The following is a 57,671-nucleotide window of genomic DNA, read 5'->3' on the forward strand; positions in this document are numbered from 1 at the left end:
GTTTCCCGTTATCTTTACGAAGCATCGAAGATACCTCCCAAACGATTCTATATTTCTATTATACACTATATATAGATATATATGGACATCTATCGGCGTTTTATCTTGACTTTTTCGGAGGTCTCCAAGGCGGTGTTGCTCTTGTGTTTTGCAAGCGAAAAGTGCATAGTCTGCAAAGAAATTTTGCATAGGGCACTACCAACACAGAATATTAGGACTTCATGCTAGATAGTGCATGTTTCAATCTGTAACTTTCACCTGTGAAGGCTAAGATGTGTGCATGGTGCACCAATCTTTCAACGAGTGCGGCAGTGAGTCGATTGTCCCCAAATATGGTTCCCCATTGACCGAACTCCAGATTAGACGTCACAATAACGCTTCGACTCTCGTAAAAATGTGAGACCACGTGGAATAGCAGTTGTGCACCCGTTTGGTGAAAAGGTGTGAATCCCATTTCATCTAAAATGAGTCATTCGCAGTCTTGTCATTCTTTGTGAAACCGTGCTAAGATCCCATCTTCATTTTTCTTTTGTAGCAAAGCCACTAACTCATGTACCCGAAAGAATCTCACCTCCTTACCACGACGGCATGCCTCTATCCCCAAAGCGGTTGCTAAGTGCGTTTTACCATTATGTTGTTCTCTCTACATAACGGTAAAACGCATGTAGCGACATCTATAGGCATCGCTGCAGCCAAGAAACGTATTAGCACTTACTTTATTACATGTCATGATCTGATTCAAAACTTAAAACGAGCGATGCTAGAAAATCGTTTAGATGCTAGATTAAAGCATGATACTAAGTACAAACTACTCATCATTAATGAGATCGGTTATCTACCGATTGAACGAGAGGATGCAAAGTTATTTTTTCAACTGATTGATATGCGCTATGAAAAACGAAGTACAATGTTGACAACAAATGTGAACTTCAGAGCATGGGATGAAGTATTTTGTGAACCGAAATTGGCCAACGCTATTCTTGATCGTATCCTTCATCATGCGACTGTCGTTACCATTGTAGGCGATTCCTACCGTTTGAAGAATCATCTCGCTAAAGATGATGATTCATTTTGTACATACTTAAACAAGCGAAAGCGTACATGTTTGTGTTGACATTTACACCATTCAAGGGTTGTCCGGTGAGTGGTTCTACCAGCTCGCCTTTATAAACGTCGGACAATCCCATCTTGGAGCCACTTTTCAAAAATTATCCCGACATGAGTCAGTGAGCGGTCTTCTGAAGGAATATATCCCAGTTTTATTGGATACACTTTGAACATCCAAACGTACAATCATTTGTTAATTTATTTGCACAATATAGTGTTATAATGGAGGTGAGAACCTTGGACAGAAAGGAGCCCATTCACATGAGCACGACCTTCACCAAAGAAGAGATGATCCAGGCGAATCAATTCCGGACTCTCTCACAAAAAGCTTTACAACAAGAACTACAGTCTCACGAAAAAATCGGAGTACTGTTCCAAAATACTGGCCTCGATGCCGTCATGATGTCGTACGAACGATATGCAGCAATGGTAGAACGACTAACTGAGTTGGAAGAAATGGTTGAAAATATACAATTGATTCAGGAATTCGGTCGCCGATTCACTGCACCAAAAGAACAGTGGATTGAGCATCCCGAAGGCATGTCTACCTTGGAGATGTACCGGCAACGTCGAAAGGAACAAACCAGCAAATGAATCGAGTTGACCATCAGTATTTTTTCGACGTCGATTTGCCCAGGATCGAAGGGGAATTCGGAGATGACATGGTGTTTGACGAATTCCTAGACTGCCTGGATAAGGCTGTTCATGAAATCATGAAGGACCCAGCCAATGAGGGGGCATCGCTAACTCGGCCACCTCTGGCACCTACATACCGCAAAAAGAAATTTCACTCGATGAGACGTCCACCCCAAGGAAAGAAGGCAGATATGCGCCTTGTGTATCGGTGTGACATCGCCACAAACACACTTTACGTGTTCGGAGTCGGGAAACGACAACCTTATAAGGTTGATGACATCTACGAAATCCTTAACCCACGCACCCCAATTTGAACCTCATACGACGAGTGCTTAAAACGACAGTAGCCACCCCAAAGTTGACGAGGTGGCTACTTCTTTTCTCGAACAATACTCAGTTCATTCAGACTGAGGTTCCATTCAGTTGCACTGTTTCAGATTGGACCTCTGTCAAGTTACTGGACGCTTGTGGAGATCGTGTAAGACCTGCTACAGCAGGCGATGGTCGATGAAGCAAGAAGCTCACGCCTCTAAGCGAAGCGAAGGCGGGAGCAGTTCACTCAAAGTTGAAAGGTTATAACCGAAAGTTCATTGTGTCGGGTACCTATATCGATTGTCGGTCGTTGCGTTTATTTCGTTTGTTCCTTATAATGCGGATAAGTGAAGAGAATACTGAAATGTAAAGTCATTTGAAAGGGGAAAGTCCCATGGCGGATATGTCGGTAAATCTGATTGCACCAGACGATAAGGATTTCGACAGTATCAAGAAAGTCGCTAACAGTTTAGGAACCGCTCCTGAAGAGAACGGTTATGTAATTGTAGATCAGGCGCATGACGTAAGAATTGAACTTCCCCCTTCTTTGTTTCGGGTATTAGTGGACGCGGCACACCAGTTAGCGAAAGGGAACACCGTTGGCGTATTGCACTATGAGCAGGACATCACGACTCAACAATCTGCGGAAATATTGCAGGTTTCACGCCCACATGTGGTCAAAATACTTGAAGCAGGACAAGTTCCTTATCATATGGTCGGGTCTCATCGTCGCATACGATTACGTGACTTGTTGGAGTACAAGAAGAGCCGAGATGCTGTGCGCAAGGAGAAGCTGAGTGACATGATTCGCATATCGGAATCGTCTGGTCTGTACGAATTAGATGATTTCCCGAATGAGGAATAGTCGGTGATGTCAATGGTCGCGTTTTTAGACGCTTGCGTGCTGTACCCATCAAATCTTCGGGATGTTATTTTAACGATGGCAGAGGCTGGTTTATTTCAAATTCGGTGGAGTCCAGATGTGTTGGAGGAAATGGAACGAAACTTGATGAAAGCGGGAAAAGCTGGTTTAAACTTGCGTGATGTTATGGAGTCTGCCTTTCCAGATGCAATGGTATTTCAGAATGAATATCTCCAACTGATAGACGATATGCCGAATCACCGAAAGGATCGTCATGTATTGGCGGCAGCGATTGCAACGAATGCAGACGTACTTGTGACGGCAAACTTAAAGGACTTCAAACCTCTGCCAGGTAACTGTGAAGTCGAGGTACAGCATCCCAGTGACTTTCTGTGTTCAGTGTTGGATGGATTCGCTAGCGAAGTTTTTGATACATTGAGCAATCTCGCGTTGCGTAGACGGGAACCAATGAACTCTGTTCCGGCAATCTTAAATTCTCTACACAAGACGGTTCCGAACTTTGTGATGCAGGCATTCGACGCTCTGCCGACGTTCACGGAACACGATCTATGATGTCTGGTCATGAGAATACAGAGAACAAAGGGCGAAGCTTAGGACTATTTTAGGCACTTTTCTCGTAAGCGAAACGAATCATTTGAAAAGGATTCCTTGGCATTTGAACAGAAGTATTTCCCATCGAATCATGTTGGGAGCTGTCGAAATAATGTCTGTCGTCTTTCCACATAGTTTAATCATAGAGCTGGGAGCCATCCTCGGCCTCGCAATTGTTGTAAAGGTAGTCACTTCAGCGACAAAGCTTGCAAGAAAACGAAAAACATAAAATTAAAAGAATATTCCTAAACAAAAAATCCTGACTTGATTCTCTTTTGCTTATCCATATCCTATTTGACAGTAGGCGAATTCGTCCTCCAGCACATCTCTGGTGTTCTTCGCTGGAAACTTAGTTTTTAGAGATTCATCGGCCTTATAGACCGCTTTTCGCAGCCTTCGGGAGCGATCCTGAAGGATTTCTCTGGGGGACTTCTGGTTGTAGCGTGGCTTTGGTCCAGTGGACTTACGATGCCAGATGGCATATTCGCTAGATGCAAATAGATTGTTGTGGACTGGACATTGGCATGTCCCAGCAATGATTTGATCTGTAATAGTGTGGCGCCGTCTTCCAGTAGGTGAGTTGCAAAGGAGTGTCTCAGCGTGTGGATGGACGCTTGTTTCCTGATGTTCGTTCTTTTGACCGCCTCATTGAATGCATACTCGATTCCTGCAGAGGTTATATGGGATACATTGTATGTGCCAAGAAACAGCAAGCCTTCGGGGTGCGCTGGCCTGTACGCCTTCCAGTACTCCCGCAACACGCTTAGACAATTCCCTGAGAGTAAAGTGTAACGATCCTTGCCACCCTTACCGTTTTGCACAAACAAACGCATGTTTTTCGAATCAATATGCTGGATTTTGAGAGCTGCGGCCTCGCTGACTCGCAGCGCTATAGACGTTGACGGTTCCAGACGACACCTTCTTTTCATGGATTAATTGGAGCAGAAATCGACGGATATCTTCTGTATTCAGTTGGTCTATCGATTGGTGGCCACAAAACTCCAGGAATATCTTCGCATGCGTGGTATAGCTCTCTAACGTATTCGGCGATAACCCCCGGAGCTGAATATCTTCTGCCAACCGTTTTAACACTTGTTGTCTTTGTTCATCCATCTGGCATTCTCCTAAACAGGTTGCGGATTCATTCGTCGATTGGATATAAGATCCCTGTACAATTCCAATCAATGTATTTCAAAAAAGCGAACAAAAAGGCTAGCTAAATCCAAAGTGCAATCCTTCCGACTGTTTTGATATTCTTTGTTCGATGTGTCCACCATATTGACTTAATACCAGAGTGGACCCAGTATAAGATAGTGGACATCAATGGAAGGACTACTATATGGTGATTGCGACTCTACAAAATTCCCCTTTTGAACAAAAGTGATCATACCATTTTTATAGACGAGTCAACTACACCTATACTTTTTGACCTGAGTTTTGGGAAATAGCAGCCGTGCTCGCACAACCCTATGCACTGACATATGGGATTGACATCGTTGCGTACACAGAGTACCTAGATGACCACCGAATGATTACGGATCTGATCGCTAGTGTACACATTCCAGAAAGACCTTATGGTCGAGTAAAATCCATCACATCCGTTATTGTAGGATGTGCAGATCATGCTCACACTCGAAAACTGTTGCATCACGACACCTTTTTTAACGCTCACGAAGGTTTTATACAGTTTGAAGCGGCGGCGATGGATCACGCAGTAGAAATATTGTTATCATCAGTAAAATTTCTCTTTCAGGAACCTTTTGCTGTTCATACCGAAAGAGGGATGACCCCATTGCAAAAAGACATCATGCACAAGATATCCTACTGAAATATCTTACACGCGATCTCCCTCACGATGTGTTATCCGCTTTAGGAATTAAGGGCCGTGCATGTCGTGCAAGCACTCTCCACTGAATGTGCTGAAATTGACATCAACAGAGCTTTGCAGATGTGGTAATTACAATGGACGATGGACGGATCTTGCACCTTGAGTATCAAACGACCAATGAACGGAATGTGCACTTTTTTTACGTTACATGGTTAAACTCACTTTTAATGACACTGTGAAATACATCGATGCAAGAGAGAGTCCCCTGCATCGAATCGTTTCATTGCATATACAAGCGCGAACTTGTTTATCTGGAAATTTCGAGACTAGGGAGCAATCAAAAAAATGGATATTCGAGTACATCGAAGTGTGGTACAACCGTGAACGCATTCACTCAATAACGACTTACATGTCACCGGTTGAGTACGAGAGAAGATATTCACATGGGCTAAGAATTCAAGCAAGTTAAGTCGGACACAAGTACTCATAGTAGAATATGCACACTTATAATTTCTGTTTTGGAGTGTCCACATTATCAACTTATTACCATACAATGGATGTTGTCACTCGAGATACGTTGCATTTTTGGGTATACTTACGTTGACTTAACTCAATCATGGAAGTAGGTGACACATATACTAACCATCCGTAACACACCGAATTTAGCTGGAATCGAAATATCGGGCGATTATCAGGATCTTGACACACTATACTTGGCTTTACTCATGATCATCGGTGATGAAGGAGATTTCCCACCGTATGCAGGCGCTCGGATTCGCATTCTAGGCATGATGTATGATATTAGACATGCATTTCAAGGAGATCGAGAATTTGAGTTCGTCCAAAATGGTATGGACAATCACAGGATGAAACTCTTAGGATTGATTACACCCGATAAAAACCTTTACTACAAAGCAAATGTCTATTATCCCGAAGCCCTATTCGTCACCATGGCAATCAACGACTTTATCCGACTTTACGCAAAGTTACAAGCAAAGTCATCCACCTATCCTCTGATGGACAAGAAAAACCTATGGGACAGAAATATTGCGACCGCACGGTTATTTCAATCGTTGATAGTCAATTGTCTAGAGAAAGCTGTGACGGAAGCATCGTTAAAGAGGATTGTGAACCTTTTGTATAAGGACTATACATGGACAGATAGATACACGACGCAGTATTTGGATATGGTGAACATCCGATACCTGAGCATCGAGGATAAGGAAGAACGGGCGAAAGCGTTGACAAAAACAGTCAAGCGGATGGTGGAGAAGGGGAAGGAGTACCAGGACATCGAACAAAATGTTTTAGAGATGGCGATAGCTAATAACTGCTCGACTGAGGAAATAGGTTTGAGATGGGAATATCCCGAAGAGATCGAATGGTAGCTAGGATCAGGGCAGATACTGGACAAGAACAGTGCATTAGGGCAAAAATTTGATCAAGTCCTCATGTGGTATAAATTCGTCCGAAGTCAGATATGAAGTTATGTCATCTGATTAGTTATTGGCCTTCTGCCAAGATGTTATACACAAAAAGAAGAACTTTTAAGCCAGCGAGTTAAATAATGGATCCTCTATTTACTACGGTGGCTTACACCCAATCGCTGAACGCCCCCAGTATAAGGGAGTGGCCACCAATGGAAGGACTACTATACGGTGATTGCGACTCTATAAATTCCCCTTTTAAACAAAAGTGATCATACCATTTTTATAGACGAGTCAACTACACCTATACTTTTTGACATGGTAATAAGTCAAGATAGTGGACACCGCGAATAAATAATATCAAAATAGCATGACTTATTACGCATTGAATGTAGCTTTCCTTCTTGTTCGCTTGTTTCAAATACATTGATTGGATTTGTAAAGGTATCTTATAACCAATCCACGAATGAATTCGTAGCCGGGTTTACCAAATCTTGATGTACTATCAAATGTCTCTATGCGTTCGTTTGCACGTTTTGAACGCCTCTAAATGGATAAACTCGCTTTTAATGTCCCTGTGGAAAGACTCGATGCAAGAGTGAGTAGCCTTTACATAGAATCGTTTCATAGCGTACTTAAGCGTGAACTTGTTTATCTGGAAAAGTTCACAATGAGGGAGCAAGCAAAGAAGCGAATGTTCGAGTAAATCGAAGTGTGGTACAACCGTGAGCACATTCACTCATCGACGGCTTACATCACCGATGTAGTATAGATGAAAATATTCCCAAGCACTGAGAGTTCAAGCAGGCTAGAAGATAAACATATTTTTATCTGAATATTAAAATCTATAATTTCTCTGTTTTAGTGTGTCCATGATATTGACTTAATACCAGTTCGATCTGTCGCCACCTCGTGTATGATCCCTGCAGACTGCTCATATCATATACGGATCGCTAGTTTACTGGAGGATTCTCGCTTATGCATATGAGTGGTAGCGCGGGCATGAGTAACATTGGGATTCATTCTGGAGGAGGACTTGGCATTGTTTCCTACTTGATTGTTCTCCTGTGTCTTTTGCTTGTGGCACATATGCATGTGCTGCTTCGCAAACACGGCTCCTTGCTGGCGCAACTGCGCAGAGAGCACAGCACACTCGTTCACTCCATTCCCATGACTTTTAGCATGGTGTCCACACTTGCCTTGTTCATGGTTATTGGCTGTGTTTTAAAGGGGAATTTGGGCACAGCCTATGTTCTCGGATGTGCCGGTGGCATCGCACTGAGTGTAGCAATCAGTCTTCCTTTTCAAGACGGAATTGCCGTTATCGATGGCATGGTATCAGGGGCCATGGGAGGGCTGATGGGCGTTATGCTAGGCTCCATGGTTCCTCCTACTGCACTGTATCTGTCCGCTGGCATGATGACCATTTTATATGCTGCAGCTTGGCTTGTGGTGTTGCGTCGCATTCGCCTGCGGCAGTCAAACTGACACCCACATCAGCCTGGCGTGATGACATTCACGCCATCGATCCATGAACACACGCGTGAGATCGGAGATCAGGTGGGGGACACGCGTTCTCACCATATCTATTACGCATATCCGTATGGTCGCAAGCCAGGTAGACCTTCTGGTCTCGCCCGAAGTGGTTCAGCATCCGATCGTCAAGATCCCCACGCTTGGCGCAGCAGGGTTAAGTCGAAACCTTGGGGTACATCGATCGTGACCACGCCAATTGTAAGCGTCAAATCCTTCACGCACTTGACTTCGCTATTTGCAGTGATAATAATCACAATCGATAAAATTACCCGTCTGAATTTCTGACGGGGATCACGTGTTTTATGATTTGTCTTTATGTGCATTATGACGGCACTCAACAGACCAACCGAATTAAACATCTTGGCAGAAATGTCCCATAATGTTTTTCACTATATTGGTTGCCTGTTGGGTGCTACAATGTGTGCAAAGGAGGCTTCCGCATGTTGAAACGACTTGAAGGTACGGACGCTGAGCAATTTCAACGTTTCATTGCTGATGAGAATACCTTTATTTTTGTGGATGGCACGTTTTATCTTGTCGTGCGGTTGCCGTTTATGAACGAGATCGGATTAGAAATTGAATCTGACGCAGCATGGAAAGCGTCAATTGATTGAGCTAAACAAGACATAAACGCAGGACGTGTATATTCTACAGAGGAAGCCATTGAAATGCTGGAGCGTGGTGAATTCGGATTATTATTGAAGGTGTTCAGTGGTCGTTGGAATCCCTTCACTTCTTGCAAAGCATGGAAAGCTTGCGTTTCACTGAAGACGAACCATCGGAATACCGTCGGAAACTTATGCGTCAATCATCCACCACTTAACACCATAGGCGTTTGAAGTGGATGCGCTCTGATTGACTACCCTAAGTTTTTAGAAACTACGTTGGTTAGGTCATGACACCTATCGATGCTCCTCAAGTCGGTAACCTGTCGTGAATGGTTAAAAGCCTTGATGGGTGCAAGATGACTTTATAATTCGAGCCTTGTGGAATTGTAGAACTATAAAATCATTAGTTAGCGAAAGATTTGTAAATGACGAAGAAACTATAGCAGGCTTATTAGCATCCTGTGCCATCAGAATCCTATTGCATCATTCCAACCGTAGAACCAATACGCTTCTCATCACTATCAAGTTCAACTATGAGAAGATGAGGGGACAAGTAGCATGAGTTGCAAGAGAATTTGTTTTGACAACTCCTGTATTGAATCGTTTCATAGCGTATCAAAGCACAAACTTGTCCATCCCGAAAATTCCAGACTAGAGTACCATAAAGAAATGAATGTTCGAGTATACCAAATGTAGTACATCAATGAAAGCATTCATTCATCAACGGTTGAGTACGAAAGATAATATTTATACATGCCAAAAATCCAATCAATTTATTGGGGCAAAAACATACACGTTAGAATTTGATAATTGATAAATTCTCTGATTTAGTTTGTCCATTATATTGACTTAATACCAAGTCGTTGTATGCTACGTTTGATAAAATTTATATATACTATTTAAAATTAATATAATTTATTATATATTAAAAACACAATTGTTAACTGTCAACAATTAACGCGGAAAAGGGTAACCTACCACGAAACTAAAGACTTCTTAGTAGTTTTAACAGGGACTATTGCTTAGAAATCACAAGGAGGTAAATGCATGTACATGGTACATCTAACGCAACATGAATTCAATCGTCAAATAGACAACGGCTGCAGTACAGTACTTTTACCCATTGGCATGTTAGAGGGGCACGGCGATCATATCGCTTTGGGAACAGACATATTGATTCCCCGTGAATTTGTGCGCCGTCTCGAGGCGGAGGTAGGAGAAAAGATCATGATGGCTCCTGAAATAGTATATGGGCATTCGTTTGCACTTGCCCCATTTCGAGTCACTATTGATGTGCCCCAAAATGTCTTTACAGAGTATGTGGTGAATATTGGTGTGCAATTTCTCCAGCAAGGCTTTCGTCACGTGATTCTATTCAATGGGCATGGAGGCAATATACCTTCCTTGGCGGAAGTAGCTGAGCGACTCGCAGCCTTGGGGGCGTATATCTTAATGCTCAATTGGTGGTTAGATTATCGCACAACTATTACCCAATTCGCACCATCTACTGACCATGGGGGAGAAAATGAGACTTCCTGTGTACTGGCGATTGATGAGTCGTTGGTTGAGATGGAGTATGCACACAACCACAAAAATACTCTATCCTCAAAAATCAAGTGTAAAGACATTGGGTTGAAAATATTCCCTAATGCCATCTCGAGAGACACTTTGCAAGCAACGGCAACTAAGGGAGAACAAATTTATGCCGCATTACTCCCAAAAATTAGGAAAGCCATTGAAGAGTTATGGACATTTTCCAGTAATTAATTTCTCGTTTTATTCAAGTATCAAAGACTGGGTGCGTTGTTTACCGAGAGATATATACGCTCGCGATGGATACGGAAGGGCTAGCTTGTTCACTGAATCATATCGCAATCACAAATGAGCTTGCTACGAGAAAAACAATTCGCACAGGGATGCCGTTTCTAGAAAAAAGAGAACGAACTCGTCAATAATAATATTTATACATGAAACCCTGTATCTATTATTCACGAAACAGGACCTGATTTATTGTAAGATAATTAATTGACTCTAGATACGCAACAGAATTCTAATCATCAACGACTCTACTTTAAATATTGTGTTGACAGTAATTTTTACTTTTCTTCTATTTGATTGCCTTTTAACCCTTTTGGGTTAATTACACTTGCTAGATCACAACTAGTAATGAAACAAAGAAAATTTTTAAAATTAAAATGTATTCCCACCAGTCTTGTATCCGGGTCTGATCGCTGATGACGGAGTAAAAGGGAATGGCCGAGTTCATTAGCCCATTGTGTGATGGACGTTTCGCCTACTTATAGGAATACATCACCACATCAAGACGGTTTGCATGACGGACAACACCCTCAAATTATTAAGGTACGAATTCGTGAGAATAAGAGAGCAAATAAACGAAACCATTAATCTTTAGTTGGAGGAATATTGATGATCTCTTTGAAAACTATTCTAATGAATCACCGCTCACAAATTGCTTTGGCTACGATCACTTCAGTGGGTCTACTCATCGGTTTGTCTGGTTGTGGTACTCAAGCAAACAATTCTTCGGCTGTTTCTCATTTGAACCCCGGTCCAGAGACATCGGGTGGAACTCTGACCTATGCCCTCCCACCTCAGACCAATTTAACCTGGTTTTTACCAATGATCAGTGTCTCATCAGATTCAAATTACAATATTGAGGTTACAGAACAAATGTATAAGCCTCTGCTTTGGATCAATAACAAATACCAGATAGACTGGAAATCTTCCTTGGCAAGTAAAATCACATACAATTCGAACGGAACCATTTACCACATATATTTGAATCCAAAGTGGCACTGGTCTAATGGGCAACCGGTGACGAGTCGGGATGTACTCTTTTCTTGGGATGTGATTCAGGCCGCTTCCTCTCCCAACGCGCCTTCCCCATGGCCCTTTGTTGGTGAAGGGACTGGGGATATTCCAACAGGCTTTCAAAGTGTGGTGGCGAATGGTTTGTATGAGGTTACGGTGACACTTAAGCATCCAGCCAATCAGCAATGGTTTATTTATAACGGACTGACACAAATTACACCCCTACCTGCTTCAGTTCTTGACATTCATAAAAATATTGTGAATGAAATTAAGTATCTAGGCGACAATGCCACGAATCCACTTTTCAATCAGGTGGTCGACGGACCATTTCAGATGGTCAGTGCGACACCCAATCAGGAGTGGGTAATGGTGCCAAATGCACATTATGACGGGCACAAGAGTATTGTCAAAAAACTCATCTTCACATACGAAGGTTCATCTGCCTCCGAGTTTGCGGGCCTGAAAACGGGTTCCATAAACTATGGGTATTTGGATCTTGGTCAATATGGATCGCGTCAGGCGTTAACTGAGATAGGCGACACCATTACACCAGAGTATACGCTTGGAGTATACTACACAGATTTAAATATGTTCCCTGGCTCATCCACAAAATCTATTTTTGACAAATTATACGTGCGTCAAGCAATGCAGATGGGAATTGACAATCCGATCATTGATCAAACCATCTACCACGGCTTTGCACCTCCTGAGGATGGGCCAATACCATCCAATCCGTTAACAAAGTTTTATAGCCCTAGTCTGAAGAATAATCCATATCCGTACAACCCATCCAAAGGTAAAAAACTACTCGAAGAGCACGGTTGGCATGAAGTGAACGGTATTATGACGAAAGGCAATCAACAGCTGAAGTTTCAGATGCTGTATGTGAGCGGTACGTTAGCAGCTGAAGACCAAGCTATATTAATGACATATGATTTTGCTCAGGAAGGAATTGACGTCACTTTAAAGCCCGTACCATTCAGTACCTTTATCAGCATCACAAGTAATCCTAAGTCTCCGAATCAGTGGCAGATGGGGACAGGGTTGGAATGGACCTACAATGGACCTGGTTTTTATCCATCCGGAGGAGAATTGTTTGCGACAGGGGCACCATCTGGTTATGGTTACAGTAACCCCATGGAGGATGCATTAATTCGAGCGACCCATTTGCCCTATGCAACAACTTCTGCAACCATGCAACATTTCTATGCCTATGAAAACTTTACTGCAAAGCAAGTACCTTTTTTATGGGGAACCAATGTTGCCACGTTGGCAGTGCATGCGCAAAACCTCCACGACTCCATCAAGTATGCAAATGCTGCCGTTGGATTCCCACAAATACAGTATTGGTGGATTTCACCGTCCGAATAGCACAGAGCAGCTTGGTATTTAGTAGCTATTATTTAGTAAAACTCAGATTATGCGTTTGTGCATTCCAATCCCTGTTGCGGACTAAATAATAAAAACATTCAATTCTAAACAATGTGCATGCTATAATACGTACACATTGTTTAGAATTGATTTTACACCGATCCTCTTGTAATAGCCTCTATGAGGTCCCCTAAAGGACTTGCCTTTTATGCCAAACTTCTTGGCAAAAGACCACCTATGATTTAAATTTTATGGGATATTGTCCTTAAAAATATACGTAATTCGAGTAAGAAAGAAATTCATCGCAAGCAAATCAAACACGTCAATCTTTAACAACAGCACATACGACGACCGATTATTTGTGTAAAAACGAAGCTAAGGAAGAGAAGAACTAATAAAATAGAGGCAACTGGTGCTCTGGATACCACTAAGTACAATATAGCCGAAGGGAATTTGGCGAAGTCAAGTTCATCTAACAGATTGACATTATAAAGACGTAAATCGCGAACATCTAACTTATAGTTATGGTAAATAAAAACTAATATGATATGCTATATTAACCCTTATGTTTAATCAGTCCAGAGGAAGCTGTTTGGCTTCGCGCCGGAGTCCCGAATTATATTGCAAATTTTTGATTTTATATTGCAAATTTTGCCTACTAATTCCAAGGATTTTTGATGCTGATGTAATATTTCCTTTACACTCATGCATGACATGTAGTATAGCCATGTGTTCAATCTCTTTTAATGAAAGACTTTGAGATCTTGTTAAAGCATTTTTTATTAAATGCTCTATATCTTCTGAAATAGGTGCAGGCTCTGTTTCTAACGGAATACTACTTAAGGTGCTTTCATCTTTTTCAATGGAGTGAGATAAATTCATTAATTGTATATGGTAGGTAATATGGTGGATGTCAATGATTTGTTCTTTCTCATCCATTATGCTGAATGCTCCTTCAATTATTGACTCGAGTTCACGTACATTACCTGGCCACTTATACGATAGCATATATTCCAATACTGATGCTGATACTCCTAGTACATTTAAACCTAGTATTAAATTGAATTTTTGTATAAAATGATCGATCAATAATGGAATATCTTCCATCCTTTCTCGTAAAGGTGGAATATAAATAATGACAACCGCTAAACGATAAAATAAGTCAGGACGCAATCTCCCCATTTTCATTGCAATTGCAGGAGGTTCGTTAATAGTTCCGATAAATCGAACATCTACTTGCTTTAAGTGCACATCTCCAATTCTTCGAAATGACTTTTCCTGAATCACCCTTAAAAGTTTAGCTTGTAAGAAAAGAGGTAGAGCATTTAATTCATCAAGCATTAATGTTCCTCGATGAGCCACTTCAAAAAGTCCAGGGCGATCTATGGCACCAGTAAATGCACCCTTGGTAGTACCAAATAATATTCCTTCAATTAAACTTTCCGGAAGTGCTGCGCAGTTCTCAGCAATAAATGCTTCAGAAAAACGTGGGCTTGAGTTATGTATTCCTTGAGAAAATATCTCCTTACCACTCCCAGTTTCGCCTACGATTAGAACAGATGATCTTGTTTGTGCAGCTTTTTTTGCCATATTAATTGCATTCATTAATTCTTTATTTTTACCGACAATATTTTTAAAGGTAACCATTGAATGATGTGGAGATTTGGTTAAATCAGATGAATGTATTTGTACTAGTGATTCTTTTTCTCTTGTGATTTTTATAGCACCAAGCACAAATTCATTCTTTACGATAGGGAAAATACTGCTTATCGTATATAATCTGCGCTGGTTAGAGCGAACGAAAATTTGTTCCATATTCAACATAGGTATGCCAGATTGTAAAGTTTGAAGTAAATGGTTTTTATCTTTAGAAATGAATTGCTTTATATCTTGTATATTAACATTTATCACGTTTTTTTTATCTAAACAGTCAAAGTTAGCCATTTTCACATTATAAAACAATGTTAACCCTTTTTGATCAACTACATGAATCCCTTCTTCTAATTTATCTAACATAGAATCTAAGATAAGATGCAATTCATAATGATCCAACAAGATTTCCTCCTTAAAAATATCCATTATTTTTAAATAGACTGCAAAAAAATAATAAATTTGCGCAAATATCTTTACTTTTATTACACTATTCTAAGTGTACCAAATAATTTTATTTTTAAATACTAAAATATCAGTGTTTTTATCTAGATTTAAAGAGATAAAAAAAATTTAAATTGATTTGCCACTTTGGTATCTAACTTGCTTAATTATTTTTAGTAACGGAGTTTAAAAAATTGTAAAATTAATTTTAAAGGGAGGAAAAACCAGTTGGGAGAAAGCCGCACTAAAATTAACTTGGGTGTTATCTCATTTAGTTCTGAGGACACTAAGGATATGAGTTATGGCCCAGAAAAATTGATTGCTTCTACCAATCTTATCCCTACATTTAGGATCGAGGAGTCTGCTCCTGGTGTCGAAGGATGGATGAATGTATCCCGCTCATTTAGAATCACTCGAAACGTTCACATAGATCGCTCAATGCCCACACTCATGATTGTTGGTGATTGTACAAGTTCTGTTATTGGAATGTCCGCCGTTCAATTTTATCACGGAAAGGAGGCACATCTGATATGGATTGATGCGCATGCAGATTTTAATACCCCCGATTCTTCAAAAAGTGGATTTCTTGGTGGTATGCCCCTAAACGCACTCGTAGGTGGATGTTTTCCTGAAGTACTCTCTTACGCTGAAATTTCGCCAATCCCAGCTTCTTATGTAACTTTATTTGGATGTCGTGATATTGACCCTCTAGAAGAATTGTTATTACAAAAATATGAAGTTGTGCGTACATCAGATGTAAATAGCACACTACAGCGTATTAAGGATGTAAATAGACCAGTATATTTACACTTTGATACGGATGTACTAAGTCTTGATGTGAACCCAGCTGCTTCATATCCAAGTCCTGGTGGTCTTGTTTTAGAGGAAGCATTTGATTTATTGCAACAAATACTAGAAACAAATAGGGTTGTTGTTGTGACTGTATCAGCCTATAGCCCTGCATACGACAAGAATAACATTGGTTTACGCAACATCTCTGCCATCATACAAGAAATTTATGAAAGATTAAGTACTCATCCAATGAACTGAGGTGTAAAATATGCGATTTCAATCAGGTGTTTTTATTGTTACTGGAGGATCTTCAGGTATTGGAAGAGCTATTGTTAATCGATTGCATGAAGAGCAATTGGATGTTATTTCTATTGATATAACTCCAAGCGATCAATCGCTTACCACACCTCATTTCATCGTAGATGTAACAAATGAACAGCATCTAAAAAATTTTTCTGATAAATTAAAAAAACCTATCGCAGGACTTGTTCATGCAGCTGGAATACAATTGACCGGAGATATAGCAACAATGAATATTGAAGATATGCAACGATTACTAGAAATTAATGTGCTGGGTAGTTTCCTGGTTGCAAAACATGTAGGCACAAAAATTCAAGATGGGGGTTCTGCAGTATTTGTGGCATCAGAACTAGCCTTTATTGGCACTTCTGAAAGTCCAGTATATTCAGCTACTAAAGGAGCTATTGTTGCTTTCGTTCGATCTCTTGCTGTTTCTTGGAAAAATCGTAAGATTAGAGTAAATGCTTTATGCCCTGGAGCTACGGATACACCATTATTACAACGCATATGGAATGAGAGTCCTTCTCCAGAAAAAGCACGACGAGCTGATGAAGAATTAATTCTTCTAAACCGTTGCGCACAACCTGACGAAATTGCTTCTACCGCTATTTTTATGTTGTCTGAAGAAGCTAGTTTTGTGAATGGACATTCTCTTATCGCAGACGGTGGTACAGTAATATGGTAGGGGTGAAAACAAATTGAATATTTTAATAACTGGTGGTAGAGGTTTTGTTGGGAAATACATTGTTAGGGATCTCATTGCTAATGGCCATCATGTGATTGATTACAACCGTGACATTTATCCTCCAATTTCTTCAGATTTACATTTTCCTGTTTACGGAGACTTATTTGATATCCCAAGGCTGGAATCATTAATTAGACAGTTTCAAGTTGATAGAGTGATTCATACAGCCGGACTTTCGCATCCCGCTGTATCAGTTGATGTCCCTTTAACTACTATTAAATCTAATGTGTTCGGAACATCTTGTGTGCTTGAAGCATGTCGTTTATGTGGCATCTCTCGAGTCATACTTTTAAGTTCGGAATGTGTTTACGGTGAAACTGAAATTTCAGTTGACACTGAAGAAAATCATGCATTACATCCAACTACACCCTACGGGGTTAGTAAAGCAGCAATTGATATGTTGGGACTTGTTTACAATACCCAATATCAAATGGACACTATTTCTCTTAGGATCAGTCAAATATATGGTCCAGGGCAAGTAATGCAAGAAGATATTAAAGATGCCGTAAAGATGGCCATTTCAGGCCAACAGTATCAGAGATCCTTCGGTAGAGATCAAACTTTTCAATTCATACATGTAGAAGATGTTTCGCGTGCAACGATCGCAGCGTGTACTGTTGGAGACCATCAATCGAATGTATACAACATCACTGGAGGGACTATCACGACTCTAGGCGAGGTCTTAGATCTCATTTTAGAGTTAATTCCAAGTTTTCAATTTGAAGTTGGAGAAGGCAACTTGGGTTATGAAGAACGTGGAATATTTAATATTTCAAAGGCTAAGCAAGAACTCAATTTTTTTCCAAGTATATCTCTAGAGGATGGAATTCGTAGTTATGTGGAGTGGTTAGGGGAAAATCTTAACTAATTATACTATTTGATAAGGGGAGTGTTACTATGTCTTTTCAATGGCCAGAAGGATACCGTGCTGGTGCTTTTATCACATTCGATGTAGATGGGGTAGTAGGTTTTGAAGGTTCAGCCATTGGGTCACTTCAAAATCGTCCGTGTGTACGATCCATGACTGATTATGAGCCACGTGTTGGTGTTCCAAGAATACTGTCAGTTCTCGATGATGCCGCTGTACCAGCTACTTTTTTTATTCCCGGTAAACTAGCTGAATTATACCCTGATATGGTAAAAAATATCCTTCGTGCTGGACATGAGGTAGGACATCATGGACATTTTCACTATAAGCCAGATCGTATTTCATTTGAAGATGAGGTGAAAGAGATTGATCTAGCATTACCAATTTTAGAGGATCTAATAGGGGATAAAGTATTTGGATCTAGAACTCCTGGATGGGCTCCAAGTGCAAATACTTTGAAATTACTTGCAGAGCGTGGGATGTTGTATGATTCAAGTTTAATGGGTCACGATGAACCTTATAGAACAACAGAAGGATTGTTAGAGCTACCTTGTTTATGGTCTCTTGATGATTGGGAGCAATGGGGATACCTTCCGTTTGAAGGATGGGAATATCCTATTGAAGAACCAGACAAGGTGAAACGAATGTGGAATGCTCATTTTCAAGCAATTGTAGAGGCTGGAGGATCCTTTGTTCTAACTTTGCATCCATGGATAAGTGGACGTCCTGTTTATGCAAAGGTTTTAAAAGATCTATTAATGGAATGGAAGAATACCCCTGGAGTATGGTGGACAAACGCTAAAGAGCTTACACTTTATGCTAATAGTTTGGAGTTATAAAGGTAGTTAATTACATGACAAATGAGAGTGGGGATACCCCCACTCTGCATATTGAAATTCGATTAGTCAAAAAGTAATTATTAAACTTAGGGTGGTGGATGAGGTGGCTTTTAAAGGAGAACTTAAGAGAGAAATGAATTTACTTGATTTAACAATGGCGAGTGTAAGTGGAGTGATTGGATCAGGATGGTTATTAGCCGCTATCACAAGTTCTACTTATGCTGGCCCTGCAGCCATCATTTCGTGGATTATTGGCGGAGTATTCATGCTAATTCTTGCCTTGCCATTTATTGAATTAAGTTCAGCAATACCGGAATCCGGATCTCTTGCACGATATCCACACTACTCACATGGATCCTTTACTAGTTTACTAATGGGCTGGGGATTGTTCCTTAGTTATGCTGTTGTACCTGCAACGGAAGCAGAAGCAGCTGTACAATATGCTAATGGGTATCTTCCAGGCCTATATTCCAATAATGGAACATTAACAGGAATAGGTATTTTAATAGCATCCGTACTACTCATTGTATTTTTTGTTATTAATTATTTCGGGGTACGATTATTTGCTAAGGTTAATACCACTGTTACTATTCTAAAAGTGATTATTCCACTGGGAACTGCTTTATTATTTATTTTTTCTGCTTTTCATCCAGGTAATTTTAGTGAAGTTTCAAAGGGCGGATTTATGCCGTATGGATTCCAAGGCGTATTAGCAGCTGTTTCCCTTGGGGGTATAGCCTTTTCTTATGAGGGATTTAGACAGGCAATTGATCTTGCAGGAGAGGGCCGCAACCCACAAAAAAACATTCCTAGAGCTGTTATTATATCATTAGTATTATCAATGGTGATTTATTTATTACTTCAAGTGGCTTTTATTGGTGCATTAACAGCGGGAGATCTAGCACACGGTTGGGCTAAATTGAACTTATCATCACCCTTTGCAGATTTAGCATTATCATTAAATATGGGGTGGTTGGCTATTATACTTTACGCCGACGCATCTTATAGCCCTGCGGGATCTGGGCTAGTCTATACTGCTTCAGCAGCTAGAGTGCTTTGGGCAATACCTAAGAATGGTTATGGGCCTAAATGGTTATCGCACGTTAGCTCAAAATACCTAGTACCTACTTCTGCTTTATGGGTCGGTCTTGTAATATCATTCTTATGTTTACTCCCTTTTCCGGCTTGGAGTGAACTGATTGGTATTAATACATCGTTTGGTGTTATCACATATATGATGGGACCATCATCAGCACTTGTTCTTCGTAAAACGGCACCGAACTTACGTCGTCTCATTAAAATTAAAGGATTAAATTGGATTGGATTGATCGGTTTTATTTTTGGTGGATTGATTATCTATTGGACAAGTTGGCCAAGTGTCGGCTATGTGGGTCTTGCATTATTTGTTGGTTTTTTACTTTTTCTGTATTACTATCGAAAAAATCATTTACCAACTAGAGATATAAAAGCTGGATTGTGGTTTGTTGCCATGATGATTACTATGGTCTTAATTAGCTATCTTGGTAGCTTTGGAGGCATTGGATGGATACAATATCCATGGGATATAGTAGTAGTTGCTGTCGTGTGTGTATTTTTCTATTTCTGGTCTGTTCGCTCAGGCTACGAAACAGAAGCTATTATAAATTTAGTTGCTAGTATGGAGGAACACAACTTAACACTAGACCCTTCTTCCATATCGGACAAACATGATTTTAATCAATCATTTTAAATGAAATAGAACTCTTAGAATAAATACTGTAGATTTAGTTATCTACAGTATTTATTTATTTAATTAATTAATTAAATAAATAGTTTGACATACCTAGATGTAGATTTAAAGAGCTTCACAGTTCATGAGATAACCTTCCCACTCAAAAAGAGGGGGAAGGCACGGTATGACGGTATTAAAACAGATCTCACAATAAGCCGCTTAGGTTCCTGTCGGTATAGAAATGGGCAAGGAGGTCTCGCTATCACTTCGCTCTCTTGAAGTCTCTTCGAGCGCCCGTTGCTTTGTTTCAGGTAAGAGTATCAAAGTAAGGACTGCGGCAATGACGGCTAAGGTGGCTAAAAATCCAATAGCCACTGCTTCTCCCCAGATTCGAAACAGTGCAGGGAAGACAAAGGCAGTCAATGATGCACCAAGGCGCCCAGAAGCGACAGTAATGCCTTGGACAACGCTGCGAATTTTAGTCGGTGCCAACTCAATCCCAAGCATGCCTGAAGCGGACACGGAACCTGGACCGACTTGAGACATCAAATTTTGTCCACCGTATAGTAATAACCCTATTAATGGTACTGTAGTTGCTTCGCCCTTAAACATACTAAACATGCCCAATGCAGCAGCCATGCCTACAAACCCCAAAACTTGAAGCGGCTTACGACCCCAACGGTCAATGAATAAAATTGCAACAATTGCTCCCGGCACGGTAAATGCGAGTTCCATGACCAATTGAAAGCTCCCAGCGGTCAGACCGATTCCCTTTGCAATGAGTGAAGGCCCAAAAAGTATGCCTGAATAAGCGACAATGTCGAACAGGAACCAAAGCACACAAGCCGTAAAAATATTTTTGCGATTTTTAGCCCAGTAGAAACTTGCTTCTTGTCGATCTTCTAATTCGTCTCGATTAACTATCTCACTCGCCGACCCACCAGTAACTTGTGCGATAACATTTTGTAATCCCACAAGATCCCCCTTCATTCTTGCCAAGAACCGTGGAGTCTCAGGCAATTTTCGGCGTAAGTATATGACGGAAGCAGCAGGTACCGCCCCGAAACCTAAAACAATTCTCCAAATGAGTGCATCTGGTACGTGATAAGCTTGCAAAACCATGTACAGAATGGCTGCAAAGGTAGCTCCAATTCCCCATGTTAGTCCGAAACCAATCGCGATACTTTTTCCGCGGTCTTGAGAATTCGCGTTTTCACCCATAATTAAAGGCGAGAGTACGTAATCTGCTCCAATTCCTATTCCTAAAATGAATCTCACAGCGATCAATTCAGGTACGTTTCCGACAAATGACTGCGCTAAGGAAGCCAAAGCAAGGACTAACACGTCAAGACCATAAAACGTTTTACGCCCTTTGTTTGCAAGCAATCCAAAGACAATGGCACCTAAAGCAGCACCGATAAGGGCACTACCTGCCAATAAGGAGCTTTCGAGACCAGTCAGACTTTTGACACCAAAAGAGAGTAGTACCAAGGGTAGAACGATACCAATAGAAGATAAATCGTAGCCGTCCGTGAACACCCCCATACCTGTCGTAAAAATAGACTTGAGGTGAAATTGGTTGAACTTGGCATGATCGAGCCTTTCAAAGAGCTCCTTACCATCCATCTGAATAACCTCCGCCCAATATTTTCTCAACAAAAGCGCTCCATATTCAAGCCTGAGACCATGCTCTTGTTTCACCCAAACAATACAACCTTTTATTTAACTTTTCGTGAAAAAATATGAATACACTACGTAATTTTGATAAAGAATTTGTCAATGTGTAGTAGAGCAAACGGAGGATATACGCTAGCTTCCAATAGAAACAATGGACTACTTTACCTTGGTAGAAAGAAGGCAGCGTAGTCCATTGTTTGATTTTCTCTGGTTGAAGGATTAACTGAAGAGGGTACTGAGAGCCTAAATCAAAACAGACATCGAGAGGATGACGAAAAGTAAAAAAAGAACTTTGTAATAGGTGGAGGCTATTGGGCTTGGCCTATTTCAGACACGCACCCAAAAGACTATGTCGTCGTTCCAACCACGTTAAGCGGGAAGCCGTATCTCGTCTGGTGTCACCTTGCTCTTCAGAAGTTAGGAAAGCCCGAGAACAGAAGCACGGGATACAACTTTAACCCACTTAGCCTTCGTAGATGGGGATGACACCGTAGAGTTTATAAAGGGTGGTTTATTTAATAATCGCGCAACTCTGATTCCTCGTGACAATGAATGTCATAGACTTCACCGAGAACGCCAAACCCAAATGGCTCTTCTGCAAGATGAAGGTTCATTTGGCATGCTTACTATTGAGTATATCAAAGGTTCGCATGAGTATCATAAGCTCACGATCAATCGCTAACTAGATAAAACCCCACCTATTAAGGATCGCTTTCTTGCTTTGACAGTCGGACAAAGAGGCTATAGATGCTAACACATGCGTCTCAAGTTACATTTTGCGAGCTAACCTAGTCACCATTGCTATACAAGGTGTTCCTGCAACTTGACAAACAACTAACTGGTTAGCTGAAGCAGGGGATTGTACAGCATCGTGAATACTCAATATCAAACATACGTTTGCCTTTTTGTGATTTCCGCTTATAATGATAGGAACATACGTTTGTATAAGGTCTCTCAGTAAACGACGTGACCCGTGTTGATGTTGTTACCATGTAGATGATTTTTTAAAGGGTGGAATTTCCATGTTAAACCTAATTGATAATTGCAATATGAACAAACATACGCAAATTGAACTGCAAGAAATGATTGAAGTAGCTTTACAAGATGGATTACCGATCGAATTAACAATTCAACAAAATACGGACAACTATGTGCTTTGCCATGGTGTTCCTTATTACAAAAATAATTGTCTTTTTATAGGAAATCGATTAATTCATTTTTCTGATGTGGTACATGTCCACAGAATCAAATAACTAATTAGATCTATATATAGAATTAGTTCTAGTTCTAATTTCAGAACTAGAACTAATCGAAACCGCATTTTTGAGTAGATGAATGTTTACTCTTTGAAAGGTCATTTTGAACAGGTTCAATGGAGAAACTATCTAAAACTATGTTATCAAATGCTCCGTTGGGAAAACGAAGGATGAGTACAGCCTGATAAGATTACTCAAAGCATTCATCAACCATACGATCTTGTCAAACTGAAACCTAAATTATTCTAGTTCTAGCGGATCAATAGAAACCCGTAGCATATGCAAAAGTATCAAGCCATGATCAACAGGAGGATTAGGAATGGCAATAGCAAGTCCTTGACATGTACTGCACTGCTCAAGGATGGACATACGAGGTCGTTGCTAATCTTGGATTAGACATGTACTACCACAAGAAAGGCTTACAACGGCTATTGAACGTCATTTTTCAGGAGGAAGTAGGAAGTCTGGTTATTATACGCATAATGACCAGACTTCTGATGTTTAGAGCAGAACTTGGTCTTGGTCATTTGAGAGGGGAGAGTAGTGGAAGTCGTCATTCTCAGCCAAGGCGAAGACACGACGTTTGAAGAGGATCTTGCCAAGGATGTACTGGACATCATGACGGTGTTTTCTGCGCGTCTTTATGGTTCGCGTTCACGCAAGAATTAGAAATTGATTGAAGGCATGAAGAAGGTGGTTGACGATGCTGAGAAGCCATAAGATTGCGCTTGATCCGAATCACAAGCAAGCCACCTATTGCAACAAAGCCTGTGGTATGGCTCGGTTTTCGTACAACTGAGGGCTTGCACAGCGGAAGCGCCCATACGATGCGGACAAAAAACATACAAGACTCCCTTCGTCGGCAACTGAATGCCATCAAGCGAGAACAGTTTCCTTGGATGCTAGAAGCCAAGAAAAACGCGCCACAAATCCCCTTTATTCACCTTGGTGATGCGTTCAAACGACTTTTGAGGTCATGCAAAGTACCCAACCTTTAAGAAAAAAGGGATTCATGACCGTTTACGCTCATCAACCATCAGTTGTTGTCAATGGCAAGTACATGCGCGTTCCTTATTAAGAATGGGCACGCATACGAGGCGTTGCAGTTCACTTGTAAGATCATGTCTGCTGCCGTTTCTCGAAAAATAGACAAGAGGTTTGTCAGTATCACGGTAGACACGGTAGATGCTTCTCCCATGTGCGAAAACCAAGCAATGATCGGCGTGGTTTTAGGCGTTAATCGATTGTCCACCTTGTTTGCAACACATTCATGATAGGCGCAAAGCCTCATAGAATACTCTTGCATCGTTTATGTCGATTGTCCCGTTTTCTATCACGTAAGCAAAAAGGCTCAAAAAACAAAGCAAAAGCCAAGCTTAAATTGGCAAAACTCAAACCGAAGATAGCGAATACCACAACGACGAACTACATAAATTCACTACCCGACTAGCCAGTCCATACAGTGTGATCGCCATTGACGATTTGAACGTTAAAGGAATGATGTTAGATCATCGTTTGGCAAGAGCGGTAGGAGAGAGGGGCTTTCACAAGTTTCGGTGGCAGTAGGTGTAAAAGACGTCGATGCGTGGTGGATAACTCATTATTACGGATCTGTGGTATGCATCAAGCAAAATCTGCTCAACGTGCGGAATGAAAAAAGAAAATATGCCACTATCGATCCGTGAGTGGACATGTTAAGAATGCTGCACTCCTCATAACCACGACCTGAATGCGACGATAAATCTCATGAAATGGGCCTTAATTTCCACGGTGACAGCCTGTCTGGGGAGAGGACGTAAGACTGCTATTCCAGAGGCAGCCTCAACGAAGCAGGAATGCAACGTCAAAGCTATCTATGCATCGGTTTGAGTAAGTTTGAAAGAGCGGCATGTATACTCTCTGCCACATCTAGCTCGTAGCACTGAAAGCTAAGCGTTCTTATAACGTCCAAAAGCAATCGTAGATCATAGCCTAGTCTTACTTCGATGACCACTAAATCGACGCGAATAATTTTCACATGTTCCACTGAATCACAATCTTATTCACACTAACTATTTTATATACAACAAAGGAAATGAGAAGTATTATGCCGAAATAGTATGCACCACAATTTTGTAGGAATCGATGAAGCCATCCAGCGAATGGAGAGTACCCAAGATGTCAAAACTCCATGATGAAAGCCTCTTTGGGCAAATATCACGGATATTTTTTGAAGCGCTTAGCGTTCAAGAAGCAGCAAATACTGCGCTTACATTACTTAAGGAATCATTGTGTTTGCATCGCATCATCTACATTAGTACTTATACAGGTGTACCTACTGTTTTAGCGTATGCAGGTGGACAAGACATGACTCTAGAATTCATTGAGCAAATATTTTCTAATTCTCACGATTCACTAAGACCGCTACTCAAACTAAAACATCCTGTATTTATACAGAATTATCCTAATCATGAGGCAGCTTTATATGAGTTTGTTCAGAGTGGGTCTGAATCAGTAGCTTTGATTCCATTTGAAGGTGGCACACAAATTGAATCAGGACTTCTCACTTTTCATCGAAGTGAGCACTGTGAATCTTGGGACGCAGACATGGAGCGTCTTCTAGATGGAGTTTCACAACTAATCTTTATGGGGATCCAACGATTGTACTACTTCGAGGAACATGAACGTCTTCTGTATACTGATGAGATGACCGGTTGTTTAAATCGCCGTGCATTTATGCGAGATATGGAAGCACACATGAAATCCAAGGATCTTTTTTGTCTAACAATGATTGATCTTGATGATTTTAAGTTGATAAACGATTCCTACGGTCACCTAGCAGGGGATCAGGTTTTACGGCAATTAACATCGTGCCTTATCAAAAAACTTCCCTCTTCTTATCAAATTTATCGACTAGGTGGCGATGAATTTGCAATTTTCCATCCCTACACCGAAGTTGAATCAGAAATTGTGATGAATCAAATAAACAACTATCTGGACCACGGTTGTGAAGGCAATCTCACAAGACCTATCAACCTTTCAGCGGGATGTTCCAATTCTAGTGAAGCCAATTTTGATATGGATCATCTCATAACGATGGCAGATCGACGAATGTATGAGATGAAGCGTTCATACAAAACAAGGAGGGGAAGAATTCTTTGAAATTTTTTGATCTAAGCGTTCCAATTAGTAATCGCGCAGCTGAACCCAATCCACCACATATCATGTATCACGGACATGAAGAAGGTGCTAAGCAAGCGGCTGATGCTTTAGGTGTGCCGATACATGCATTCCCAAATGGACAAGCATGGGCAGTAGAGACTATAACAATCAGTACACATAATGGTACCCATATGGATGCTCCATACCATTATGGACCCTTATCAGAAGGCAGACCAGCACGTACGATCGATTTGATGCCACTTGAATTATGCTATAGCGATGGTGTAGTTCTTGACTTTAGTAAGAAAGCCCCGGGAACTAGTATTGAAGTGCAGGATATTAAAGAAGCTTTACAGTCGATATCCTACACGCTAAAACCACTGGATATGGTACTTATAAGAACAGATGCCGATAAATTATTTTTCGACCCTTCCTATTTTTCAGCACACGCAGGTATGAGCGCATCTGCAACACGCTATCTTCTTGAGCAAGGTGTTAAAGTAACAGGGACAGACGGCTGGGGATGGGATATTCCTCTTACCATCCAAGCAGATCAATATCGTGCCACAGGGGATTCAAGTGTATTATGGGAGGCACATTATGTAGGAACACAGATGGAATACTGGCACATAGAAAAATTATCCAATTTAGATAAGTTACCTCACCCATTCGGATTTAAAATAGCTGCATTTCCCATTCTTATCGAGGGGGCATCTGGTGCTTGGGTGCGGCCCGTGGCAATCTTCCCTTAAGCTCATCGTGATGGTAATAAGTTCTTAGTACTTAGGGTTGGCATACCTAAGCCTAGCCAACTTAATGGTATATACACCAGACTCATTTTATGGGAACCACGAAGAAAAGAGGACAGTTAGAGTAACTCATTAAATAGTAGACGTACTAGAATAATCGATGTGAAACAGTGGAGAAGAGTCGACACAAGTAAATGTCGGCACTTCTCACATCATCAAACGGAAACTTGGAGCTTCCTTATCCACAAACTATATACTCCAGCTGCAACCAAACCAGCAACTACAGGCAGCGGCAATATCGTGATAAATAAGGATACATTCCACATCCCTCCTACAATCCCGATGATTAACCCAATGGCAAAGGCAAATATGGCAGGCCAATTAAACATATGTGATGCTGTTTGTACAGGGGTAAAGAATTCATTTGCAGGAGTTTGACGCTTTTGCACAAAAATCCAATCGACAATCATAATAAATGTAAATGGTACGATGACATCTCCAATGGCATCAAGAAATCCAGAGACATGATTGAGAATACCCATAATAGCGAGTATGGTGCTTAACAGTCCTAAAATCAGTGTTGCAATAGGTTGCATCAAGCGATGTGGACGCCAAATGGTATTAAGCGCAACAAGTAAATCCACTGTTGACGGATAGAGATTCATTGCGTTTGTATGAATAATGGCTAAGGCAACTCCCACTGCTGCAAGCATTCCCCATACCGGAATATGGGGTCCAAGTAATGCAACATTCCAATTGCCAGTAGCTTGTTGTGAGTCCATTCCTATGATCGCCATAACTAAAACAGCAGTCATAATACCCACAGAGGGGGCTAGAAAATACATAACATGTTTACGACCACTGTTTTTTGGCACACAGAACCGGGAAACTGTGGAGAGCTTATATGTCCAAGCCAAAATAGAAAAAGCGACAATGGTGGTTATGGCCGCCCCCCATTGCATGGATTCTGAAGCTTGTGGAGAGTGGATATGAAAATGCGAGTATAAATACCATGTTAATGCACCGTAACATACGAGCAAGAGTATGGATGTGTAGCGATAAAAATACTCGAGCCACTTCATCCCAAAAAGAACTAAGATCACTTGGACGATACCAATTATCCAGAACCACATGCTACCATTGGCATGGAAAATACCATTCAATACGTCTCCTGCGACTGCTGTGTTTAATCCAAACCAGCCCATATTGACAAATGTAAAAAGAATAGAAAATAAAAATGCGCCAATGTTTCCATACGTCTTACGGGCGACAATGAGTCCTGTTAACGGAACCTCTCGTCCCATTTCCGAAAAAAGCCCAGCGGGAATGAATGCAATGATCCAACTCATGATGATAGCGACAATCATGTCTGTCATACCAAAATGAAATAACAAAGAACCAAGTAACGGCGTCATAGCTGAAGCAGAAGCCATCAACCAGACGACAAATAATTTACCCGAAGTCATGGTTCTTTGTTCGAGTGGTACCGGTAACACGCCAACGGTTTCAATCTCATTCATAGTACTCTTCCAAAATCCCACATCACGACTTTCTTGTATTACATTATTTTTCAATGAACATGCCTCCTACAATGTATAATAGACTAGTATGATGTTAACTCGCTACATTTTTCATAATAAAAAGAAAAATATAGCGATACGCAAAACGCTACTACTCTAGTATCTTGTCATGGCTGTGAAGTAAACAACGGAAACGTCGATCAACAAAAATAAAAATTTAAATATTCTAATATTAGTTACTTTCACCTTAACTTTGGTTATTTTAAAATATACTATATTACCAATGAAATCCTTAGTGACATGCAACCCGTTGATGAGCAAACTTGATCATAGTTGCCACATATTTCAGTGTAATTAAAAACCCACTTTATGATGGAGTCATGATCAAGTGAAGGGACTAGTATTAAAATAAGTTTACATAAGGTGTATTATCGGACATGATTTATATTAAACTATTTACTAAAGTTTATTGCACTACGATAGTTTCAATTAAAAATAAAATTCAGTTGAATTCAACACTTGCTCCAATCATTGCGATAGTTCATTATCGAAAGTTAACTGACCGATTCAAAATATTATCATTTAGGGTAATTTAATAGCATGTCATTTTTGTTAGCCTTAAGTAGGTTTCTGCAAACAGGCTAAATCTACCCAAAGGAACGATGGAGCACATCTTCGTTTTTTATTATTCAGTGGAGAAACTGAATTTACACTATTATATGAACTCAACAGCACTTGACCAGTAAACAACACTTTAAAATTAAGCAAGTTTTATTATTAGCTAACATTTATTATGATTATTTGATATAATCATAATAAATGAATTTTGTTAACTTAACCGGAGGTCATGATGACTATTAACATACAGGATCGTCTATTAGAACGCTTGATACAGACGGGTGCTATTCGAGTCAGAAAGAATGAAAATGATATGGCCTTTTGGTATACTTCCTGTATTCCAGGACCCTATTATATTAATGTAGAAAAAATAATCGGTCCTCATATTGCTTCACACTTATTACCTCAAATAACCAAAATCCTCTCCTCTCAAATGAATAACAGAGAAAAAGCAATGAGCATATCCCACATGATCATCGATCAATTAAATCATGATATGAACTATTTAGAAACAATCTCTCTTCTAACTGAATTTTACCAATCTAAAACTTCATTACTACCTCAAGCCATTTCTGGAGGTGAACGAAGAGACTGGTTTTTTTCAGTCCCCTTTGCGGAAATAATGGGGATACCGCACCTTTTTCTATTAAAAAATGGTGATTATTGGTGTTTGGATAATAATGATCATCTAACAAATCAGAATTGGAATGATATGAATATATTGCATGTTTCAGATATCATTAATACAGCAACAAGTTACACGCGATATTGGCTTCCCACGCTTAAAAATGTTGGTGTTTCGTTACAAGAAACACTTACTGTTGTAATTCGCGGATTACCAGGCCGACAAAAACTGGAACAAAATGGAGTAAGAATAACTACACCTTTAGATCTAGATGAAGCAGTTTTTGTTGAAGCATGTAAAAAAAATTTAATTAGCCAATTTACTTTGAGTGATATTTTACTCTATATGGAATCTCCGCGTTTGTGGACGCATAATTTTTTGAATCACTGTGAGCGATTGCTTATAGATCAAGTCGCTGTAATGGATGAAACACAACAACTTCGAATACAAACTTTTATAAATAATGATCTGTATGAATTTGCTCAGGATTTCCCATTATTATTTTCTGCTCATGAGCAAGGAGGGGAACTCAATGTTTGCAAAGATCGGTGATACAGTTGAAATAATTAATGATGTCTATGAAGATGGAGTAGAGAAGGTGGCATGCAAAGGTGAATTAGGTTTAATTCGTAGAATTACTGAAAACGGGCATGCTATAGTCGAGTTTGAGATTGGCAGAGTTGTCACACTCCACCCTATATGTTTTAAAGTAAATTCTCGTCATGTCTAATTTAAGAATCTAATGATCGCGATACATAAGTTTTAATTTCATATCGCGATCTGATTCGAATAATTCACTAAATTTATTTTTATAATAGTAATTAATACGTTGCAACCTCATCAATGTCTTCTGGACCAATAACGCAAACAGATCCTACGATGTCATTTAACGAAGATATTTTATGACGAATAGCGTGTTCCTTCATTCCTTGAATAATATCGACCATCCCGATCGGATTCACAAAATTATAGGTTCCGACTTGAACAGCGGACGCTCCAGCCATCATGTACTCAATAGCATCTTCTGCACTGCATATACCACCACATCCAATAATCGGTATGCCCACCTTTTTATAAACTTGATACACCATCCGTAAAATTATTGGTTTTATACAGGGACCAGAAAGACCTCCCATGATATTTCCAATTTTAGGCTTACGGCTCTCCACATCAATAGCCATTGAAAGCATCGTATTAGCAACTACCACCGCATCTGCTCCCGCCGCTTCAGCTGCAATTGCAACTTCAGTAATTGCATTAGTATTGGGTGTCAACTTTGCAAATAACGGAATTTTCGTTTTTTTCTTAATATAATCCACGACTCGAAAGGTCTGTGCTGGATCCATCGCGTAGGATCGCCCATCGTCTTCAAGATTAGGACAGGAAATATTAATTTCAAGTGCTGCAACTCCAGGAACTGATAACTCCTGTGCTAAATCAATAAATTCATCAGCTGTATCAGCAGAAATACTAATAATTAATGGGCTATTATATTGTTGATAAAAAGGAATAGATGTATTCAGCATTGATTGAGATCCTTTACTCTGAATACCTACTGCATTAATCATGCCAGCGGTTGTTTCTGCAATTCTTGGTCCTATATTGCCCATACGTGGATATCTCGTCACACTCTTCGTCACAAGAGCCCCAAGTACATTCAAATCAAAAATCTGTGCTGCTTCTTCAGCGAATGTTCCTGAAGCTGGCATAACAGGGTTTTTCATTAAAACTCCACCAATAGAAACCTCCATGTCAATCTCACTCATATCTCCATCACCTCTTCCAACTGAAATATGGGCCCTTCTGAACATACTCGCAAATTAATAATCTTTCCAGCACGTTGAAATGGTTTAACACAGCAAAAACACATTCCTAAACCACACCCCATATTTTCTTCTAATGCAACTTGACCGGGAATTTTATATTGTAAAGAAATGTTTTTTAGTAAATTCGTCAAACGTTTTGATCCACAAGTAAATAGCGCATCGATAGACTTACTATCAATCATGCTTTCAATCAACTTCCTTACATAAACCATATCGCTATTCCCATCTTCATCTGTTACTAATATTACTTGAGCACCACACTCCTTCATATAATTTGCGGACAAGATATCCTCCTTTGATCTTGCGCTAAGAATTGCATAAGTCGTTTTCCCTTGCTTCGTTGCTAAATCAATTAAAGGTGCCATAGTCGCCAACCCTACACCGCGTGCAATGATCAAAAGATTTTTCCATTCTTTTTTTAAAATAAATCCATTTCCAAGTGGTCCGAATATATCCAACTTTTCTCCAGCTTGCATCTGAGACAAACTCTTTGTTCCCTCTCCTTTAATTAAATACAAAAAATGTACTTCATCTTTTTCCTTTACTATTTTATAAATACTCATTGGACGTCGAAGCAATGGAGAAATATGATTCGAACATTTCAAATAAAAAAACTGACCTGCTATGCACTCATCAATAACTTCCGGAGCATAGATTGCCATGTGTTTATAACGTGAACTAGCTTCTATATTGAACAAAACAGTACTTTGCAATAATTTCATTTCGTTACATCCTTTCCTTAATCATGATTATATCGGTTCTGCTAAACGAAGCATCGTATCGTAAAGAATATCCACCCCTGCTTCTATATCAAAAGGTTCCGTAAACTCTCCGGGCTGATGACTAATACCTCGCACAGATGGAACAAAAATCATACCTGTAGGACATAGTTTTGCCATATTCATAGCATCATGTCCCGCTCCACTTGCCATTTCTAAAAAGGATATATCTCGTTTTTCACAAGACTCTTTGATTATATTTCCTATGAATGAATTTAGTTCAATAGGCGATTCATCACTTAACAGCTGACTTTCAACTGTAAGTTTTCTACGATCAGCGATGTCATTAACAATTGAAAGTAAATTTAGATTTAATTGATGCTTAGTTGCACAGTCATTACTTCTAAATTCATAAATCAGTTCCACTTTCCCAGGGATTGTATTAACTGAATTGGGGTATACATGAAGTGATCCGACAGTCCCCACAGAATAAAAATGTTGCTCTAAGGTAGCAATTTTTTCTACAGCAAGAATTACTTCAGCAGCACCAACCAAAGCATCTTTGCGTAACTGCATCGTTGTTGTGCCAGAATGACCAGCTTCACCAGAGATAATAAGCCGATATCGAGTGGGTGCAGCAATTGAACCGACTACACCAATTTGTTTTTTCTTTTGTTCAAGTACAGGTCCTTGCTCTATATGAAGTTCAATAAATGCCTTTAAATCATCTGAGCTTCTATGTGCTTGCGGAAAACGAGCAAGATCAAATGCTTGTAAGCGAACTGCTTCCTCAAAAGATATACCTGTTTTATCAGTAAGACCCGTAATGATATTCATATCTAATAGTCCCACCATTGCCTTACTCCCAATTGTCGAGACTCCAAATCTAGTTGACTCTTCGCAAGTAAAAGCAATAACCTCAATAGGATATTTAGTTTTAATGTTCTTTCTATTAAGCATTCTTACTACTTCTAACCCAGCTAGGACACCTAATACACCATCATAACTTCCTGCATTAATTACAGAATCTAAATGGGAACCACAAGCAACTGCACATTTCTCAATACCTACTCCAGCTCGCCTAGCAATAACATTTCCTGCATCATCCACACGTACGTTCATGCCTTCGTTTTCACATAACTGTATAAATTGTCTTTTCGCCAATTTGTCAGATTCTGAGTACGCCAAGCGAGTGATCCCATTTGCCCCATATCCAAAACGTGAAAACACATCCAATAAAAAATGAATAGCCAACCCGCGTTCTTCATGATAACTAGGTTTTCCCACCCGTGACCCTCCTGTCACTAAATTTAATTCTTTATTTATCTAGTGTAGTAATCAAAACAAAGTAGATATATATATATTTCGCCAAATAAATCATGAAAGTATTGTCTAAATATACAAATGAAATTTTTAATTTATTTAATTTAATATCTTACTTATTTTTAATCCCAAATGAAGTTTTAATCTTCCTTCCGATTCTTGCAGACAACAACCTGTAACCTCTTCAATTCTTTGCAATCTATATTTAATTGTATTAGGATGAACAAATAAATCTTTCGCTGCATCAACGACATTAAAATCCCTATTAAAATAAGCAATTAAACTTTCAGTCAAATGCGCATCATGCGTAAGATCGTACGTCAAAAGTTGACCGATAGTCTCGTCATAAAATAACTTTACGTCCAAGTTCTCTTTTAAAAGGGAGAGAATCCTATATACCCCCAATTCGCCAAAATAAATGCATGTGTTATGCCCATATATCGGGCGTCCAAGTTGTATTGCCTTGCTAGCTTCAGCATATCCCTCGCGCAAACCATTAATCCCAGGATATGGTCTAGATATACCTACCGTAAAGGTGTATTCAGGAATATCTTTTATTAATTTTTTTTGTATTTCTTCCATTTCAATTTTAAGATGATTAATAATAGTTACTTGATCCTCATATCGATCATAAGGACATAACAAAATAAATTTATCATTCCATAAAATAATAATAACTTTGCGAAATTTATCTTGTGCTAGTCTTTCAATACTTTTCAATCCTCTTTGTTTAAATCCTTGAAAAGATAATTCATTGTCTAACTTATTTTCAATCAAACGCTTAACGTGATCTATATCAAAGATAGACACTACATAATCCATTGATAAATCCCAGTGAAATAATCGTGATTTTTCATTTATCTCCTCATCAGACGGTATGTTACCCAAGAGAATCTCCGACATAAAATCATTTTTATATTTTTGTTCCACTTCAATTTTTGTTCTCACTTCTAAAATTTGCAGTGATAGAAGTGGAATCACACGTTCAAGTATGGATAAATCATTTTGAGTAAATGTTCTTACCGTCTGCCAACATGTTAAAATACCCTCTAATTCTCCATTCAATATAATTGGGGCAACAATACACGGTAATACAACTCCATCTAATTTACGAGTCATACCCAAAGCACGCTTTGTTTTTAACAATGCTGTTCGTTGACTGATAGTTAAAGGTGTAATAACACTATTTGTATTCCTGAATAATAAAACATCAGAGACCTCCGATTCTAAAGTAACAAAATTGTGAATAAATTTTTCAATAATTTCAATTAACATTGAAAAATTTTTTCCTTCCATCGCCATTTCAGACAATACATAAAAGAAATTTTCTATATGTTCTCGATCAAATGATTGTTTATCTAAAATAAGCCCAGTTAAAGGAGTAATAATATCAATGTATTTTACATCTTTATCTATTTCAATAATCGGAAATTTTAAATTATTAGCCGCTTCGAGTATGCACTCTGGAATTTCATCAAAGAATCGATGGGTTTTTATAGCAAGCGCAGCACAGCCTTTTTCAACCAGTTGATAGACCAATTCTGACTGCGCTTGGATATCATCCTTAATTGCATATAGGCTAGTAAGTAAGAAATCCTTACCATTTAACCATTCAATTACATCAGGAACCTCCATCACTGTAACATACTCAATTTCTCTATCTATTCCATTTTTCCCTGCTACTATATTACAATGTGCAAGGCCACCAACTATCATAGCTTCTGCAACCGTTACTTTCACCATTATTCCTCCTTTTTCCATAAATACAGTTTATTTGCTATCTTTTTTACCAATTAGATTGACAACTCGTTGACGGCTTTATCAATTGACCAATTGGTCCTGTGATTGCTTTACCATCTTCCATCACTTGAATCCCACGTAAAAAAGAAGCAATTGGAGCACCCTGAATCTCCATACCTACAAATGGATTAATTTTATTCTTTGAAAACAACTCCTCATTACTTAACTTTCGAATGACATTCATATCAACTATAGTAATATCTGCATCGGATCCTTTACTTAATGCTCCCTTTTGTCCATACAACCCCCAAATCCGTGCTGGGTTCTCAGACAATAATGCAGCAACTTGATTAAGTGTGATTTTTCCTTGTGATGCGGCATGTAACATCAATGGAACAAGTGTCTGAACTCCACAGGCACCTGCAGGTACAGTCCAAATATCGCCCTTCTTTTCTTTCTCTTCATGAGGTGCGTGATCAGATCCTATTGTTTGAATCACTCCACTCTGAATGCCTTCCCAAAGTTTATTTTGATGATATTTTTCCCTTATAGGAGGGTAAACCTTCATATTCCCATTTAATCGTGAATAGTCTTCATCAGATAATACAAGATAATGAGGACACGTCTCTCCTGTAATCGGCAACCCCTCTGCCCTCGCAGACTTAATACACTCCAAACCTTCGCTAGAAGATACATGCACAATATGAAGATGTACACCTGTAGCTTTAGCAAGCATTATTCCATTTTGAATCGTTATCGCTTCAGAAAAAGGTGGACGTGAACGTAAAAATGATGCGTAATCAATATGACCAGATGCACGCTCCTGCAATGTTAAACGTGTAATGATGTAACTATTTTCAGCGTGAATAGCCAATGGTTTTTTTAATTGTTCAATAACTCTAAATGCATCGTAAATTTCGCCTTCATCAGGAGGCATCATAACATCATCCGCACTTGAAAAATTGTAAATAAGAGCTAGTGTCTTTTTATTTAATCCGTATCCCCAAAAAAGCTTAAATCCTACGACACCAGCTTTAGCTAATCCAGGCAAGTCCTTTTGATTAAGGTCTCCTAGTACCATACCCCATAATCCATAATCTACATATGCTTTAGATTTTAATTCTCGCACTCTTAAGTCAAAGGATTCAACGTCTTTAACTGGAGGAATACTATTTGGCATCTCTAAAATAGTAGTCACACCCCCTGCCGCTGCAGACATCGTCGAGTGAGCGAAGTCCTCCTTATCAGTTAATCCTGGATCTCGGCTATGCACGTGCTCATCTATAAAACCTGGGAACACATATTTCCCATCGGCATTATATATCTCTCTTGCTTTTGTTCTATCTATTTTTCCAACAGCGGCTATTTTACCATCTACGATTCCAATATCATTCCTACTGGTCAATTGCGGAGTTACAATCAACCCATTTTGAATGACTAAATCAAACATCATCATTACCCCCTACACGAATTAATAAATACATACAATAATAATTAAAAATTACTTTTGAAGGAGGCGATAATATCTTTACCTCCCTCAAAAGTAGTAATAAACCTTAAAGTTTATTTCCTTAATACTAATTTATTGTTATCTTTAGTTAAATAATAAATTTTATTGAAAATTAATTTTGATTAAGCTGGTAACTCTATACCCTTTGTTTCCGGAACCAGAAGCCAAGTAAATAATGCTGCAAATGGATAAACAATAAACAAGAACCCTAGAGCTGCATATAAAGACATATGCACGGCAAGCAAACCGATAAGAAGAGGGCCAAATCCACCCCCGATTCCTCGTCCTGTACCAAATATGAAATTTTCAGCAGTTGATCTTGCTGCGGTAGGAAAATGCTCTGATAAAATTGCACCATATCCACCCATCCCACCGTTGACAACTGCCCCAAGTACGAATCCACCAAATAACACTATACTTGGATTTGAAATAGAGAAATAAATCGGGATTACAATTGCTGTAAGTAAAAATAAAGTAATATACATGGGTTTGCGACCAATTTTATCGCAAAGTACCCCAAATAAAATAATTCCGCCAATCATACCCGCGGTGGTGATTAATTCCCATTCCGTAGTATCAGCCAAACTATAATGATGGTACTTAGCAAGTGCCGTTGGCATCCAAATCATAATGCCATAATATCCAAAATTTTGAACTGCAGTCATAAACCAAAGTCCAATAGTAGCCTTTGCACGCGTAGTTGTATTAAATAAATAGACCAGAGGAAATTTTTTATTTCCGCTACTTTTATTTTCTTCAAAAATTGCAGGTTCTTTTATTTTTAAACGAGACCATACTGCCAATGCAGCAGGAATTACACCTACTACCATCACACCCCGCCAACCCCAAATTGGCATAACCAACAATGTCACGATTGAAGCTAATAATGCACCTATACTAAAACCTACTGCTACATACGATCCGGCACGAGCACGCCACTTACTTGGCCAAGTTTCTGTCACAAGTGCCATTCCAATACCAAACTCTCCTCCAATACCAACTCCAACAAGAAATCGTAAAATCATAAGATATTCATAACTTGGTGAAAACGCTGAAATGCCTGTTGCTAATGCATACACTAAAATAGAATAGGTAAAAGTTTTCACTCTACCAAAATAATCAGCTAAAAAGCCAAAGACATAGGCCCCTAACCATGTACCAATCATGGTTGCTGTAGCAATTGATCCAGCTTGAATGGTCGTTAGTGCAAAAGTGGCCACAATTGCCGGTAACGTATATGAAATAATAAGTTGGTCTAAGCCATCAGCTAAGTAGCCTAACCCAGCTGCCCAAATATTTCGTCTTTTTTCTGTTTGCGAAACTTCAATTATGTTCGTTCTCTCAATTGCAGCCTCCAGCATTCTTCATCATTCCTCCTGCTTTAAATTTAAATACTTCCTTTTCTCGTAAACTTTTAATCATAACTTTTAAAGAGTTTATAATTCTACTAATTAAGAAAAACTTCTTCCACCTCCAAATCATCCTATGAACTAGTGAAACAATTTGTCTGATTGTATAATATTCATCTGGTTAGCATGATAGATATCATAACGTAGTTTGTAAAAAAAGTCTTTGTTATTTTGCACAATTACTAAGAATCAATCTTATTATTATTGACAAACATATAATAAAAACCTCTATATTTATTCGAAATGATTCTTTATAGTGAAATATGAGAAGCCGTCATTTTTTCAGATGTAATTAAATATGACATTAAATGATATATTATTTATACTAATTGTCTTGTTATTAGATCAAGTTTAATGTGTACATTCCCCTAGGTAAACGTCATTATGATAACCTTTGGTCTGACCTTCGATGCATTTCACCTTCATGCATTTCACCTTCATGCATTTCACCTTCATGCATTTCACCTTCATGCATTTCACCTTCATGCATTTCACCTTCATGCATTTCACCTTCATGCATTTCACCTTCATGCATTGCTCATCACGCCATGTGAAATACTCCGCCATATCTAAGTATTTATGTCCCATTTGCCACTTTACTTTCTTCTCCATTAACAATGCACCAATGAGTCTAGTTACGGAATCTCGGTTCGGATAGATATGAATCACACTGTCACGACAACGTATCTCATCGTTTAGCCGCTTGATCCCGTTAGTTGTGCACAGTCGATCGCGATATCGGTCAGGAAGGGACAGTGCCGCCGTACTATCATCAAATCCGTTCTCAAGAACAGCAATGGCTTTTGCTGCTTCTCCCCGTATTCCTCCAAGACTTTGTTTATCAACAATTTCGCTGTTTCTAAGTCGGGTACATTGAGAATGGCACGTACCTAACCGTACAACTCGTCGTGTAGACTTTTTGGTGTCGTATCCAAAAAGTTACGCATGAAGTGTATTTGGCACCGTTGCCTTGTGCTACCCTGAAACTAAGATTGTAGTGCCTTTACAAGTCCGCTGTGGCTATCTAACCCTACCATGTCCACACCGCGTAGATCTCAACTTTTCAGCCATGTAAAGAACTCAGACCAATTCCCCGTTGACTCACTATCACCAATCATCATGCCAAGAATTTCTCGATATCCTTCTTCATTCACACCGATCTCAATCATCACCGAACGAGCACGGACACGTGTATTTGCTAACGGTACTTTGAGCCACTTTGATCAACTGAGTGAGAGCCACTTCGCATGGAAGTTGATCTAAATATGGGTGCACTAGACATGCAGTCTCCAGGGGTATAACTTGTCGCGAAAGCGCGATCTCCAAGGAATTCCGCGAGGCAAGCGAGCCTATCATACCCCTCACTCCACGTAAATTGCGCTAGTTTGCTGGAAATATGGTGGCTCTCGTTGAAACGATCGAAGTGGCTCAACTGATGTGTAGCGAAAACAACACGTCCATCCTATTGACTTAGTACAAAATTTTAATCTTTACTTGCAGTTGACAGTATAACTAGATCCTTACTTCGCTAATCTTAGAGAGTTTCAGCTTGTTACCATCAAGCGAATTTCGGCCTTGAGGATAGGTGAACGAGTCATATCATCCTATGGATTTGCAACATGTATGTTTTGCAAGTGAAAAGTACATAGTATTGCAGTAAATGTTTTCATAGGACACTACCAAAACAGAGAATTAGAATTTCATATTAGACAGCACAATATTTTAATCGGTAGCTTTCGCCCGTGAAGGCCAGGATGTATGCATGGAGTATCAATCGGTCGACAAGTGCAGTGGTGAGTCGGTTGTCTCTAAATATGGTTCCCCATTAGATTAGACATCACAATGACACTCCTGCTCTCGCAAAAATGAGAAATCACGTGAATAACAGCGGAGTACCAGTTTAGTGAAATGGTGTACATCCTATTTCATTCAAGATGAGTAGTGCGTAGTCTTGTTATTCTATGTGAAACCGCACTAGCGTCCCATCTTCATTTTTCTTTTGCAGCATAGCCACTGACTCGTGTACCCGAAAGAATCTCTCCTCCTTGCCACAAGCCGTAGGTGTCAGAACTTGCATGTTGGGCATGATCGTAAAGTTTTATACGTTCGAGGATTTAGTGATTCGTCTATCTGATCCGAAGAGACGGTCACTGAAATGGTGATATGAGCCTGTGGATCGAGAAGGATCAAAATTGCTATTTAAAGTAATCCCCAATTGTTACGAAAGCTGAATCTAGTGGTTACAAAGAATCTCGAGTCCTACAAATGGGGATCCGTGATTACGAATGACCAATTCGTTGCAAATAAAATTAACCCCCCTCGCACATCACAAACATTTGCTCGTCTTCGAAGTCGACAGATATATAATGTAGCATGCTTTGATAAAACTGTAATGAAAAATATCCATATGTTAGATTGTTGTGTAGATACACACAATTTTTAGGATATTTTCGTTTGACAAAAAACAACGTAATTATTTATTATGAACCCTTTTCATCCTTCTGCTAGTGCCACTTAGGCAAAATAGTGTTCTATTCACTTAAAATCACTACAGAACTTCATGTTGTAAATGTTATGCACAAATTAATTGCGATTCTATGACTTTTATACTAGCGAAAAACAAATATTGTCTCTTCCGTGAGACTTCATTATCCTTTGATCATTAAGCAGACAAAGGTGTATAATATCCCTCCCCACTACATCAGCAGTCAATCCGCTGGTTCCGTGCTATGTCGTTCGGAGATGAACCAAACGAAAACCACTTGCAATGATTCAAGATAACGATAGTTCACCTATTACTTAGGAAATTTAAATCAAATATTTAAGTTTCTATTAGACTGACAATGGTGTAGAAATATTCTTTGCTGTTGTTTTACACATATCATGGCAATGAGCCTCAGATCCACAACACACTGAACAGATCCCCCCTTTATGAAATGGACAATAGACCATATCAATTGCCTCAAATTGATCGTGACAGTGCGTACATGTCGATAAAGAAGCTGAGCTTGGCTGTACCTGTGCTGTACTATTTACGTGATAGGTCTTGCCTCGAGTTATCAATGCTATAACAGGAGGAAGAACTAACCCTAATACCGCTGATACAAATGGAGCCAAACTAACCCCCTCAGACCCACCCATTCCAAACGCTAAAGGGATTGCTACTACTAAAGCACCAACTAATGACCCTACTCCAACAATATTGAAATGAGGAAGAAATGCTCGTTTATATTCATAGTTAGGCGGACTTAGCTTGAGCATCCATTTATTAAATAGCGTATCGGACACTACACTCATCGCCCACGCAATAATAAAAACTCCTTCGAATGTAAGGATCTGTAGCATACGAGAAAATATATCGCCCATCATTAAGATAGTTCCAAGAATAGCAGTTAAAACTCCCCACCATTGGCGTCCGGGTGTGAAGTGGAAAACACGAGAGAAGAAGTTTGAATATGCAAGAGATCCACTGTATACATTGACAGTATTAATACGCACCTGTGTAATAAGAGCAATTAATAACCCTCCAAAACCTAAAACGGACATAAAGTAAGTGCCTGGATTACTTTGATTCAATTCTAGTCCAAAATAGGATCCCATTAAAACAACGACTAGAAAAGTAAATCCCATCACCATATAGCCATTAAAAAACGATCCAATTCCTTTGTCTTTTGGACGAACAAAACGACCAAGATCCGCTCCTTGTGTTCCCATACTAATGAGAGCAAAGACAGTAGCCGCTAATTGAAGAAGAATGGGACCTGAAGTAGTGGAAGGTGCTACTGCCGGATGATAACTTAACCATGGAATTTGATGAATCATATGTGCGACATGATACCAAACAATACCCATCGCTAAAATATAAATAGGAAGTGTAATCCACATTAACCAGTTTAAAAAAACCATCCCCCACGTAGCAAATACAATAAAAATAACCCCAATAAGAATTTCCCATACTAAATTCGGGACAGTCGGAATTCCAGAATGTAACGCGGCAACTAAAATAGACCCTTCAAATGCAAAAAACATGATATAGTTAAAACTATAAACAATAGAGGCAATTGCTGATCCCATAAAGCCATACCCACTACCTCTAGTGATTAAATCACTATCTAATCCTGTTTGGGATCCAATCCAGCTAAAGAAGAATCCAACTGACCCAATCATAATGACGCCAAAAACCATTCCCAAAATGGTTGGTATTGTGCCATATTCAAAAGTTAGTTCACTTCCCCAAGCCAGGAAAAACATGGCTGTTGAGGACCCAATTAGCACGCTAAAAATACTGGACCAATGCCATAGGCGAAAACTTTGCGGAACATAACGTAACGCATAGTCTTCACGACGGTCTCGTGAGTTTGAGTGCTTCACTATTTAACCCCCCAATTAAATAAACATAAATTCAAAATCCCATTTTTGAGATTACTGCTAAATTTAATTAAGGACTATTATGTAAGTACAGCACTAAATAACATCTATTATGGTGTAATTCACACTGCTCCTCTAAATAAATTATTTAATTCTCGTATATTAATCTGAATAGTAATATAAAATTATAAAAAAATCAATATTTAGTTTTTATGTTCCGGAATTGGATCAAGTCCTAAATGTGGTGTAATTTCGCCTCACGGTAGATATTAAGTTATGTCAGCTGACTTACTGCAGTATCAGTTGTTTTACTATTTTTTTCTGTTATTATGCACGTAAAATACTCTTCCATATCCAGGTATCTTTTTACTTTTAGTTTTTAGTTCAGTACGTCAGTGTATACCTGAATTTTTAATTGTGTTGTATTCATCAAACTTTTTTGTCAAACGATCTGCAATTAATCGTCTAGTGGCTCCCTTACGAGAATCATATTCACCCTATTGTCTCTGTGAAACAGTTGAGTGGTAGGTATTTAAAGTAACATCAACTCTTGATCATGTAATTTATAATGATAATTTCTTTATTAAACATATAATCTCCCATCATTTAAACATAGCAATAAAATCCTTTTTTTATCTTATTTTTAAGTTCATCTCTTAATTTAAGCATGTATCGCTTTCCTTTAATAACCCAAACATATACAAACCACCGCTTTAAACGCCATCAAGCGTTAAAGCGGTGGTTCATTGATATATCTATTTTTTATCTTTTACTTAAATGAATGCCATCTTTAGTAAAAATTATATGGCTACATCATTAACTGTCTCTAGTGCAATACCCGTAGTTCTTGGGGCGAATACTCCAATATCAATCATAATGAGAACCATAGCAGCCGCCACCGCACTAAACATCGCAACGACTCCATCAGCGTGTAAAATAGGAAGAAGCACAAACGGCATTACCCCACTCATTAATCTGCTTAAACTATAGCCCCAGCCTGCTGCAGTTGCACGAACTGGTGTAGGGAATATTTCTGCTTGAAAAATGTGAAACCCATTTGAAAAAACATTACTAACAAGCGTGTACAAAAACCCAAAGAGAACAATAACAATTGATGAACTTGCTAATCCAAACAGAAGTCCAAATAGCGCCATGTCAAAGGCGGATGAAACAATTATCCATTTGCGTTGGATACGTTCCAAGATCAGCAATGATAATAGTGACCCGATTGGATATCCTATAAATGAAAGTGATGTGAATTCAACGCAGTTGTGTCAGGAGTCCCCCACTTCTAAACGAAGTGAAAGTGGGGGAGGAATGGCATGTATTTATTTTCAGTAATTTTATGATATCATATAATTACTGAAAAGAGGTGATGAATGTGGAACTCATACGCACCATTCGATTGAAGTTACTCGTATCACCTGAACAAGCAAGTGAACTCAACGCATCATTGAAGGCAAATCGTGATGCACTGAATTTTGCTAGTCAAGTTGCTTTCGACCATGGTGGAATTAGCGCATATAAGCGATTGCAACCATTGACTTACCACAGGTTAAGAGAAAAATTCGGACTCAAATCACAAATGGCGTGCAATGTCTGCTCTACGGTGGCAGGCACGTATGCCAGCGCCAAGAGCAATGGCCGACTTTTACTGGCAAACTTCACGCATAGTAAATTGGTCTACTCGTACAATCGTGATTACACCATCCAGCCAGCGTCACAAACGTTATCACTAGGCACACTGTCAAAACGGATCAAAGTTCCTTACCTAGTTGGAGAATATTATCAACCGTATCTCCATCATGAGATGTGGACATTTGGATCAGCAGAATTAGTGCCGACTCGCAAAGGATTTTCATTGCACGTCACCGTGAAACGCGAAATCGCAGAACCGCTCTCTCGTGATTGTGATGCGATGATTGGCGTAGATCGTGGTATGAATTTCTTGGCTGTTGCCACCAATCAGATGGACGAAGTGATGTTCTTCAAGGGACGCTCGATCAAGGATAAGAAAGCTACATTCGTCCGTCAGCGCAAAGAATTGCAACGCAAAGGCACTCGATCAGCAAAACGAAAGTTGAAACAAGTTGCTGGACGAGAAAACCGTTTTATGACAGATGTTAATCATCAAGTAGCCAATGAAATCATCACCTTTGCCAAATGTTCTGGCAGTCATCCTTGTATCGTGCTAGAAGATTTGACCAACATCAACTTGAACACTGTGGTTCGGTTGAACGACCGCTATTGGCGATTCTCATGGGCGTTTGCCCAATTGGAAACGTTCATACGGTACAAAGCATTCGCAGAAGGAATTCCTGTACTCTCCGTCTCCGCGAAATACTCCAGCCAGCGTTGTCCCAAGTGCGGACACACTGCAAAGGCAAATCGAGATAAGAAACGGCATCGCTTCGAGTGCAAAAAGTGCCATTACCAGTTGAATGATGACTTAATTGGTGCTAGAAATATACGTGAACGTGGCGTAGAGAAACGTCACCAGAACGAGGTAGCAGGAGCATGACTCCTCCTATCAGGCTGACCGTCAGCCAGCCTCATGTCGCGACTGTGTGTTCTCGCAAGGGAACCGTAAAGTGGGAGGCGTAAGCCGTTCACCACCAGGTCAGTGGCAAGCTCCCACTTCTAAACAAAGCGTAAGTGGGAGTAGTTGACGCAAGGTTTCAGGTACGGCTGCATAATTCAGTGCAACAAAGGGACCTTTAGAGCGTCGACTCTCAGAATGAATACCTTGAGCCAACATTTCCTTTCCGGTTCCCGACTCACCTTGCAAAAGTAACGTCGAATCAACTGCAGCATATCGGTGTGCTAAGCGAAGTAGGTGTTGCATCGGTTCAGACTCAGCAACTAAATGAGACAACGTCCACTTTGCTTGAAGTCCTTGTTGACTTATATTACGCCTGATTGTCTCCTCATATTGTTGAAGTTCTGTAATATCCCGCATACTCGATACTGCCCCTATTAATTCATCATTGTAATACACAGGGGCTCGGTTAATAATTGCGGTGTGAGATTCAAGTCTACGAATTTCATCGTGATGAAAACTTTGATCAGCCAGCACGCGTAATAGACTTGCTTTTGGATTAATGGTTGCAATATTTCCTTTTGTTGCTTCACTGATGGATATACCAAGAAAATTAGCCCCAGCTTCATTTATGATAATTATACGTCCGTCATTATCCACTCCAACTATTCCATCATACGATAAATTAAAAATAGTCTGATAAAAATGCTTTTGGCGCTCTACATCATCCATAAAATCACTCCTTACAAGGCTACTATTACGGTAATTATATCATCAAGAAATTTTATTTAATGATTTTTTGTAATTTTTTTCCTTTTTGTAATTTGGCATATTCCAAATAGATGATTCTTTGCTCGCTTTATAGCTACCAAAACATTTACATAAGAATAAATTTTTAATTCATTTGTTCTCTTCGTTTTGTATTTTATTATTTCTACTTTATTACTAACACTAGATTTAGTTCTAGAATTATTTTTAGAACTAAATCTAGTGTTGTTTTTAGCCCTAAATTTAGTTATATTTTATTAACGAGTTGATATTCAGGAGGAATTTTTATGGCCGTGACCATTTCGTTTATGCTGCAAAAAGGTGGAGTCGGCAAATCCACTACTACAGGTATATTAGCCTACCTGCTTTCTCGTAAAGGAAAAAAAGTTTTAGTTGTTGATATGGATTCTCAAGGAAATGTAAGTACATTATTATCACAACGAAGTACTTATACGTTTTCTAACGAGACTGTTTTAGAAGCAATTGAAGATCAAGATCCGGTTCCGTATATTGTTAAATGTGGTGACTTACTTGATTTATTACCTTCCGATGACTTATTAGCTATTTACGGAAGAAGAATTTATGAATTACAGCATGAGGGTTTTAAAGGCTCCCCCATCTTGTATTTAAAAAACACTCTTGATTTAGTTAAGGATAACTATGATTACATATTAATCGATTGCCCGCCAAGTCTTAACGAGCAAACAACCTCCGCTTTATCTGCTTCAGATTATGTTGTTACTGTTTTACAAGCTGAAGTTTATGCTTATCAAGCTTTGGCCCGTTTTTTTGAAACGTTATTTCATATTAGAAACAACGTAAATCCCAATCTAGCTATGATTGGAATCGTTGTCGGTTTAATTGATCGATATACTCTTCAAGATTCGATTTTAGAAGAATGCAAAGAAGAATACGGCAGCCTTGTTTTTGGGTCTGTAATTCGTCGTTTGGCTAGAATCGCAGAATTTGCAACATTAGGAATTACCGATTCTAGAAAAGATCAAAAAGTCGCTTTAGAGCAATACGAAATTCTTTTAGATGAACTTCTAGAAAGAATTGAGAATAACTATCATGACAATTCAATTTATCTACGTGCATTAGAAAGTCGGTTAGAGTATGTCGAAGAAAAATTACTTGAAGATTTACCTGATATTAAGTTAGAACGTTTTGAGGAATTAAAGGATGATCTCATCAATCATATTAAAATAGCTAAGGAGTGGATTTAATGGCCAGTAACAAGGATCGTTTAAAATCTAGTTTGCGTTCAAATAGAACAAGATCTGCTCATAGTGCATTTATACCTAACGTGATTGATGATGCCACAATTCCCCCGTCGGACAATTTTGAAGATGAGTCCGATTTACTAATTTCTAGTTCTAGTGTTGATACTAGTTCTAGTTCTAGTGTTGATACTGGTTCTAGTTCTAGTATTGATACTGGTTCTAGTTCTAGTATTGATACTGGTTCTAGTTCTAGTATTGATACTGGTTCTAGTTCTAGTATTGATACTGGTTCTAGTTCTAGTATTGATACTGGTTCTAGTTCTAGTGTCGATACTGGTTCTAGTTCTAGTGTTGATACTGGTTCTAGTTCTAGTGTTGATACTGGTTCTAGTTCTAGTGTTGATACTGGTTCTAGTTCTAGTGTTGATACTAGTTCTAGTTCTAGTGTTGATACTAGTTCTAGTTCTAGTGTTGATACTAGTTCTAGTTCTAGTGTTGATACTGGTTCTAGTTCTAGTGTTGATACTAGTTCTAGTTCTAGTGTTGATACTGGTTCTAGTTCTAGTGTTGATACTGGTTCTAAAAAAAATAAGCGCACTGAAAGTAAAAATCAGATTCCAGGAGCCGAAGAATATTTAGAACAATTTTTAAAAGAATCTGTGCAGAATTTATTTACGATTCAAAATGGGAAGCTAATAAAAAGAAAAAAAACAGAGACTTACACACATTCAACCTTGTATTTAGATAAAGATTTAGAGACTCGATTAAAAATGTACTTGAAGCAAAGTGAACTAGACCAATCTCCTTTTATTAATGTTGCCATAAGTTATTTTTTAAAACACCTAGGATATTAGATCTTTTAAGAGAGGAGTAAAACAATGCCCCGTTTAAAAAGATCAAAAACCATTGAAAACTGGACAAACGAAATATTAACTTCAGACAGTGATATAGGGGATGTAGAAACACTATTTGAAGTAGCTGCAACATCACTTGCACAAGAAAATCCATTAAATAAAATTAACAAACAGTTATCTTCAACGCAGGCCATGCTCATTGAAGCTTTAAAAGTAAAAGAAATCTCAAGTAACATAAAAAATGAAGAAGACATTTCAAAATTCAGTACGCAAGTGAAAATTTTGGAGTTAGCAATAGATAAACGTCAGAAACTTCACAAGGAAAGAACATATTTCCTTGAACAAAAGGTAGCAGAAGCAGGGATATTTGCAGTACAAAAAAATAACCGTAAAAAAAATGACACTGGGAAAATTGTACGTAAAATACGTAAAGGAACTCTTAGATATACAGTAGGAGAAGAGCTAACTCCATTTGATGCGAAAGTTTTAATGTCATTGCATAAACTATGGGAAAACAAAGGAAAAACTAAAGAGCTCACCGTGAACATGTATGAGATACTAAGGGCCTGTCATCTTACTCCTAGCGGAGATTCATACAACTTACTAGAAAACTCACTACTGAGACTTTTTAGAGCTGAAGTTGTTCTTCAGGATATTGGTGATAACACAGAGGAACGGACATTTATTCATCTACTACAAGAAGTGGGATTTGAACGTGGCCGAGCAGAACAAGGAAAAGATGCAAAGTTTACTGTGATGTTTACTGATAGGATCTACAATTCCATGGCTGCTGGCTATTTTGAACGATTTAGCGGAGCATTATTAGCTGATCTTTCCAGTGGGACTGCACAAATACTGATGATAGCTCTACAACCTGAATTCAGGAAAAGTATTTATGAATGGACCCTCGATGAAGTGTGTTTAATGATCGATCTAACATCTGGTAGACCCTCTACAAGAAGAACCTCAATCCAAAAAGCATTATCTGAATTGGAAACATACAAGCATATTAGTAACTATCGAATATGGGATGACTATTCAGGGTTAACAAAAGTATGGGCAACGCCTGGCAGCATACTTTTAGAAGAAGATATTGTAATTAAAGACAAATGGGAGCAATATTCTGGTGAAATTAAAGACTGGTGGTTAAAAAATAAAAGCACAATAGATAGCTAAAATGCATTTAGAACTATTTTATAAAAAAAATTTCTAAAATAAACGTACATTAAGCCACGTGGTATACGTCATTTGAACCACGTGGTTTTGTACATTTAACAACGTGCTTTTGTCACTCGAGCAACGATGTGTGTCATTTGAACCACGTGGTTACGTCATTTGAACCACGTGGTTTTGTAGTTTGAACCACGTGGTTGTCATAGCTTTAGTTAAAACATTAAACTAGTGACAAATAAGATAACTACCAATCCTTACTAGAAACAAAAAGGACCATAGGCGGCAACCTAGGTCCAAGAATTCCACTCAAAGAAATACACACAAAGAAACTAAACAAATTAAAGCTGGATAACCATACATCATCCTTCAAACAAGGTTGTTATACGCTAATTATATTAAAAAACAGCGGTAATCTCAACCCTTTATTAGAGTTTGAAAAAAAAGATGTTACATGGCGTCCTGTTTTAAGACGGAGGTCTCATCCATGAACAAAACAGAAACCATCGTAATTGATTTAAACGAAAATTATTCGATTAATCATAGTGTAGATATAGAAATTGAAGCACGTAAAACAAATTGTATTGTAAAAAAAGGTTGGAACAAAGGATATTTTACTGTACCAAACACTATATTTTCAGCAGAAATTAGCGGGTATGCTAAAAGCGCTTTTTTTGCTTTATGTAGGTATGCAGATATAGAAGGTCAAGCATATCCAAGTTATTCAACTTTAGCTAAAGATATTGGATTCTCTAGAACGAAAACTATTGAAGCCATTCAAGAATTAGAAGAGAAAGGTTTACTAATAAAGAAAAATAGAATTAACACTAGAAAGAGAGAGTATCACAGTAATCTGTATACATTGATACATCCCAGTATTGCAAATGAAACTAATGAAAAAGAAACCATAATATTGGAAAACAGTATTATCAATTTAGATAACTCATTTGGTAATAGCTATATTAAAAAAGATGATAGTATACAGTCCACAACACGACTACCTAGTACGCCACACGAACTCAAAGAAAAACACTTAAAAAACAAGAAAATAATAAAAGAGATATATATTAGCACTGAACTAGAATCTGAATTAACAAAGGGCAACATTCAAAAAAATACAACTGCTAACAAAGTATGTAAGAAAATTGAAGAAGCCCATCAAGACACACAATCAGTTCATAAAAAAAATTGTCTAACTGCAATCACTACAAACAATACGGACACATTAAAAATACTAAACAATACACAAGAAGAAAAAATACATAATCGTGAACAGATATCAAATGAGAAAAGTACACATGTAATTCAGCTAGACATAATCACCCAACTGTACACAGAAAATAAATTTCATCCGAATTTAAACACTGTAACGCTAGAACAATTAAGTGATTTACTTAAAAAAATAGGTATAGACCTACTACAGGAAGCTTTAAAGACAGCTATTCAATATAACGCATGTAGTTTACGTTATGTAGAAATGGTCATCAATACTTTACTAGAAAAGAATAAAAAACAAGAAATCGTAATGTTGAAAAAGCTTAACAAACCTCAATATAAAAACAATAAACAAGATAATTTGAGGAAACAGAAGAAATCGCAATTCTCACATGTAAAACAGAGTAATTTAACAATAGCAGAAGCTCGAGCAGCAGGATTGGAATCAGAGTGCGTACAAACAAATAAATATGAGGAAATTAACGCTAAAATTGCCCTATTAACGAAAAAGGAACCCTATTCAATACCAGATGAAGATCAATTCCATTCAACACAAATGATCACAAAAAGAGATTCAGCAAGGATAAACGATATTCTACAAAAAGAGAAAACAAAACGAGAAACTCTAAACGTATTAGAAGACAACCAATCTGCGAGTTTGCTAAGTAGTTTCGATATCAAAATAAGTAATAATGAAACTCGCAAAACTGAACAAGTAATAATAAAAACTAAGACAAATCATGCAAATCAATTCATAGAAGGATTAACAACAGTAGAAAGAGCACAACAGGAGATACATGATTTATTTGGTGCCATGAAAACGAACAATAAGGTAAAAAATCAACAATCGAATATGGTTGAACAAAGTAGTAATCCAAACAACACACTTAAACAAGGGAAATACGGACGATTTAGTGCACTCCATAAGGAAAAGTAAAAATAAGATTTAACTAATCCTAAAAGAGTAGTGAAAATGGAGGGTTTTTAGGCTTGACAACATGCTACGATTTTTGCATACGGAAATCTCAAACACGAGTTTGCCATTTCTAGTACACTATGTCTAACAGGAAGAGGAGGAATAACTTATGAAAAAAATACTAGCTAGCGCAGTAGCGGCATCGCTTGTCATGGGGACGGTCGTATCTACGTTTGCATTCGCGCAAACACAGTCGTATACGTCATCGAACATCGTGATTAACGGACAAGCAGCGTACCATCCAGACGAGTTTGTAGCGAATGGAACCACCTATATGCCGATTTGGTACGTCATGCAAGCCCTTGAACAAGTAGGCTACAAGAGCACGTGGAACGGGCATGTATGGGCGGTCACCTCGCCAAATAACGCGACAGCCTTACACATTGTAGCGAAAACGGGACATACGCTGATCTCGGTGAATGGGCAGTTGGTGGAGTATGAGATTCCGACGATGGTGGCAAACGATCCGACGAGTGATGGCAATTCAACCACGTACATGCCGATCTGGTATGTCCAGCAGTTGCTCAACAACGTAGGGATCACGACGGATACGTGGAACGGAACAACGTGGACGATAGGAACTGCGAGTGGAGACAGCACCAAGACGTCTACAACGAGCACAAGTACGCCGTCTACAACCAGTACCAAGACGCCTACAAATGGCATGGCGACGAAACTCGAAGCGGCTGTTGATTTTTACAACTTTGATGAAAACGTGGCAAGAAAGTATACGCCAGTGTTGTATACCGGCGAATATGAACTTCCCAATGCAACGCCAGATCCCTATACGGACGTGCCACAATCCGATTGGGCAGCTGTGCATTACGATTTGTTCCACGGTCTGATCACGGCTGATTCGGCAACGCTGTTTGGCTCAAACGATCCTGCAACAGCGACAACGATGGATGAACAGTACATGTGGAGCATGGGGATTCCGAAAAATTCTCAGCTACAACTCTCGTGGAATCCAGGTGACGGAAACGCCGTGCAATGGGCGAACTTCTATGACTTGAATACGGGTGTGCCGACCAGTGGAGACCTGACCGTGAGCCAGTTAAACCAGTTGGAGCAAAATTTTGTGACCTCACAAAAAGGTTGGTACGAAACGAGCAATGGTGTGTATCACTTCGCCTTTGCGCCGTATAACACGTATGCGCTGACGACTGGCGGAACGACGATGAGTGCAAAAGATGTGTTGTCTTTATTAAGACAAAGCCTTGTGTATGCAACGGATATCACATTTAAAAAAATCGGTGGTAGTGGTAGTCAGCCAGATCTGTTGTGGACGTTACCTGGGTTTTCAATTCACAGTTCGTTTGTTTTAGGGATCAATGGTGGGAGTCAACTTACAGCCAGTACGAACGGCGGAAAAAGTTATCAATCGTTTGACTCGATCGGTGATGGACATGGGTACGCATCGGATACCACTCTAAACGGTGGAACAAACGATCCGTCCAATCCCGTGTACGTTAAGAATCAAGATGGAGCCATGATTAGCGTAGGTCCAATGCCTGTAGGTATGGGCTATGGCTCTGCTATAGAATTCACGGATGCTGGAGTCCCTGAAGTACAACAACAGAGTCAAGGTATGTAAGGGTATGAACCATTTTTTGAAGGAGGATGGGATGTCGTGTGAAGAAACGATGGTCAATTTTTTCGTCTCTGGTGCTCGTGTCCTCTTTGTTTGCGTCTGATGGCACGGCAGTATTTGCCCAATCGTATGTAGGCAACGGTACACAAGTGGGGACGGCTGGAACGCTCGGGTACTACGATGGGCAAGTCACGATCTTAGGTTCCAATGGACAGCCTTACCAGAACGGCAACAACAATACGCCATTTAGCTTGTATTACAGTACCACGACAGGGCTGAATACTTATTCATTTCTACATGCCGTTTTTGAATATGCACCCGAAAGCGTTTCGTTAAGCGGCTTCAATAGTGGCTCAGGTCAACTTTGGCACGTGGATGAAGTAGCCAACAACTTTGTGCCAGTCACCAGTGCAAATGGCTACCTGATGATCTCGAATACCGAACGATCCGCTTGGGTCAACGCATTAAACGGCAATCTAGCCTATGTGGATCAAGCCGAATCAAGTAGCTCTATTGCCGATGGAGAAGAGTACGATGCCGAGTTCCAAGACAAAACAACGAGAGAAATGTTCCCACTCTACGATTTCCCTGCCATCGTCCTTGATTCAGGCGATGAACTGGTGAGCGGATCGAATGGTCTAGGACCTGTAGATGTGATCGTCACACCGAAACCCACGGCGTCCATTAGTGCGAGTAACCCGATCATCGGGCAAGGCCACACGGAGACACTCACAGGCACAGGAACAGTCAGCGCGTATGGGACGAGCTATCACTATGCAGGGGTGTCCATCACGAATGCGGCAACAGGGGTGTCCGTACCACAGTCGGATATCACTTTTGCAGGTAATGATGGTGAAGCCCCGATTCAGACACCAAGCGGTGGAACGATGTACGAAATGAATACGGGTGATGGTTCGTATTCGGACACCATCCACGTCAATACCAAAGACCTTACGGCAGGAGCCTACTCGGTCACGTACGATGTATCAGATTATCGGGATCGCTTTGCACCGGCTACGACGACGAGTTTTACGGTGCGATCGAAGGCGATACAACCGACACCACAAGGACCGCTTTCTCTTGCAGCGAATCCAACATCTACGAAAGTAGGTCAAGGTGTCACCTTGTTAGCTGTATATCAAGGGCAGGTAGCCAATGATCGTGCGATTTACCTGCATGATCTAAGCGGCGATCATACACTCAGTGGATCGAATATAGCGGCAGGAATGGATGGACAAAGCGTTATTCAAGATAGTGCTGTTGCCCAAACGGCGGAAACGGTTGAATATGAAGCCGCTTTGGAATTACCAAACGGCACCTATATACACTCGAATCCTGTGTATGTTACATGGAAAAACGCCTCACAAAGCGGTGGTTCAGGCGGAGGGGGAAGTGGTTCAAGTGGCGCAGGAAATGGATCGAGTGGGGGTGGTTTAGGAAGCTGTAGCAACGGACCCATTCCACAGAAACCGATCGAACAAGTGCTTGAACAAAGCACGTCGTGTACCAGTCAAGGATATGACAAGTTAACATGGGTGGATACGAATTGGGTGCTACAAGCCACCACACATACAGGTGTGAAGGGAGTCTGTACAGGGGATTATACCACGTATCAATGGGTGGACGAGCCTGTCACGTATGATCATATCTACGTGGACAATCTACAAAACCTAGAAATTAGCGGGTTACTCATGGATCCCGGAGTACCTGGCGATCCTTGGTCAGATGTCAATCAAACAGCCACTCAAGTCAGCAAAAGGGTGACCGTTGACGACACCATAACAGGACAGCAGTTACCGACGTATACCAATCCGTATGCTGGTGTGAACGGTGCACCCTATGTGTATGTACGTCCTGCAGGTGGATTTGGGTTTAGGATTTTATGGACAGGGAGTCCGTTTGACGTGATGCAGTCGATGGATGTGACCTTTGTCATGAAAAACCCAGACGGAACGACACGCACATGGACAGAAACGCCTACAACGAAGTATCCAACCAATTTGGACACAGCCACATTGGATCGAGTGGACATCATCAATCCGTATGATGGCGCCAATGGGTATGCGCCTTATGCTGGCCAATACGCATCAGCCTATACGCCGATTCCTAAGTACGTCAACCGCTTGGATGGACAACAACATCTTGAATTAGCGGCGTGGAATATGACAGGTGACGCCAGTACAGCAGCAACGATCACAGCAACGATTACCGTTAATACGAATTGCGGTTCGGTGATCACCACCATACCGAATATCGCGCAGTTGTTTAATGATCCGACATGGTACTTTATTCACCAAGTACCGAATAGCAGTGTACCTCAAACTGGTATCACATGGGTCAAGCTATACAACGATCCGACGGATGGAGAAAGCATGCCAACGACACCGGCGCAAGTCAATGCGCAAGATGCAGCGTTTTTGAACGCAAATCCAGAATTAAAGGGACCTTGATTCACGCAAAAGACCGCTTGGAGACACTCTCTAAGCGGTCTTTTGTCTGTGGTACGACATGATGGTGGTTCCGTTTGTTCGCCTTGCAGGGTGAAGGCGAATTTTTTTGCGCAAAAAAAAGAGTAGTGAAAATGGAGGGTTTTTAGGCTTGACTTTCTTCTATGCTTGATGAGCAAGGAGGTGAAACAACTGAAAAAGTGGTTGCGACTGCTATCGCCTATTTCAAAAATACCGACCAATCGTAATGAACTGATCCTTTGGTTGATCGTGAAAGGATTCATGTACTTTGTGGGACCAGGTATGCTTCTCGCTATGTTTGGCATTCTTGTGGCAGGTTCTATTTTCGCCTTTTTTATTGGGGATTTTACGGCTAGCGGAAACGGAACGGTGTCAGCGAACGGTCAAGTAACGTTATCTCAGACGCAACAGATTCAAGAGCATGTGTTGCAAAAGCGCGAGCAAATCGTAGCCAACCAGTGGCAAACGGGACTGGACGCATCACAGATCGAACAAGTGCAGACGCAACAAGTCAATGTTCCATCCGCTTTGTTGATGAGTATAGGGAAAGTCGTGAACAATCTTCAACCGCTACAAGCCAGCCTGTACTATGGCTACTTCATGCCACAGTATACGTGGATTCATGAAGTGGATATCAAGGAAACCTTTCACGATGTGACGACGTGTACACCCAAAGGGACGTGCAAAACCACGTGTGTCGAGAACCAACAAGAGACTCCAGTGACGTTCCTCTCCTATGCCAACACGTGGGATGGCACGTTAACCGATACGTATGTCGATGTGACGACAGGGCATGCTGGATGCCCTGATGGAGTATGGACATCGACGTGGGAGTTGCTAAGTAGCCATAGGACCTATTCGTGGGCCAAAGTGTGGAATCTATTCGCTCATATCAAGACGCAACAAGGAACGTTTATCGAGGATACCGCAAATCGTGATGTGTTAGCGGGCATGATCGGAGCGGTCGATCCATCGCTTGGTGATCCGTATGTGCAACACATGGTCTCTGGATTCAACATGGTGTTTCAAACAGGTGGACTACCGCCTGCTGGATCGAATGAACCGTTACCAAGCGCAAAGGTGATGTCCATTTTACAACAAGCCATTGGCATCGTCATGGCCTACAACACGGCTCATGACATATCGGGTGGTGTCAATGAAAGTTGGTTGCCCTACTTAGCCATCATCGTCATGCATGAATCCGGTGGGAATCCAGATGCGGTGGACCCCATTCTTGTCGATGGAGAACATGCGTCAGGTCTCATGCAAATGCTTCCGAGTACGTTTGTCAGCGATCATCTCGGTGCGTATACAGACATTTGGAACCCATTAGACAATGCGATTTCAGCCATTGGACATATTGAATCAGCGTGGGGAAACCCAACGAACATTCCTGGTGTGGTTGCAGGTACAGGCGTGTATCACGGGTATTAAGATGTGAAAAAAGTGGAGTGAAAATCGAGGGTTTTATGCTTGCTTTTTCCGTTAGTCTATGAATAGAAACACAGAAATCATCTAAGGGAGCGATTGTTTTGAATCATCAAGTGTGGAAATGGACTGCAGGAAGTCTAGCGATCATGGGTCTTTTAAGTGGATGCGGTACACAACAGGCCGCTCATACGACACCTGTTTCGACGACAGAGAAAACGATCTCAGCGCCCGTCACGAAGTCGCCTCTTGCAACGATGGACTTCGTGAATGGTTTCATGAAGCCCTATGATGTGAAACCGTTGTTTGCCCATCAGATCGTCAATGCAAGTGGCCAAACGATTCAGATGCCTACAACGAAACCTCTGTTATTTTTTGCTTGGTGGTGTCCGCATTGTCATGCAGCGCTTAAAAACCTACAACAACTAGGTGATCTCAAGGATGTGGAACTTGTCAGCGTGTATCTCGATGCGAATGG

46 protein-coding genes and 5 pseudogenes (1 of these 51 running past the window's edge) are annotated in these 57,671 nt (G+C 39.8%); 32 read left to right on the forward strand and 19 right to left on the reverse strand.

The genetic code is table 11. The annotated features are described in order from the left end of the window. Positions 1 to 211: 211 nt before the first annotated feature. Positions 212 to 628: pseudogene (locus tag MM817_RS12440) on the reverse strand (ATP-binding protein); the annotation flags it as partial. A gap of 24 nt (positions 629 to 652) precedes the next feature. Here MM817_RS12440 and MM817_RS12445 point away from each other — a divergent pair. From MM817_RS12445 to MM817_RS12460, 4 genes and pseudogenes are all read left to right on the forward strand, one after another. Continuing rightward, positions 653 to 1,114 (forward strand): annotated as a pseudogene (locus MM817_RS12445) (ATP-binding protein); the annotation flags it as partial. A gap of 254 nt (positions 1,115 to 1,368) precedes the next feature. Next, positions 1,369 to 1,701: a hypothetical protein gene (locus MM817_RS12450; protein ID WP_241715671.1), complete on the forward strand. Its 333-nt coding sequence runs from the start codon at positions 1,369 to 1,371 to the stop codon at positions 1,699 to 1,701. 748 nt (positions 1,702 to 2,449) lie between these two features. Next, positions 2,450 to 2,920 carry an excisionase family DNA-binding protein gene (locus MM817_RS12455; protein ID WP_241715673.1) on the forward strand — a complete coding sequence of 157 codons (471 nt, stop codon included), beginning with the start codon at positions 2,450 to 2,452 and terminating at the stop codon, positions 2,918 to 2,920. 6 nt (positions 2,921 to 2,926) lie between these two features. Next, positions 2,927 to 3,490, forward strand: coding sequence for a PIN domain-containing protein (locus MM817_RS12460; protein ID WP_241715751.1), 564 nt, complete (start codon positions 2,927 to 2,929; stop codon positions 3,488 to 3,490). A gap of 333 nt (positions 3,491 to 3,823) precedes the next feature. Here the strand turns inward: MM817_RS12460 and MM817_RS17420 are convergent. The 3 genes and pseudogenes from MM817_RS17420 to MM817_RS12465 all read right to left on the reverse strand — a co-directional run. Beyond that, positions 3,824 to 3,982: pseudogene (locus MM817_RS17420) on the reverse strand (IS5/IS1182 family transposase); the annotation flags it as partial. Positions 3,983 to 4,074: 92 nt separating this feature from the next. Next, a pseudogene (locus tag MM817_RS17425) lies at positions 4,075 to 4,458 on the reverse strand (tyrosine-type recombinase/integrase); the annotation flags it as partial. Continuing rightward, positions 4,373 to 4,642, reverse strand: coding sequence for a site-specific integrase (locus tag MM817_RS12465; protein ID WP_241715674.1), 270 nt, complete (start codon positions 4,640 to 4,642; stop codon positions 4,373 to 4,375). The pseudogene MM817_RS17425 and the gene MM817_RS12465, both read right to left, overlap by 86 nt. 340 nt (positions 4,643 to 4,982) lie before the next feature. Here MM817_RS12465 and MM817_RS12470 point away from each other — a divergent pair, with 340 nt between their 5' ends. The 7 genes from MM817_RS12470 (at position 4,983) to MM817_RS12500 (ending at position 13,131) form a co-directional block, all read left to right on the forward strand. Then, positions 4,983 to 5,357 carry a hypothetical protein gene (locus tag MM817_RS12470; RefSeq protein ID WP_241715677.1) on the forward strand — a complete coding sequence of 125 codons (375 nt, stop codon included), beginning with the start codon at positions 4,983 to 4,985 and terminating at the stop codon, positions 5,355 to 5,357. A 208-nt stretch (positions 5,358 to 5,565) separates the two neighbouring features. After that, the gene (locus MM817_RS12475) at positions 5,566 to 5,826 is read left to right on the forward strand and encodes an IS3 family transposase (protein ID WP_419723393.1); all 261 of its coding nucleotides are present in this window, start codon (positions 5,566 to 5,568) and stop codon (positions 5,824 to 5,826) included. A 157-nt stretch (positions 5,827 to 5,983) separates the two neighbouring features. Further along, positions 5,984 to 6,745: a DUF6904 family protein gene (locus tag MM817_RS12480; RefSeq protein WP_241715679.1), complete on the forward strand. Its 762-nt coding sequence runs from the start codon at positions 5,984 to 5,986 to the stop codon at positions 6,743 to 6,745. 1,017 nt (positions 6,746 to 7,762) lie between these two features. Beyond that, complete coding sequence (locus MM817_RS12485) at positions 7,763 to 8,272, forward strand: hypothetical protein (protein ID WP_241715681.1); 510 nt, start codon at positions 7,763 to 7,765, stop codon at positions 8,270 to 8,272. Between the two features lie 488 nt (positions 8,273 to 8,760). Further along, the gene (locus MM817_RS12490) at positions 8,761 to 8,934 is read left to right on the forward strand and encodes a hypothetical protein (RefSeq protein ID WP_241715683.1); all 174 of its coding nucleotides are present in this window, start codon (positions 8,761 to 8,763) and stop codon (positions 8,932 to 8,934) included. Positions 8,935 to 9,975: 1,041 nt separating this feature from the next. Then, positions 9,976 to 10,695: a creatininase family protein gene (locus MM817_RS12495; RefSeq protein WP_241715685.1), complete on the forward strand. Its 720-nt coding sequence runs from the start codon at positions 9,976 to 9,978 to the stop codon at positions 10,693 to 10,695. A 660-nt stretch (positions 10,696 to 11,355) separates the two neighbouring features. Continuing rightward, on the forward strand, positions 11,356 to 13,131 hold the full coding sequence (locus tag MM817_RS12500; RefSeq protein ID WP_241715688.1) for a peptide ABC transporter substrate-binding protein: 1,776 nt from the start codon (positions 11,356 to 11,358) through the stop codon (positions 13,129 to 13,131). 573 nt (positions 13,132 to 13,704) lie between these two features. Here MM817_RS12500 and MM817_RS12505 read toward each other — a convergent pair. Next, a complete protein-coding gene (locus tag MM817_RS12505; protein ID WP_241715690.1) occupies positions 13,705 to 15,183 on the reverse strand; it encodes a sigma-54 interaction domain-containing protein in 1,479 nt (492 codons plus the stop codon). A 270-nt stretch (positions 15,184 to 15,453) separates the two neighbouring features. Here MM817_RS12505 and MM817_RS12510 point away from each other — a divergent pair, with 270 nt between their 5' ends. The 5 genes from MM817_RS12510 to MM817_RS12530 all read left to right on the forward strand — a co-directional run bounded on the left by MM817_RS12510 (position 15,454) and on the right by MM817_RS12530 (position 20,498). Then, entirely contained in the window at positions 15,454 to 16,275 is an 822-nt protein-coding gene (locus tag MM817_RS12510; protein ID WP_241715692.1) for an arginase family protein, read from the forward strand. A 10-nt stretch (positions 16,276 to 16,285) separates the two neighbouring features. After that, positions 16,286 to 17,002 carry an SDR family NAD(P)-dependent oxidoreductase gene (locus tag MM817_RS12515; RefSeq protein WP_241715694.1) on the forward strand — a complete coding sequence of 239 codons (717 nt, stop codon included), beginning with the start codon at positions 16,286 to 16,288 and terminating at the stop codon, positions 17,000 to 17,002. A gap of 13 nt (positions 17,003 to 17,015) precedes the next feature. Beyond that, on the forward strand, positions 17,016 to 17,930 hold the full coding sequence (locus MM817_RS12520; RefSeq protein ID WP_241715696.1) for an NAD-dependent epimerase/dehydratase family protein: 915 nt from the start codon (positions 17,016 to 17,018) through the stop codon (positions 17,928 to 17,930). Positions 17,931 to 17,959: 29 nt separating this feature from the next. Then, a complete protein-coding gene (locus tag MM817_RS12525; RefSeq protein WP_241715698.1) occupies positions 17,960 to 18,769 on the forward strand; it encodes a polysaccharide deacetylase family protein in 810 nt (269 codons plus the stop codon). A 133-nt stretch (positions 18,770 to 18,902) separates the two neighbouring features. Continuing rightward, positions 18,903 to 20,498 carry an APC family permease gene (locus tag MM817_RS12530; RefSeq protein ID WP_241715700.1) on the forward strand — a complete coding sequence of 532 codons (1,596 nt, stop codon included), beginning with the start codon at positions 18,903 to 18,905 and terminating at the stop codon, positions 20,496 to 20,498. Between the two features lie 201 nt (positions 20,499 to 20,699). On the opposite strand, the gene MM817_RS12535 is transcribed toward MM817_RS12530, so the two are convergent. Continuing rightward, on the reverse strand, positions 20,700 to 22,106 hold the full coding sequence (locus MM817_RS12535; protein WP_241715702.1) for an MFS transporter: 1,407 nt from the start codon (positions 22,104 to 22,106) through the stop codon (positions 20,700 to 20,702). Positions 22,107 to 23,206: 1,100 nt separating this feature from the next. Between MM817_RS12535 and MM817_RS12540 the strand changes: the two genes are divergently transcribed. From MM817_RS12540 to MM817_RS17435, 3 genes are all read left to right on the forward strand, one after another. Further along, positions 23,207 to 23,410 carry a hypothetical protein gene (locus MM817_RS12540; protein ID WP_241715704.1) on the forward strand — a complete coding sequence of 68 codons (204 nt, stop codon included), beginning with the start codon at positions 23,207 to 23,209 and terminating at the stop codon, positions 23,408 to 23,410. A 546-nt stretch (positions 23,411 to 23,956) separates the two neighbouring features. Further along, positions 23,957 to 24,082, forward strand: coding sequence for a recombinase family protein (locus MM817_RS17430; protein ID WP_419723394.1), 126 nt, complete (start codon positions 23,957 to 23,959; stop codon positions 24,080 to 24,082). A 34-nt stretch (positions 24,083 to 24,116) separates the two neighbouring features. Next, positions 24,117 to 24,212 carry a helix-turn-helix domain-containing protein gene (locus tag MM817_RS17435; protein WP_419723395.1) on the forward strand — a complete coding sequence of 32 codons (96 nt, stop codon included), beginning with the start codon at positions 24,117 to 24,119 and terminating at the stop codon, positions 24,210 to 24,212. A 237-nt stretch (positions 24,213 to 24,449) separates the two neighbouring features. Here the strand turns inward: MM817_RS17435 and MM817_RS12550 are convergent, their stop codons facing one another. Next, positions 24,450 to 24,665 (reverse strand): hypothetical protein, encoded by a 216-nt coding sequence (locus tag MM817_RS12550; protein WP_241715705.1) that lies wholly within the window; start codon positions 24,663 to 24,665, stop codon positions 24,450 to 24,452. Between the two features lie 905 nt (positions 24,666 to 25,570). Here MM817_RS12550 and MM817_RS12555 point away from each other — a divergent pair. After that, complete coding sequence (locus MM817_RS12555; protein WP_241715708.1) at positions 25,571 to 26,554, forward strand: sensor domain-containing diguanylate cyclase; 984 nt, start codon at positions 25,571 to 25,573, stop codon at positions 26,552 to 26,554. Continuing rightward, a complete protein-coding gene (locus MM817_RS12560) occupies positions 26,551 to 27,306 on the forward strand; it encodes a cyclase family protein (protein WP_241715709.1) in 756 nt (251 codons plus the stop codon). The genes MM817_RS12555 and MM817_RS12560 overlap by 4 nt, the downstream gene beginning before the upstream one ends. 212 nt (positions 27,307 to 27,518) lie before the next feature. Here the strand turns inward: MM817_RS12560 and MM817_RS12565 are convergent, their stop codons facing one another. Continuing rightward, complete coding sequence (locus tag MM817_RS12565) at positions 27,519 to 28,877, reverse strand: purine-cytosine permease family protein (RefSeq protein ID WP_241715712.1); 1,359 nt, start codon at positions 28,875 to 28,877, stop codon at positions 27,519 to 27,521. Positions 28,878 to 29,673: 796 nt separating this feature from the next. Between MM817_RS12565 and MM817_RS12570 the strand changes: the two genes are divergently transcribed. Together MM817_RS12570 and MM817_RS12575 are read left to right on the forward strand one after the other, a co-directional pair. Beyond that, on the forward strand, positions 29,674 to 30,618 hold the full coding sequence (locus MM817_RS12570; RefSeq protein WP_241715714.1) for a hypothetical protein: 945 nt from the start codon (positions 29,674 to 29,676) through the stop codon (positions 30,616 to 30,618). Next, the gene (locus MM817_RS12575; RefSeq protein ID WP_241715716.1) at positions 30,599 to 30,796 is read left to right on the forward strand and encodes a hypothetical protein; all 198 of its coding nucleotides are present in this window, start codon (positions 30,599 to 30,601) and stop codon (positions 30,794 to 30,796) included. The genes MM817_RS12570 and MM817_RS12575 overlap by 20 nt, the downstream gene beginning before the upstream one ends. Before the next feature lie 91 nt (positions 30,797 to 30,887). On the opposite strand, the gene MM817_RS12580 is transcribed toward MM817_RS12575, so the two are convergent. From MM817_RS12580 to MM817_RS12620, 10 genes and pseudogenes are all read right to left on the reverse strand, one after another. After that, a complete protein-coding gene (locus MM817_RS12580; RefSeq protein ID WP_241715718.1) occupies positions 30,888 to 31,832 on the reverse strand; it encodes a dihydroorotate dehydrogenase in 945 nt (314 codons plus the stop codon). Further along, on the reverse strand, positions 31,829 to 32,614 hold the full coding sequence (locus MM817_RS12585) for a dihydroorotate dehydrogenase electron transfer subunit (RefSeq protein ID WP_241715720.1): 786 nt from the start codon (positions 32,612 to 32,614) through the stop codon (positions 31,829 to 31,831). Before MM817_RS12585 ends, MM817_RS12580 begins: the two co-directional genes overlap by 4 nt. 27 nt (positions 32,615 to 32,641) lie before the next feature. Then, a complete protein-coding gene (locus MM817_RS12590) occupies positions 32,642 to 33,898 on the reverse strand; it encodes a Zn-dependent hydrolase (protein WP_241715722.1) in 1,257 nt (418 codons plus the stop codon). Positions 33,899 to 34,033: 135 nt separating this feature from the next. Then, positions 34,034 to 35,674 (reverse strand): PucR family transcriptional regulator, encoded by a 1,641-nt coding sequence (locus MM817_RS12595; RefSeq protein WP_241715723.1) that lies wholly within the window; start codon positions 35,672 to 35,674, stop codon positions 34,034 to 34,036. A gap of 46 nt (positions 35,675 to 35,720) precedes the next feature. Then, positions 35,721 to 37,124, reverse strand: coding sequence for an allantoinase AllB (gene allB, locus MM817_RS12600; RefSeq protein ID WP_241715725.1), 1,404 nt, complete (start codon positions 37,122 to 37,124; stop codon positions 35,721 to 35,723). A 182-nt stretch (positions 37,125 to 37,306) separates the two neighbouring features. Then, positions 37,307 to 38,545 carry an MFS transporter gene (locus MM817_RS12605; protein WP_241715727.1) on the reverse strand — a complete coding sequence of 413 codons (1,239 nt, stop codon included), beginning with the start codon at positions 38,543 to 38,545 and terminating at the stop codon, positions 37,307 to 37,309. Positions 38,546 to 39,127: 582 nt separating this feature from the next. Continuing rightward, positions 39,128 to 39,783, reverse strand: a pseudogene (locus MM817_RS12610) (IS256 family transposase); the annotation flags it as partial. 515 nt (positions 39,784 to 40,298) lie between these two features. Further along, entirely contained in the window at positions 40,299 to 40,409 is a 111-nt protein-coding gene (locus MM817_RS17440) for an ATP-binding protein (protein ID WP_419723396.1), read from the reverse strand. Between the two features lie 1,016 nt (positions 40,410 to 41,425). After that, the gene (locus MM817_RS12615; RefSeq protein ID WP_241715729.1) at positions 41,426 to 42,964 is read right to left on the reverse strand and encodes a purine-cytosine permease family protein; all 1,539 of its coding nucleotides are present in this window, start codon (positions 42,962 to 42,964) and stop codon (positions 41,426 to 41,428) included. Positions 42,965 to 43,761: 797 nt separating this feature from the next. After that, on the reverse strand, positions 43,762 to 44,172 hold the full coding sequence (locus tag MM817_RS12620) for an MFS transporter (RefSeq protein WP_241715731.1): 411 nt from the start codon (positions 44,170 to 44,172) through the stop codon (positions 43,762 to 43,764). Between the two features lie 164 nt (positions 44,173 to 44,336). Here MM817_RS12620 and MM817_RS12625 point away from each other — a divergent pair, with 164 nt between their 5' ends. Further along, positions 44,337 to 45,482: an RNA-guided endonuclease InsQ/TnpB family protein gene (locus MM817_RS12625; protein ID WP_241715733.1), complete on the forward strand. Its 1,146-nt coding sequence runs from the start codon at positions 44,337 to 44,339 to the stop codon at positions 45,480 to 45,482. 99 nt (positions 45,483 to 45,581) lie between these two features. Here the strand turns inward: MM817_RS12625 and MM817_RS12630 are convergent, their stop codons facing one another. After that, a complete protein-coding gene (locus tag MM817_RS12630; protein WP_241715735.1) occupies positions 45,582 to 46,232 on the reverse strand; it encodes a sigma 54-interacting transcriptional regulator in 651 nt (216 codons plus the stop codon). 323 nt (positions 46,233 to 46,555) lie between these two features. Between MM817_RS12630 and MM817_RS12635 the strand changes: the two genes are divergently transcribed. The 8 genes from MM817_RS12635 to MM817_RS12670 form a co-directional block, all read left to right on the forward strand. Then, a complete protein-coding gene (locus MM817_RS12635) occupies positions 46,556 to 47,494 on the forward strand; it encodes a ParA family protein (protein WP_241715736.1) in 939 nt (312 codons plus the stop codon). Beyond that, positions 47,494 to 48,345 carry a hypothetical protein gene (locus MM817_RS12640; protein WP_241715739.1) on the forward strand — a complete coding sequence of 284 codons (852 nt, stop codon included), beginning with the start codon at positions 47,494 to 47,496 and terminating at the stop codon, positions 48,343 to 48,345. Before MM817_RS12635 ends, MM817_RS12640 begins: the two co-directional genes overlap by 1 nt. Positions 48,346 to 48,369: 24 nt before the next feature. Next, on the forward strand, positions 48,370 to 49,521 hold the full coding sequence (locus tag MM817_RS12645) for a replication initiator protein A (protein WP_241715741.1): 1,152 nt from the start codon (positions 48,370 to 48,372) through the stop codon (positions 49,519 to 49,521). 481 nt (positions 49,522 to 50,002) lie between these two features. Continuing rightward, a complete protein-coding gene (locus MM817_RS12650) occupies positions 50,003 to 51,667 on the forward strand; it encodes a helix-turn-helix domain-containing protein (protein ID WP_241715742.1) in 1,665 nt (554 codons plus the stop codon). Positions 51,668 to 51,815: 148 nt separating this feature from the next. Beyond that, entirely contained in the window at positions 51,816 to 53,300 is a 1,485-nt protein-coding gene (locus MM817_RS12655; RefSeq protein WP_241715744.1) for a hypothetical protein, read from the forward strand. A 38-nt stretch (positions 53,301 to 53,338) separates the two neighbouring features. Further along, entirely contained in the window at positions 53,339 to 55,747 is a 2,409-nt protein-coding gene (locus MM817_RS12660) for a hypothetical protein (protein WP_241715746.1), read from the forward strand. Positions 55,748 to 55,927: 180 nt separating this feature from the next. Beyond that, positions 55,928 to 57,199: a transglycosylase SLT domain-containing protein gene (locus MM817_RS12665; RefSeq protein ID WP_241715748.1), complete on the forward strand. Its 1,272-nt coding sequence runs from the start codon at positions 55,928 to 55,930 to the stop codon at positions 57,197 to 57,199. Positions 57,200 to 57,297: 98 nt separating this feature from the next. Beyond that, positions 57,298 to 57,671, forward strand: partial view of a TlpA family protein disulfide reductase gene (locus tag MM817_RS12670; protein WP_241715750.1) — the 5' portion only. The gene runs 241 nt beyond the window's last position; the window shows 374 of its 615 coding nt (coding positions 1-374); it begins with the start codon at positions 57,298 to 57,300; the stop codon falls past the right edge of the window.

This window comes from Sulfoacidibacillus ferrooxidans (genome assembly GCF_022606465.1).
Taxonomy (GTDB): domain Bacteria; phylum Bacillota; class Bacilli; order Alicyclobacillales; family SLC66; genus Sulfoacidibacillus; species Sulfoacidibacillus ferrooxidans.

Excerpts from the sequence above, each read along its gene's own strand:
- MM817_RS12485 (WP_241715681.1), top strand. The coding sequence starts at position 7,763 with ATGCATATGAGTGGTAGCGCGGGCATGAGTAACATTGGGATTCATTCT.
- MM817_RS12490 (WP_241715683.1), top strand. The coding sequence starts at position 8,761 with ATGTTGAAACGACTTGAAGGTACGGACGCTGAGCAATTTCAACGTTTC.
- MM817_RS12525 (WP_241715698.1), top strand. The coding sequence starts at position 17,960 with ATGTCTTTTCAATGGCCAGAAGGATACCGTGCTGGTGCTTTTATCACA.
- MM817_RS12495 (WP_241715685.1), top strand. The coding sequence starts at position 9,976 with ATGTACATGGTACATCTAACGCAACATGAATTCAATCGTCAAATAGAC.
- MM817_RS12530 (WP_241715700.1), top strand. The coding sequence starts at position 18,903 with ATGAATTTACTTGATTTAACAATGGCGAGTGTAAGTGGAGTGATTGGA.
- MM817_RS12580 (WP_241715718.1), bottom strand. The coding sequence starts at position 31,832 with ATGAGTGAGATTGACATGGAGGTTTCTATTGGTGGAGTTTTAATGAAA.
- MM817_RS12645 (WP_241715741.1), top strand. The coding sequence starts at position 48,370 with ATGCCCCGTTTAAAAAGATCAAAAACCATTGAAAACTGGACAAACGAA.
- MM817_RS12630 (WP_241715735.1), bottom strand. The coding sequence starts at position 46,232 with ATGGATGATGTAGAGCGCCAAAAGCATTTTTATCAGACTATTTTTAAT.
- MM817_RS12465 (WP_241715674.1), bottom strand. The coding sequence starts at position 4,642 with ATGGATGAACAAAGACAACAAGTGTTAAAACGGTTGGCAGAAGATATT.
- MM817_RS12500 (WP_241715688.1), top strand. The coding sequence starts at position 11,356 with ATGATCTCTTTGAAAACTATTCTAATGAATCACCGCTCACAAATTGCT.
- MM817_RS12625 (WP_241715733.1), top strand. The coding sequence starts at position 44,337 with ATGAATGTGGAACTCATACGCACCATTCGATTGAAGTTACTCGTATCA.
- MM817_RS12555 (WP_241715708.1), top strand. The coding sequence starts at position 25,571 with ATGTCAAAACTCCATGATGAAAGCCTCTTTGGGCAAATATCACGGATA.
- MM817_RS12635 (WP_241715736.1), top strand. The coding sequence starts at position 46,556 with ATGGCCGTGACCATTTCGTTTATGCTGCAAAAAGGTGGAGTCGGCAAA.
- allB (WP_241715725.1), bottom strand. The coding sequence starts at position 37,124 with ATGTTTGATTTAGTCATTCAAAATGGGTTGATTGTAACTCCGCAATTG.
- MM817_RS12450 (WP_241715671.1), top strand. The coding sequence starts at position 1,369 with ATGAGCACGACCTTCACCAAAGAAGAGATGATCCAGGCGAATCAATTC.
- MM817_RS12475 (WP_419723393.1), top strand. The coding sequence starts at position 5,566 with ATGGTTAAACTCACTTTTAATGACACTGTGAAATACATCGATGCAAGA.
- MM817_RS12535 (WP_241715702.1), bottom strand. The coding sequence starts at position 22,106 with ATGGATGGTAAGGAGCTCTTTGAAAGGCTCGATCATGCCAAGTTCAAC.
- MM817_RS12605 (WP_241715727.1), bottom strand. The coding sequence starts at position 38,545 with ATGCTGGAGGCTGCAATTGAGAGAACGAACATAATTGAAGTTTCGCAA.
- MM817_RS12460 (WP_241715751.1), top strand. The coding sequence starts at position 2,927 with ATGTCAATGGTCGCGTTTTTAGACGCTTGCGTGCTGTACCCATCAAAT.
- MM817_RS12585 (WP_241715720.1), bottom strand. The coding sequence starts at position 32,614 with ATGAAATTATTGCAAAGTACTGTTTTGTTCAATATAGAAGCTAGTTCA.
- MM817_RS12655 (WP_241715744.1), top strand. The coding sequence starts at position 51,816 with ATGAAAAAAATACTAGCTAGCGCAGTAGCGGCATCGCTTGTCATGGGG.
- MM817_RS12575 (WP_241715716.1), top strand. The coding sequence starts at position 30,599 with ATGTTTGCAAAGATCGGTGATACAGTTGAAATAATTAATGATGTCTAT.
- MM817_RS12455 (WP_241715673.1), top strand. The coding sequence starts at position 2,450 with ATGGCGGATATGTCGGTAAATCTGATTGCACCAGACGATAAGGATTTC.
- MM817_RS12515 (WP_241715694.1), top strand. The coding sequence starts at position 16,286 with ATGCGATTTCAATCAGGTGTTTTTATTGTTACTGGAGGATCTTCAGGT.
- MM817_RS12540 (WP_241715704.1), top strand. The coding sequence starts at position 23,207 with ATGAACAAACATACGCAAATTGAACTGCAAGAAATGATTGAAGTAGCT.
- MM817_RS17435 (WP_419723395.1), top strand. The coding sequence starts at position 24,117 with ATGCTGAGAAGCCATAAGATTGCGCTTGATCCGAATCACAAGCAAGCC.
- MM817_RS12640 (WP_241715739.1), top strand. The coding sequence starts at position 47,494 with ATGGCCAGTAACAAGGATCGTTTAAAATCTAGTTTGCGTTCAAATAGA.
- MM817_RS12650 (WP_241715742.1), top strand. The coding sequence starts at position 50,003 with ATGAACAAAACAGAAACCATCGTAATTGATTTAAACGAAAATTATTCG.
- MM817_RS12570 (WP_241715714.1), top strand. The coding sequence starts at position 29,674 with ATGACTATTAACATACAGGATCGTCTATTAGAACGCTTGATACAGACG.